The organism is Allobrachymonas sp. (genome assembly GCF_041912815.1).
In the GTDB taxonomy this organism is placed as follows: domain Bacteria; phylum Pseudomonadota; class Gammaproteobacteria; order Burkholderiales; family Burkholderiaceae_C; genus Brachymonas.
The window spans coordinates 113,278-162,278 of sequence record NZ_JAYRLV010000004.1; the positions used below are offsets into that span (position 1 = coordinate 113,278).

Genomic DNA, 49,001 nt, shown 5'->3' on the forward strand with positions numbered 1-49,001 from the left:
TGCCAGTGGGGAGCTCGCGCATGACGGCATCCCTGCCGATGGACGTGCGCTGCCATGGCGGCACGGATGCCCTGGGGGCGGCCCCGTGGGACTTCTCGACCAACAGCAATGCCGCAGGTCCCTGCCCCGGCGTGCGGGAGCGACTGGCGGCCGTGGATCCGACCCGCTATCCCGATCCGGCCTATGTGGCCCTGCGTGCCCGGCTGGCGCGGTTTCACGCGGTGGATGAGTCACGCATCGTCATCGGTGCGAGCGGCAGCGAGCTCATCGCCCGGCTCACGCAGTGGGCCTGTCGACAGGCACGGCTCCGGGCTCCGCAGGGCATGCCCACTGTGTGGCTGCCGCCGCATCACTATGTCGATTACGCCCGGCAGGCGGCCCTGCAGGGGGCATTGCCTGTGGACGATGTGCGTGCCGCCGCCCTGGTGTGGCTGTGTGCGCCTTCCAGCCCGCTGGGGCAGGCGCTCGTGCTGCCCGCGCACTGGGAGGCCCGCGATCCGAACGCTGTGGTCGTGCTCGACGGGGCCTATGCCCCGCTGACCCTCACTGAAGAGGAGGCAGCGCCGGGACTCGACCGCGACGCCGTCTGGCAGCTCTGGACGCCCAACAAGGCCCTGGGGCTGTGCGGACTGCGTGCAGCCTATGCCGTGGCACCTCGCGGGCTGCAAGCGCCGGCACTGGCAGCGCTGGTGGATCTGGCGCCCTCGTGGCCGCTGGGAGCGCATGGGGTGGCCCTGCTCGATGCCTGGACGCGGGACGACACCCAGCGCTGGCTGCAGCAGGCCCGCACCATGCTGCGCACATGGAAAGAGGCCCAGGTGGCCCAGCTCGAACAGGCCGGCTGGCGGGTGCGGCCCAGCATCGCCTCCTTTCTGGTGGCGCGGCCCCCCTGGCCGGCAGGGCACTCTCCGCAGGCGGTGCTGGGGGCGCTGCGTCGGTGTGGCATCAAGTTGCGGGACTGCACGAGCTTTGGTCTGCCCGGCGAAGTGCGGCTGTGTGTGCACACCCCGGAGGCCCGGAAGGCACTCGCACAGGCCTGGCAGAACATTCTGGAGGATGGAAATCCATGAGCACTTCCACCGGACACCGTCCGGCCCGCTGCCTGATGGTGCTGGGCTGCACCAGCAACGCCGGCAAGAGCTGGCTCACCACGGCCCTGTGTCGCTGGTATGCCAACCAGGGCCTGCGTGTGGCTCCCTTCAAGGCGCAGAACATGAGCAACAACGCCCGGGTAGTGGGCGGAACCGCGCAGCATCCCGATGGGGGCGAGATCGGCAGCGCCCAGTATTTCCAGGCGCTTGCTGCGCGCACGCAACCTGACGTGCGCATGAACCCGCTGCTGCTCAAGCCCGAGGCAGACACGCGCAGCCAGGTCGTGCTGCTCGGGCAGGTGCATCCCGAGCTCACCGCCATGGCCTGGCGTGAACGTCCCCGCCACACCTGGCCTGCCGTGGCCGAAGCACTCGACGCGCTGCGGGCAAGCCACGACCTGGTGCTCATCGAGGGCGCGGGATCGCCCGCCGAAATCAATCTCTACGCCAGCGACGTGGTCAACATGCGCGTGGCGCGTCATGCGCAGGCCCGCTGCCTGCTGGTGGCCGACATCGACCGCGGAGGTGCCTTTGCGCACCTCTACGGAACCTGGGCCCTGCTGCCCGAGTCGGACCGCGCCCTGATTCGGGGCTTCGTGCTCAACAAGTTCCGGGGCGATGCCCGGCTGCTCGCACCCGCCCCCGAGATGCTGCGCCAACGCACTGGCGTGCCGACGCTCGCCACGCTGCCCCTGTGGCGCGGACATGGCCTGCCGGAGGAGGATGGAGTCTTCGACGATGCCGGTGTGGGGCAGGCCCAGGGCGAGGCCACCCGGATCATCGCCATCGTGGCCTATCCGCACCTGAGCAACCTCGACGAATTCGAGCCGCTGCGCCAGCTGGCCGCCCTGCCGGGCAGCGGCGTGCGCCTGCGCTGGGTGCGTGATCCGGCTGCCCTGGGCGATCTGCAGCCCCATGACACGCTCATCCTGCCGGGCAGCAAGCACACCGCGGCCGATCTCCAGTGGCTGCGTGAACGCCGGCTCGATGCGGCCATCTGTGCCCATGCTGCGCGCGGCGGGCGGGTGCTCGGCATCTGTGGCGGTCTGCAGATGCTGGGCGAGGCAGTGATCGATACCGACGGGCTCGAAGGGGGCCCCGGAGCCCGCCATGCCAATGCGCCGGGACTCGGGCTACTGCCGCTGGTCACCCTGTTCACGGCACGCAAGACGGTACGCCACTGGTCCGGTGCCTTTGGCACCCGGCCGACCGAAGGCGCAAACAGCGAGGCTCCGGCCTGGCCTGGGGCCTGGTCCGCTCTCGCGGGCCAGCCGCTGTCGGGGTACGAGATTCACATGGGGCAGACCGCGCCGCATCCGGCCATGCTGCGCGCAGGGCACCAGGCAATGCCGGTGCTGGCCTCGGCTGCCGACGGCGCCGCTCCCCTGGGGTGGATCAACGGCGCGGCCACCGCCGCCAATCCGCATGTCGGCAACGTGCTCGGCCTGTACCTGCACGGCATGCTGGAGCATCCGCACATCCTGCAGGCGCTGTGGGGCGCTGCCCCGCCGCCGCTGGAAGAGACCTTCGAGCGCATGGCCGCCTTCGTCGAAACCCATTTCGGCGCCGAGACCCTGCACGCCCTCGTGCAGCCCTGACGCTGCTGCTCCCCTTCTTTTTTTCGAGGATGGATATCCGCATCATGCAAGACATCGAATTTGCTCCCGTTTCCGATCTGGACGATCCCGCGCTGCGCGACACGCTCCAGACCACCCTGGACCGCAAGACCAAGCCCGTCGGCTCGCTCGGACGGCTCGAAGGCATCGCCCTGCGCATCGGGCTGATCCTGCGCACCGCAGCGCCTGTGCTGGAATCTCCCCAGATGCTCGTGTGCGCCGGCGACCATGGCCTCGTCAAGCGTGGCGTCTCTGCCTACCCGCAGGACGTGACCTGGCAGATGGTGGAGAACTATCTTGCCGGCGGGGCAGCCGTCTCGGTGATCGCCCGTCAGAACGGCATTGCCCTGTCGGTGGCAGACTGCGGCGTCGCGCACGACTTTGCGCCGCGCGACCAGCTGCTCGTGCGCAAAGTCGGCTACGGCACGGCCGACTGCACCCAGGGCCCCGCCATGACCGACGACCAGTGCGCACTGGCCATCCGCAACGGGCAGACCCTCGTGCAGGCGCTGCCGGGCAATGCCCTCATGCTGGGCGAAATGGGCATCGGCAACACCTCGGCCGCCTCGCTCATTCTGGCGCGCCTGTGCCAGATCGACATCGCCGCCTGCACCGGCGCAGGCACCGGGCTCAACAACGCAGGCGTGCTGCGCAAGACCAACATCCTGCGGCAGGCCCTGACCGCCCATCCCGAGGCCACTGCGCCACTCGACGTGCTGGCCGCGTTCGGGGGATTCGAAATGGCCACCATGGTCGGCGCCATGCTGCAGGCAGCGGCCGAAAACCGCGTGATCCTGGTCGATGGCTTCATCGTCACCGCCGCCCTGATGGTGGCGGCCCGTGTCGAGCCCCGGGTGCTGCAGCGCTGCATTTTTGCCCACCGCTCCGGAGAGCCGGGCCACCAGTTCATGCTCGATGCCCTGGGAGCCAAGCCGCTCCTCGACTGGGGCATGCGGCTCGGCGAAGGCTCCGGCGCAGCCGTGGCCTGGCCCCTGCTGCAGTCGGCCTGCACCGTGCTGCGCGACATGGCCAGCTTCGACAGCGCCGGCGTATCGGACAAGAGCGCCTGACAACCCCCTTCAGACCAGCCCTGCCGCCCCCAGCACTGCTCCGGCCGCAATCAGCCACAGCAGGTGCACGCGGGTGCGCAGCACCAGCAGGATGGAGCCAGCGATCAGGAGCCACAGCCGCCAGTCGCGGGCCGGCTGGTCATACACCGACGCGAGCAGCCAGCCCGTCGACAGCAGCAGCGCCACCACCATGGGGGCCAGACCGGTCTTGAAGGCCCGCACCCCGGTGAGGTGGCGGTTGCGCTGGGCCCAGCGCGAGGCAAAGTACACCAGCACCCCGCTCGGCAGCAGCAGGCTCGCCAGCGCCAGCACCATGCCGCCCACCCCCAGCGCAAAGGCGGTGAGCCCGCCGGCTGCCAGGCCTCCGGCGGCATTGAGCCCCACATTCCAGCCCAGCATGCCGACGAACAGCAGGTTGGGTCCGGGGGCAGCCTGTGCAATCGCGATCGAGCTGCTGAACTGGGCATCCGTGAGCCAGTGGTGCTGCATGACGAAGAAGCGGTGCATGTCCGGGGCGAGTGTCATGGGGCCGCCCACGGCCAGCAGCGAAATCGACAGCAGATGCCAGGCAAAGGCGAGCCAGTCCGCCAGTGTGAGGTGCAGGATCATGGCTGCGCTCCCGATGAGGCGCTGCGCCGTGCCTGCGCCGTGCGCCACAGACGCCACCATGCCCAGCCCCACGCACTGCACCCCACCGTGAGCAGAATGCCCAGCAGCGGCAGGTGCAGCACCACCACTGCCACGAACGTCGCCGCCCCCACCACCGCACAGGCCATCTGTCCCATGGCATTGGTGCGCAGCGCCGGCACGAGCTTGAGCCCCGTGGCCGTGATGAGTCCGGCCGCCACGGCCCCCATGCCGCGCAGGGCACCCTGCACCGCCGGCAGATCCGCCAGACGCGCATACAGCACCGCCATGGCCAGCAGCGCCAGCATGGGCGCCAGCAGCATGCCAGCCACCGCCGCCAGTGCGCCCCGCCAGCCGAAGTAGCGCTCTCCCAGTGCCATCGTCAGATTGAGCGAATTCGGCCCGGGCAGAATCTGTGCCACGGCCCATTCCTCTACGAACTGTGCCGGCGTGTACCAGCGGTGCCGTTCCACCAGCTCGCGCTGCACGATCGCCATCACCCCGCCGAATCCCTGCAGCGACAGCGCCGTGCAGGCCATGAACAGGGCCCGGGGAGTGGCCGGACGTGCCGGTGCGTCGTCCGGCGGAGAGGCATCGGCGGACGGAGCGGACGTCAGGGAATCAGCGTGGAAGTCGGACATGGCGGCATTATCGGGCCGGACTCCGGGGGCTTCCTGCGCGGAGGTGGAAAGAAACGGGTATGCCCCTGTAGCCCATAATGCAGGCAGACGCGTGTTTCTTTTTCTCGACTACCGAATCCCCCTGCACCATGACCGATTCCTCCGATCCCATCGCCCTGCGTTCCCCTTCCCGTGACCTCTATACCGAGCCGGCCTGCGATCCCGCCACGCTCGCGCAGCTCGGGCCGCTGCGCCGCATGGCCGGGGTGTGGGAGGGCACCCGCGGGCTGGACGTGAAGCCCAAGGCCGACGGGCCGCGCAAGCAGGTATTCACCGAGCACATGGAGCTGCAGCCGATCGATCCGCAGACCAACGGCCCTCAGCTGCTCTTCGGGCTGCGCTACCACGTCTTCATCACCAAGCCCAACCAGGTCAAGACCTATCACGACCAGGTCGGCTACTGGCTCTGGGAGCCTGCCACCAGCACCGTGATGCACACGCTCACCATTCCGCGCGGGCAGGTGGTCATGGCCGGTGGCACGGTCGATCCTGATGCCGACACCTTCGAGCTGCGGGCACGGCTGGGCGATCCGGTCTGGGGCATCTGCTCCAATCCCTTCCTCGACAGCGCCTTTCGCACGCTGGAGTTCAAGGTGCGGGTGACCTTCAACTCCGACGGCACCTGGGGCTACGACGAGGACACCCTCATGCAGATCGCGGGGCAGGACGAGCTCTTTCACCACACCGACCGCAATCTGCTCCACAAGGTGGGCGAGCCTGGCCTCAATCCCCTGGTCGATCCTGCCGCCACGGCTGCGGCAGGCCCGACGGCTCCCCGCAGCTGACGCAGCCGCACGCCGGGCTGCCTTTGTGCAGGCCGACGCGTGGAGGTTCCACACAGCCTTCGCGCACAGAGCGGCTGCCCACGGAACCGGGGCAGATGCCGCCTCAGGAGCGGCGGGTGGGGGCTGGCGTCTTGGGCCGGTAGTCGCAGCAATCGGCCACTGCGCAGCGCCAGCATTCGGGCGTGCGGGCCTTGCAGACGTAGCGCCCCAGCAGGATCAGCCAGTGGTGGGCATGCTGGCGGTAGGCATCGGGCACCCGCTTGAGCAGCTTCTGCTCCACCGCGAGTGGTGTCTTGCCCGGGGCCAGTCCGGTGCGGTTGCTCACGCGGAAAATGTGGGTATCCACCGCGATGGTGGGCTCCCCAAACGCCACGTTCAGCACCACGTTGGCGGTCTTGCGGCCCACGCCGGGCAGGGATTCCAGCGCCTCGCGGTCTTCGGGGACCTGTCCTCCATACTGTTCCACCAGAATGCGGCAGGTGGCCAGCATGTGCCGCGCCTTGCTGTGGTAGAGGCCAATCGTGCAGATGTGTGCCTCCAGCCCCTCCAGACCCAGATCGAGCATCTCCTGCGGCGTGCGTGCCACGGCAAACAGCCCGCGCGTGGCCTTGTTCACCCCCACGTCGGTCGCCTGGGCAGAGAGCAGCACGGCCATCAGCAGCTCGAAGGCCGAATGGTATTCGAGCTCGGTGCGGGGCTCCGGGTTGGCGGCCTGGAGGGTGGAGAAGAAGCGGACGATCTGGTCTTTGGTCATGGTGGGTGAGGGGCGCGGAGGTCGCGGGAGAGGGCGGTTGGCGCTATAGTGCTCCTTTGCCGGACAGACGATTGTGGCATGGCTGCTGCGGGTGCGCCTGTTCGCCATGCCCACAGGAGTTTCCATGCAATTTGCCAACCGTCTGCTCCACTGCGAGACCTCTGCCATCCGTGAACTGTTCAAGCTGCTCGGCAAGCCCGGGGTGATCAGCTTTGCCGGCGGATTTCCCGACCCCGCCCTGTTCGATGTCGACGGGTTCCGGGCAGCTGCCACGGACGCGCTGGCCCAGTGGCCCGGAGCTGCACTGCAGTATGGTGCCACCGAGGGGTTCGCCCCGCTCAAGGAGCAGATCGCCGACTACTCCGACCGCAAGAGTGCCCCCCTCCAGCCCGACGACTTCATCATCACCACCGGCAGCCAGCAGGCCATTGACCTCATCGGCAAGTGCATGATCAATCCCGGTGACAAGGTCATCGTCGAGGGGCCGACCTTTCTGGCCGTCATCCAGGCATTCCGCCTGTATGGTGCGGAGGTCATCAGCGCCCCCATCGATGCCGACGGCGTCTGCACCGACCGGCTCGAAGCCCTCATTGCCGAGCATCGCCCCCGGCTGGTCTACCTGATTCCGACCTTCGGCAACCCCAGCGGAGCCACCCTCACGCTGGAGCGCCGGCTGCGCGTGCTGGAGCTCGCAGCCCAGTACGAGACCCTGGTGGTCGAGGACGATCCCTATGGCGACCTGTACTTCGATGCTCCGCCGCCCCCCAGCCTGCTCGCGCTCAGCGACCGGGTGCCGGGCAGCCGGGACTGGCTGGCCCACTGCGGCAGCCTGAGCAAGATCATGTCACCGGGCCTGCGGCTCGGCTGGCTGGTGGCGCCGCCCGAGCTGCTGGCCCGCGCAGTCATGTGCAAGCAGTTCAGCGACGCCAACACCAGCACCTACGCCCAGGCCACGGCAGCCGCCTACCTGCAGAGCAACCGCCTGCCGCAGGCCGTCACCCGAGTGCGCCAGACCTATGCCGCACGGGCACGCTGCATGGCCGAGGCCCTGCAGCGCGAGCTGGGCGATGCGGTGAGCTTCACGGCGCCCGGAGGCGGCATGTTCTTCTGGGTGCGGCTCACCGGCGCCCAGGGCCGGGAGCGCGATGCGGGTGTGCTGGCCCAGCGCGCCATCGAGCGGCTGGTGGCCTTTGTGCCCGGAGCTCCGTTCTTTGCCGAACACCCCGATCCCTCCTGCCTGCGCATGAGTTTTGCCACCTGTGACGAGGCACGCATCGAGGAGGGCATTCACCGCATGGCCCAGGCGCTGCAATCGGCCTGAAGCAGCCTGCTGCACGCAGGGAGCAGAGGGGGCGCCGGTGGTGGCTCAGAGGCTGGCGAGCCTGGCCCACCACAGCCGCAGGCGCAGCCCCCAGGGGGAGGTGAGTCCGACGGTCCGGGAGACGATCCGTCCATCCGGCCCGATGATGACGAAGCTGGGCGTGGCTTGCACCCCATAGAGCCGGGCCAGACCGCCATCGGCATCCGCCACGCTCTGCCAGCGCAGCCCCTGCCGGGACTCGAAGCGGGCCACATCGGCTGCGCTGCCCGACTGCAGGGCAATGGGCAGTACAGGGAAGCGCTGGATCAGCCCGTCCATGAGGGGTTCTTCGGCCTTGCACACCGGGCACCAGGTAGCCCAGAAATACAGCACCACGGCCTCCCCCCGGTGGCTGGCACGCCAGGCACCCAGCGTGCTCGGGGAGGACGCCATTCCCGCGCGGATCAGGACCGCATCCGGCGCCTGCCCGGTGCGCATGTGCCGCGTCTGCCAGACCTGCATGGCACCCAGGATCGCGACAATCAGCAGCAGCTTCACCAGCCAGCGCCTGCCGCGGCGGCGCCAGAAGCCGGCAGGCGGCTCGACACGCACCGCAGCGGGAGCGGACTCGGGAGTCTGTGGGGAAGGAGGCGGCATGGGCATGCAGCAGCAACCGGTATCCCCCACCACGCAGGCTGTTGCGTGCGGAGGAGGGGCATGGGCCTTGCTGCGTCAGTGAACCACTTCGAGCAGGCGATCGAGTCCGCCTTCGTTGATGGCCACCATGGCCTGCCGGCGCACGGCGGGCTTGGCGTGGAAGGCCACCGAGAGCCCGGCCTCGCCCATCATGCGCAGGTCGTTGGCACCGTCGCCGATGGCGATGGTGCGGTCGGCAGGCAGTCCCATCAGGGTGGCGACTTCCAGCAGCGTACGGGCCTTCTCGTTCCCGTCACAGATGTCCCCCCAGGGCTGGTCGATCATCCGGCCGGTAAGGTGGCCGTCGACCACTTCGAGCAGGTTCGAGCGGGTGAAATCCAGTCCCAGCCGCTGGCGAATGCGCTCGGTGAAGAAGGTGAAACCACCCGACACCAGCAGGGTCTTGAGCCCCGCCTGCTGGCAGGCACGCACCAGCGTCTCGGCGCCGGGATTGAGGCGCAGACGCTCGTCGTAGATTTTCTGCAGGGCTGCCTCGGGCACGCCTGCGAGCAGGGCCACGCGCTGGCGCAGGCTTTCCTTGTAGTCGCTGATGATGCCCTGCATGGCGGCCTCGGTGATGGCAGCCACTTCTTCCTTCTTGCCCACGGCCGCGGCAATCTCGTCCACGCACTCGATGTTGATGAGGGTGGAGTCCATGTCAAAGGCAATCAGACGGTAGTCCGACAGGCGGGCATGGGGCGGTTGTTCGCGGACGACGAGGGTGGGTTCGGTACTCATGGGGGCAGTCTCTGAAAGGTCAGACAGAAGGAATGGATGCTGGCCCGATTGTAGAAGCATGCAGAGGAGCGGGCGCATGCCTTCTGGCGGATCGACCCTGCGGAGCGCATGGGGAGAGGCGCATGCAAAACAGGCCGGCCCCGTCGGGACCGGCCTGCTGGAAGGACCGCTTGCCGTGTGTGGTGCGCGGCGTGGGCGTCAGGCGTTGGCTTCGCGGCGCAGTGCGGGGAACAGGATCACGTCCCGGATGCTGGGGCTGTCGGTGAGCAGCATCATGAGCCGGTCGATGCCCACCCCGCAGCCGCCCGTGGGGGGCATGCCGTATTCGAGCGCGCGCACGAAGTCGGCGTCGTAGTACATGGCCTCGTCGTCGCCGCTTTCCTTGGCGGCCACCTGGGCCTGGAAGCGGGCAGCCTGGTCCTCTGCGTCGTTGAGCTCGGAGAAGCCGTTGGCCATTTCACGGCCGGTGATGTAGAGCTCGAAGCGTTCGGTCACGTCGGGGTTGGCGTCGTTGGCACGGGCGAGCGGACTGATCTCGGTGGGATGCTCCATGATGAAAGTGGGTTCCCAGAGCTGCTCTTCCACGGCTTCCTCGAAGTACATGACCTGCAGGGACGGCAGGCTGCGCTGGCTCAGGCGATCCTTCTCCTCGCTCATGCCCAGGCGCTTGAGGGCGCTGATGAGCCATGCCGGATCGTCCACGTGCGCACCGGCCTCGGTGTAGGCATGGATCGCCTCGCGGATGGTCATGCGGGCAAAGGGCTTGGCGAGATCGACCTCGCGTCCCTGGTAGGTAAGGGCCAGCGTGCCGCAGGCATGGCGTGCCGTGTCGCGGATCAGCTCCTCGGTGTAGTCCATGAGGTCACGGTAGTTCCAGAAGGCCGAGTAGAACTCCATCATGGTGAATTCCGGGTTGTGCCGGACACTGATGCCTTCGTTGCGGAAGCTGCGGTTGATCTCGAACACGCGCTCGAAGCCGCCGACGATCAGGCGCTTGAGGTACAGCTCGGGCGCGATGCGCAGGAACATGTCCTGGTCGAGCGCATTGTGGTGCGTGACAAAGGGCTTGGCATTGGCCCCCCCTGGAATGGGGTGGAGCATGGGGGTCTCGACTTCCAGAAAGCCGTGGCGCGTCATGAATTCGCGCAGCCCCGAAATGGCCTTGCTGCGGGCAGTGAAGCGCTGGCGCGCCGCCTCGTCCATGATCAGGTCGACATAGCGCTGGCGGTATTTGACTTCCTGATCGGCCACGCCGTGGAACTTGTCCGGCAGCGGGCGCAGGCTCTTGGTGAGCAGGCGGATCGAGGTGGCATGCAGCGACAGCTCGCCGGTGCGCGTCTTGAACAGATAGCCCTCTGCGGCCAGGATGTCGCCCAGATCCCAGCGCTTGAATTCGGCGTACACGCCTTCGCCCACTGCGTCGCGGGTGACGTAGATCTGGAAGCGGCCCGTGGCGTCCTGCAGGGTGGCGAAGCTGGCCTTGCCCATGACGCGCTTGAGCATCATGCGGCCTGCAATGCTGGCAGGGATCTTCTTGCCTGCCTCGATCTCGGCCTCGAACTCTTCCTTGCTCTTGCCGTCGAGCGCCACGATCAGGTCAGCGGCACGGTCGCTGGGCTTGAAGTCGTTCGGGAAGGCCACTCCCTTGCCTTCTGCCTGTGCTGTACGCAAAGCCTTGAGTTTTTCGCGGCGTTCGGCAATCAGTTGGTTTTCGTCGACGGCAGGAGTGGAGGGGGGGAGGCTGTTCTGGGTCATGGAAAAGACGACAGGCGGCCATGCAAGAAGATCAGGGCCGCCTGAAAATGGGGCAAAAGAGCTATTCTAGAGCCTGTGAGCCCGCTGCAACCGCTCGGGCGCGGGCATGTTGCATCGCCAGGGGCAGCCACCTGTCGCGCCAGGGCATGAAAAAGCCCGCCGGGAGGTCTCCGGGCGGGCCTGCAGGGCAGAAGGCAGAATCAGGCTGCGGTTTCGACGCTGTCCGTCACCACGGCATCGGCCGGCATGCGCTGCAGCATGGCCAGCGTGCGGGCAATGGTGGGGCGCAGCTCGCGCCGGTCGCAGATCATGTCGATCGCGCCCTTCTGGAGCAGGAACTCTGCGCGCTGGAAGCCTTCGGGGAGCTTGACGCGCACGGTGTTCTCGATCACTCGCGGACCCGCAAAGCCGATCAGGGCCTTGGGCTCGGCGATCACGACATCGCTCACAAAGGCAAAGCCCGCACTCACGCCGCCCATGGTTGGATCGGTCAGCACGCTGATATAGGGCAGACGCTGCTTGGCCAGCCGCGTGAGCGCGGCATTGGTCTTGGCCATCTGCATGAGCGACAGCAGGCCCTCCTGCATGCGTGCGCCGCCCGTGGCGGTGAAGCAGATGAAGGGAACCTTCTGGGCGATGGCGTGTTCCACGCCCCGCACGAAGCGCTCGCCCACCACGCTGCCCATGCTGCCGCCCATGAAGTCGAAGGAGAAGCAGGCCACCACGGCGTTCACGCCACAGATGCTGCCTCCCATGACGATGAGGGCATCGGTCTCATGGGTGGATTTCTGCGCTTCCTTGAGACGGTCGGGGTACTTGCGGCTGTCCTTGAACTTGAGCGCATCGACCGGCACCACTTCCTGGCCAAGCTCGTAGCGACCTTCGGGGTCCAGAAAGGCATCGAGGCGGGCCCGCGATCCGATGCGGTGATGGTGGCCGCAGTGGGGGCAGACGTTCTGGTTCTTTTCCAGATCGCTGCGGTAGAGCACGGACTCGCAGCTCGGGCACTTGATCCACAGACCTTCGGGCATCGTGGTGCGACGCTCGCCGGACGTGGGGGTCTTGGTGGCCTTGGGAGGCAACAGTTTTTCCAGCCAACTCATGGATGACGTACTTTCTCGAAAGGATGGCGCATTATGCATCGACCGCTTCGCGGATGCCTTGCAGAAAACTGGCGGCCTTCTCGGCAATGGCAGCTCCGCTCTGGTCGCCGATGAGCTGCAGGATGCGGCTGCCGATCACCACGGCATCGGCGTGTTCGGCAATGGCGCGGGCCGTGGCCGCATCCCGGATGCCGAAGCCCACTCCCACGGGAATGGACACATGCTGGCGGATATGCGGGATGGCGCGGGCCACTGCCGAGGTGTCGAGCGCGCCCGAGCCCGTCACGCCTTTGAGCGAGACGTAGTACACATAACCGGTCGCCAGCCGGGCAATCTGCTCCATGCGGGCATCGGTGGACGTGGGTGCCAGCAGGAAGATGAGGTCCATGCCGTGCTCCCGCAGGTCCTGGGCAAAGGTGGCGCACTCTTCGGGCGGGTAGTCCACCACCAGCACCCCATCGACTCCCGCAGCGGAGGCTGCGTGCACGAACGGGCCGTGTGCCGGCTCCCCCTCACGGGCACCGTGATGGAGGTTGTAGGCCTCGATTGAATTGGCATAGCCCATGAGCACGACGGGCGTGTGCCCATTTCCCTCGCGGAAGATGCGCACGGCGTCGAGCACCTGCGCGAGGCCTGTGCCGTTGGCAATGGCCTTCTCGCCGGCAGCCTGGATCACGGGGCCATCGGCCATGGGGTCGGAGAAGGGAATCCCCAGCTCGATGATGTCTGCCCCGCCTCGCACCAGTGCGTGCATGAGGTCGGGCGTGCAGCCCGCTTCGGGAAAGCCGGACATCACATAGGGAATGAGGGCCTTGCGGCCCTGGGCCTGCAGGTGGGCAAAAGTGGTCTGGATGCGGCTCATGATCAGGCTCCCTTGACGGTGAGACCGCGCATCGAGGGGCGGTCGTAGAAGTCGACGCCGGACAGGTCGGCGACGGTGCCGATGTCCTTGTCGCCGCGGCCCGACAGGTTCACCAGAATGCTCTGGTCGGGGCGCATGGTCGGCGCAAGCTTCATGGCGTAGGCAATGGCGTGGCTGGATTCGAGGGCCGGGATGATGCCCTCGGTGCGGCAGAGATAGTGGAAGGCGTCGAGGGCCTCGCGGTCCGTGATGCCCACGTATTCGGCACGACCGGTATCCCGCAGCCAGGCATGCTCGGGACCCACGCCGGGATAGTCGAGGCCTGCACTGATGCTGTGCGTTTCGGTGATCTGACCATTGGCATCCTGCAGCACATAGGTGCGGTTGCCGTGCAGCACACCCGGCTCGCCCTTCTGCAGCGAGGCGGCATGCTTGCCGCTGTCGAGTCCCTGACCAGCCGCCTCCACCCCGATGAGGCGGGTCTGCGCATGGTCTATGTAGGGGTAGAAGATGCCCATGGCATTGCTGCCGCCGCCCACGCAGGCCACCACCGCATCGGGCTGGCGGCCTTCGTTCTGCTCGGGCATCTGCTCCAGGCACTCCTGCCCGATCACGCTCTGGAAGTCCCGCACCATGGCCGGATACGGATGCGGCCCTGCGACCGTGCCGATGATGTAGAAGGTGTTGTCCACGTTGGTCACCCAGTCGCGCATGGCTTCGTTAAGGGCGTCCTTGAGCGTGCGACTGCCGGATTCGACCGGCACCACGGTGGCGCCCAGCAGGTTCATTCGGTACACGTTGGGGGACTGGCGCTTCACGTCCTCGGCGCCCATGTACACCACGCATTCCAGGCCATAGCGGGCACAGATCGTGGCGGTTGCCACCCCGTGCTGGCCGGCCCCCGTCTCGGCAATGATCCGGGGCTTGCCCATGCGGCGAGCCAGCAGGGCCTGCCCGATGGTGTTGTTGATCTTGTGCGCGCCCGTGTGGTTGAGGTCTTCGCGCTTCAGATAGATGCGTGCCCCCCCCATTTCGCGGCTCATGCGTGCAGCATGGTAAATGGGCGAGGGGCGCCCTACGAAGTACTTGAGCTCGCGCTGGAACTCGGCGATGAACTCGGGGTCCTCGCGGTAGTGCGCATAGGCCGCGCGCAGCTCCTCGATGGCATGGGTCAGGGTTTCGGAGATGAAGGCGCCACCGTAAGGGCCAAAGTGGCCGTGGGCGTCGGGTTGGGAATAGCTGGACATGAAAAGATGCTCGAAAACGAATACGGGGCGATGCGATGACCGAAGGCAACAGGCTCCGGGCCAGCGGCCGGTGCATCGAAAAGGTGGGGGGAGTGCCAGATCGCAGTCGCACGCAGGCCTCCATGGGCGATGCATGTACAGCGGCCAGGGCCGCCACACTCACGCAGAAGGAGTGTGAGCGTGATCGGCTGCGCGGACAGCAGCCATGAAGGCGCGGATCCTGTCGGCATCCTTGATGCCCTTGGCCTTTTCCACGCCGGAGCTCACATCCACCGCGGGAGCCTGACAGCGCTCACGCAGCAAACGGATGCCATCGCCCACGTTTGCAGGCGTCAGTCCACCACTCAAGACGAGGGGAGCGTTGACGTTTGTTGGAAGCTGTGACCAATTGAATGCCTTGCCGCCACCGCCATACCCCTCGACCTGTGCGTCGAGCAGGATGGCCTGGGCATGAGAATAGCGCTGTCGAAATTCTAGCAAGTCGAATGGCGGCGCGCCATCGGCCGGCACGAGCGGAATACGCGCAGCGCGCAGATAGGCGCGTCGCCCATGGTGCGTCACGGCATCGCACCGCTCCGGGGTCTCGTCGCCGTGAAACTGCCAGGTGGCGTGCGGAATCGCCTGTGCAGCGGCCTCCAGCAGAGCATCGTCGGCATTCACGAACAGCAGCACCGGCGTCACGAAAGCCGGCAGTCTCCGGGCCAGTTCGGCCGCACGATTCACCGTGACGGCTCGGGGGCTGGGTGCATACAGCACAAAGCCCACGGCATCCGCACCGGCCTGCACCACGGCATCCACGTCCGCTTCGCGGGTGAGTCCACAGATCTTGACGCGGGTACGCATGGAGGCTCCTGAAGAAAAGAAGAGGGGCACGAAGCCAGGCAGGGATCAGGCGGCGGAATGCGCTGCACCACCGGTAGGCGGTGCTTCCTGTTCCTGTCCGCCTGGCAGCCAGTCGAAGGCCGCCGTGCGCGCGGGCAGCTGCCAGTGTGCATCATAGAGGGGGCCCGCAAAGTACAGGCCATCGGGGGCGAAGGTGGGGGCGGCGGCATCGCGGCTGCGTGCGGCCAGAACGTCCTCGATCCATTCGGGCGGGCGGTTGCCCTGTCCCACCGCGATCAGGCACCCCATGATGTTGCGGATCATGTGATGCAGAAAGGCGTTGCCCTCGAACTCGAAGCGCCAGTAGGCGCCATGGCGGCTGATGCCGATGCGGCGCAGCGTCTTGATCGGGCTCAGGGCCTGGCAGGCCGCTGCGCGAAAAGACGAAAAATCGTGCTCGCCGAGCAGCTTGTCCGCTGCGGCGCGCATGGCTGCGGCATCCAGCGGCCGGAACACCCAGCCCACTCGTCCGGCCTCCAGGCTCGGACGCACGGCAGCTTCCATGAGAATGTAGATGTACCGCCGCCCCGTGGCACAGGCCCGCGCATGGAAATCCACTGGGACCTCGGCGGCCCACTGCACTGCGATGTCGGGCGGCAGAAAGGTGTTGGTGCCGCGCACCCACGACATTGCCGGGCGCTGCAGGAGGGTGTCGAAATGCACGACCTGCATCAGTCCGTGTACCCCTGCATCGGTGCGGCCGGCGCACAGCGTATGGACAGGGGGGCCATCCGTGAAGCGCTGCAGCGCCTGCTGCAGCCGGTCCTGCACGGTACGGCCATCCGGCTGACTCTGCCAGCCGGCATAGGCGGTGCCGAGATAGCTGATTCCCAGGGCGATGCGCATGGGGACGAGCGACCTGGGCTCAGGCGCCGTGCGCTGTGCGAGCGGGAGTGCGAGCTGCCGCAGCCGGGCGGAACAGCGCATGGCGGATCCGCATGCCGGCACGCACATGGTGGTGGGCGAACCAGCCCTGGTTCATCTCCAGCACATAGCGCACCGGGCGGGCCGAACAATGGTTGGTCTCGGTCATGGGCTGCATGTCTTCCAGGTTCACGATGGTGCCGTCATCGGCCACGAACGCGGCCGTCAGCGGCAGGCGCGTGTTGCGCATCCAGAAGCACTGAATGCCGGGGCGGTCAAACAGAAACAGCATGCCTTCGTTGGCCGGCATGCGGGTGCGGTACATGAGACCGGTTTCTTTCTCGAGCTCGGTGCGCGCGAGCTGCACACTGAAAGACTGCCGGCCCACCTGCATGGTGGCCCGGGGCAGGTGCATCTGGGGCGTGCCCACCGGAGAGACGGGAATCTGGGCGCATGCGGCCGTGGCAAGCGTCAGCAGCACCGAGGAGACGAAAGAGCGGATGGTTTTCATGGCAGACAGGAAAATGGGGACGGACTGCTGCAGCAGGGCTGCATCAGTCAGGGTGCCTGCATTGTAGGCGTGCCTCCCCCAGCCGTCAGACATGAAAAAACCCGCCTGCGCGTGAGCGCAGACGGGTCTTTTCATGAAGAAGCCGGTGTGCTTACTTGGAAGCAGCAGCCTTGGCAGCAGGAGCCTTCTTGGCCACAGCCTTCTTGGCAACCTTCTTAGCAGGAGCCTTCTTGGCAGCCTTGGCGGGAGCAGCCTTGGAAGCAGCAGCAACCGGAGCGGAAGCAGCAGCAAAGGCACCAGCGGTGAAACCAGCAGCGATCAGAGCAGCAACGATCTTTTTCATTTCATTCATCCTTGAGTGGGGTTGTAAACGGTGCCCTTGTTACAGGGCAGATCGGAGTGTACGCCTACAGTCAGGAAATTGACAGGCCCCCCCTTTTTTTTTGCGAAAAAACGCCGGGGCGGTGTTTTGTAGCCACACCCGCAGCCGTTCCAGTCCACGCGAATCAGGGGCTGTGTGTCTCGATCGCAAACGCGAGAAACCCCGGGGTGCAATCCGTGCGAGGGGCATCCGACTGCCAGGGGCGGGATTACCCGGCTCTGTAAGGGTGGGCAAGGCTTTTGTCGATAGAATTCCCGGTTGGATGCGCGGCCTGACCGGGGCTGCAGCATGCCGTTTGCACACAAGTCTGCTAATAACCACACCGGAGCAACCATGTATCAGCATATCAAAGTGCCCGCAGAGGGCCAGAAAATCACCGTCAACACCGATATGACGCTGAATGTCCCCAACAATCCGATCATTCCCTACATCGAGGGAGACGGAACGGGCTTCGACATTACTCCGGTGATGCTCAAGGTGGTGGACGCTGCCGTCGCCAAGGCCTACGGCGGCGAGCGCAAGATCCACTGGATGGAAGTGTATGCAGGGGAAAAGTCCACCAAGGTGTACGGCCCCGACGTGTGGCTGCCCCAGGAAACCCTGGACGCCGTGCGCGATTATGTCGTGTCCATCAAGGGCCCGCTGACCACGCCCGTGGGCGGTGGCATCCGTTCGCTGAACGTGGCTCTGCGTCAGGAACTCGACCTGTATGTGTGCCTGCGCCCGATCCAGTATTTCGACGGCGTGCCCTCTCCCGTCAAGGAACCGCAGAAGACCAACATGGTCATCTTCCGTGAAAACAGCGAAGACATCTACGCCGGCATCGAATTCGAAGCCGGCTCCGAAAAGGCCCGCAAGCTCATCAGCATCCTGCGCGAGGATTTCGGCGTCACCAAGATCCGCTTCCCGGAAACCTCCGGCATCGGCATTAAGCCCGTGTCCCGCGAAGGCACCGAGCGCCTGGTGCGCAAGGCCATCCAGTACGCAATCGACAACGACAAGCCCAGCGTGACCCTGGTGCACAAGGGCAACATCATGAAGTTCACCGAAGGTGGCTTCCGTGACTGGGGTTATGCCCTGGCCCAGAACGAATTCGGCGGCGAGCTCATCGACGGCGGCCCCTGGATGAAGATCAAGAACCCCAAGACGGGCAAGGATATCGTCGTCAAGGACAGCATCGCCGACGCCTTCCTGCAGCAGATACTGCTGCGCCCGGCCGAGTACAGCGTCATTGCCACGCTCAACCTCAATGGCGACTATGTGTCTGACGCACTGGCAGCCCAGGTGGGCGGCATCGGCATTGCCCCGGGCGCCAACCTGAGCGACAACGTGGCCATGTTCGAGGCCACCCATGGCACGGCTCCCAAGTACGCCGGCAAGGATTACGTGAACCCCGGTTCCGAAATCCTCTCCGCCGAAATGATGCTCCGCCACATGGGCTGGACCGAAGCAGCCGACCTCATCATCAGCAGCATGGGCAAGTCCATCAAGAGCAAGAAGGTCACCTATGACTTTGCACGCCTGATGGAAGGCGCTACCCAGGTCAGCTGCTCTGGGTTCGGTCAGGTCATGATCGACCACATGTAAGACGGACCTTCTCCGCGCCTGCTCTGTGGCGGCGTGGGGCATTTCCCCGGGAAGGCATGGCATTCTGCGTGTCTTCCCTGTACCCGGATAGGCAGCAGCCTGTCCGGGTTTTTTTATGCCTGTGTGCTTGTCGCCAGTCGTGCAGCGCCAGAGGGGCCTGTAGGGCGTGACCGGTCGAACGCGGGACCATGGTCAGGACACTTGCCTCCAACATCGGCAGTTCGCAGGCAGCGCGCAGCACAAGAGGCACTGCTCCCGGCGAAGGAGGTGCCTCTTTGTCTGTCGTGGCGCGTAGAGAGGAGGGGATGGAGGAGCGCCGCGAGGGCGGACCAGGAACCGATGGGCAAACAGCCCTTGTCATGCAGTTGGGGCAGAGAAAGTCGGGTCAGAGAATTCCGTGTTCTCTGGCGCTCTTTTCTGAATGTTCACGTGAAACTGCGTGGAGAAATTTTCTGTTTCCCGGTCAGCCTATCATCATCGGCTTTGGCATCAATATGCCGGAGCGGGGAAAGCAGGGGGAAAATACGTATCGGTATTTACCGAAGCATCGGAATGGGGCGCAGATTCACCAGAAGTGCTCGAAAAAGCATCGTGCTGGTGCGTTTTTTCTTCCACGGGTTGAATATCCCGAGCATGCACTCCTTTGGGGCCTTCGTGCAATTCATATTGGACACGCATGCCCGGCTTGAGACTTTTGTATCCATCCATCAGGATGGCGGTGAAATGCGCAAAGATATCATCGCCTCCGTCATCCGCCTGGATGAATCCATATCCTTTTGCATCACTGAACCATTTGACCGTGCCAATGCTCACGATTTTCTCCTGTCACGTATGGCATATGGGAAGAACCTTGTTACATGCGAGATGCTATCAGTAAAAAGAATGAAAGCAGGGGCGGCAAATGACCATCGCGGAAAGCTTGCGCGAGGTCATGGAATGCTCCGTCCTTCCTCGTCAGGCGCTGCCTGTGTTCGCCAGAGAGAAATTTGTCATATCCATGACAAACAGGGAGGCGTTACATGCATTTGGGGTGCCTGTTTGTCATGATGCGAAATTTCGAGGGGCGAGGCTCGTAAAGACGGGCATGCTGAAGGCTTCCAGACAAGGGGGGGAGAAGAGAAGAGGGGCGTCTCTTTATCGCAACAAACAGGGGCGAATGGGCAGAGGGAGGTGCTGGGCGAAGGGGACGCCGGTACCAGGCGGGCACGCGGGATTGAATCACGGGACAATGGCGCCATCTCTGTTTCATGCATCCACGTCGAGTGGTGGAAGTGCATCCGGGGGCCACGGGGGTCTTCGGAAATTTTCTGCTGCTCTGGACGTGCGCTGCCGTCTTTTCCATGTCTGACATCGTTCTTGCCCAAGCTCCCTTTCGTCCCGCATCTCCGGCCAAGACTACCCCGCTGGTCGAGGATGGGGATGCAGTTGCCGTTCGTCCACGCCGGCTGGAGGTGCAGCCTCCGTCGATGTTCCAGGTGGTGCTGCTCAACGACGACTTCACGCCCATGGAGTTTGTCGTGCTGATTCTGCAGGACTTCTTCGGCAAGGATCGCCAGGCGGCCACGAGCATCATGCTCAAGGTCCATACCGAGGGGCGGGGAATCTGTGGCGTGTTCACGCGCGACATCGCGGAAACCAAGACGGGGCAGGTCATGGAGGCGGCCCGGGCGGCCGGACATCCGTTGCAGTGTGTGTGCGAGCCCGTTGAATAAGGATTGCGGACACCCATATCTCTACCAGGGCGCGAGGGTTTCCAACCCCCGGCTGCAATCCCTGTAATATGGGGGTGCCGGTCAGCCATGTCCCCTTGGGCGAAAGGAAAGAAATGATTGCACAAGAGCTTGAAGTTACCCTGCACATGGCGTTTGTCGAGGCTCGTCAGCAGCGCCATGAGTTCCTGACCGTGGAGCATCTGCTGCTCGCCTTGCTGGACAACCCCACGGCCAGTGAGGTTCTGCATGCCTGCGCGGCCAACGTGGATGATCTGCGCACGTCCCTCACCAATTTCATCAAGGACCACAGTCCTCAGCTGCCTGGCACCGAAGAGGTGGATACCCAGCCGACGCTGGGCTTTCAGCGCGTGATCCAGCGCGCCATCATGCACGTGCAGAGCACCGGCAATGGCAAGAAGGAAGTCACCGGCGCCAACGTGCTCGTGGCGATCTTCGGCGAAAAGGATTCCCATGCCGTGTACTACCTGCACCAGCAGGGCGTGACCCGTCTCGATGTGGTCAACTACATCGCGCACGGCATTCGCAAATCCGGCGAAGGCGAGGAGCCTGCCAAGCCCGAGGAAGGCGCTGCCGCAGACAGCGGCGAGGAAGGACCGGGCGAGCGTGCCGAGAAGGGCTCGGTGCTCGAACAGTTCACCCACAACCTGAACCAGGCTGCGCGGGAGGGCAAGGTCGATCCGCTCATCGGTCGCGATGCCGAGGTGGAGCGCGTGATCCAGATTCTCTGCCGCCGGCGCAAGAACAACCCGCTCTTGGTCGGCGAGGCAGGCGTGGGCAAGACGGCCATTGCCGAGGGGCTCGCGTGGCGCATCACTCAGGGGAGTGTGCCGGAAGTCCTGGCACAGGCAGAGGTCTATGCGCTCGACATGGGGGCACTCCTGGCCGGCACCAAGTACCGGGGCGACTTCGAGCAGCGGCTCAAGGCCGTGCTCAAGGCACTCAAGGAAAAACCCGAGGCCGTGCTGTTCATCGACGAGATTCATACCCTCATCGGCGCAGGTGCTGCATCGGGTGGGACCATGGATGCGAGCAACCTGCTCAAGCCGGCCCTGTCGAGCGGACAGCTCAAGTGCATCGGCGCCACCACGTTCAACGAATACCGTGGCATCTTCGAGAAGGACGCCGCGCTTTCTCGTCGGTTCCAGAAGGTCGATGTGGCCGAGCCCAGCGTCGAGCAGACCGTGGACATTCTCAAGGGGCTCAAGTCCCGGTTCGAGGAGCACCACAACGTCAGGTACGCCAATGCTGCGCTGCAGGCAGCCGCCGAGCTGAGTGCGCGCTACATCAATGATCGCCAGCTGCCCGACAAAGCCATCGATGTGATCGACGAAGCGGGTGCTGCGCAGCGCATTCTGGCGCCAAGCAAGCGCAAGAAGACCATCGGCAAGGGCGAGATCGAGGACATCGTGGCCAAGATCGCGCGCATTCCGCCGGCCAGCGTGAGCAGCGACGACCGGGGCAAGCTCCAGACGCTCGAACGCGACCTCAAGAGCGTGGTGTTCGGGCAGGACAAGGCGCTGGAAGTGCTGGCGGGAGCCGTCAAGATGGCGCGTTCCGGGCTGGGACGGCGCGACAAGCCCATCGGGGCCTTCCTGTTCAGCGGGCCCACCGGGGTCGGAAAGACCGAGGCGGCACGCCAGCTGGCCTACATTCTGGGCGTGGATCTCGTGCGCTTCGACATGTCGGAGTACATGGAGCGCCATGCGGTGAGCCGCCTGATCGGTGCACCTCCCGGATACGTGGGATTTGACCAGGGGGGGCTGCTGACCGAACAGATCAGCAAGAAGCCGCACTGTGTGCTGCTGCTCGACGAGATCGAGAAGGCGCATCCCGACATCTTCAATGTGCTGCTGCAGGTCATGGACCACGGCACGCTCACGGACAACAACGGGCGCAAGGCCGACTTCCGCAACGTGGTCATCATCATGACGACCAATGCGGGAGCCGAGACCATGAACAAGTCGACGATAGGCTTCACCACCAAGCGCGAGAGCGGAGACGAGATGGCCGACATCAAGCGGCTGTTCACGCCCGAGTTCCGCAACCGGCTCGATGCCATCGTGAGCTTCAAGCCGCTTGATGAGCAGGTCATCCTGCGGGTGGTGGACAAGTTCCTGCTCCAGCTCGAGCACCAGCTCATGGAAAAGAAGGTGGAAGCCACCTTCACCGATGCGCTGCGCAAGCATCTGGCCAAGAAGGGATTCGATCCCCTCATGGGGGCACGTCCCATGCAGCGGCTGATCCAGGACACCATCCGCAAGGCACTGGCCGACGAGCTGCTCTTTGGCCGGCTCACCGACGGGGGGCGTGTCACCGTGGACTACGACGAGAAGCAGGCCGACAACAACGGCATCGTGCTCGATATCCAGCCCCTGCCGCGCAAGGAAAGCACCCGTCCAGGCAAGGCCGAGCCCGAGGAGCAGGTGCCGGCAGACTGACGCGCGCCGCTTCGGGTCTCCTGCCCAGGCCAGCCGCTTTGTGCGGCTGGCCTTTTTTCATGTTTCATTCAGGCATACTGCGCAGATGCAAGCCGAGATTTCATCCCCTTCTGCTGCGCCGGTGCACACGGAATCCGTGCAGGCGACGCAGGCAGCGCACGTTCCGGTGCCCCACTCCGACAGGGGCTCATCCCCTTCTTCCTCCATGCCCCTGCTTGATGTGCGCGGTCTGCAGCGCATGCAGGTGGGCCCGGTGCACCTGCAGGTGCAGGCCGGGGAGTGCGTGTCGCTCATGGGGCATTCCGGGGCGGGCAAGAGTGTGTTTCTGCGCATGGTGGCCGATCTGGATCCCCATGGCGGGGATGCGGCACTGGCCGGAGAGGCCTGTTCGGCCATGCCGGCGCCACATTGGCGCCGACAGGTGACCTATGTGGCGGCCGATTCGGGCTGGTGGGAGGAGACGGTGGCGCCCCATTTTGCAGCGGATTATGACTTTGCGGCCATGCTGCCTGCAGTGGGCATCAGCGCAGAGGCGAGTGCCTGGCCTGTGGCGCGGCTGTCCACTGGCGAGCGCCAGCGCATGGCCCTGCTGCGGGCGCTGCGGCCGGGAGTTCGGGTGCTGCTGCTCGATGAACCGACTTCGGGACTGGACCCGGATTCGATCGAACGGGTGGAGGGGCTGTTGCGCAGCCATCTGGCGCAGGGGGGTGCCATTGTCATGGTGACCCATGACCAGCGGCAGGCCGACCGCATGGCGCAGCGGCAGTTTCGGATTGAGAACGGACAGATCACGGAGGTGCGGGCATGACGGGCGAAGCGCTGATTTCCACAACGGACCTGGCCATCAGCTCGGCGCTGCTGCTCGCCAATGCCGGCATTTCGCTGGCGCTGCGTCTGGGGGTGGCGCGATCGCTGCTCGTGGCCGCTGTCCGGGCGCTGGTGCAGCTTCTGCTGGTGGGCATGGTGCTGCGCACGGTGTTTGCCCTGCAGTCGCCCTGGCTCATCGGGCTGGTGGCGCTGTTCATGTTCGCATCGGCGAGCCGCGAGGTGTATGCGCGCCAGCAGCGCAAGCTCAAGGGGCTGTGGGGCTTCGGCATCGGAGCGGGAACCACCATGGTGGCCATGGTGCTGGCCACCTTTCTGGGGTTGCTGGTGCTGCGGCCGCACCCGTGGTGGAGCGCGGAGGTGCTGATTCCTCTGGTGGGGCTGGTTCTGGGCAACATCATGAACGGCGTGAGTCTGACGCTCAATGCGTTTTCTTCCGGGCTGGTGCGCGAGCGTTCCGCGATCGAGGCGCGGCTGGCGCTCGGGGCTACCCGTCAGCAGGCGCTGGGCAGCCTGCAGCGCCGGGCGGTGCATGCGGGCGTGATCCCGGCCCTCAACCAGATGAGTGCGGCGGGCATCATCACGCTGCCGGGGATGATGACGGGCCAGATTCTGGCGGGCATGTCGCCCTTCGAAGCTGCCAAATACCAGATTCTGGTGCTGTTCCTGATCGGGGGTGGTGCCGCGCTCGGAGCCATCGCGATGAGCGGGTGGATGGCGCAGCGTGTCAGTGACGAGCGGGACCGGCTGCGGCTGGATCGGCTCGAAAGTCCAGCACAGGACGATGCGGCCTGAAGACGCGGTGTGGCCCCCCGCGGAAGTGGCGGAGCGGAGAGTTGTTTGTACACACGGATACAAGTTGGTGTGCGCAGACAGAGCCGCGTGGCTACACTAGTCAGTGTTCCGTCAAGATTGGTTAACCAATCTGGTTTTCAGAAGGGGGCTGCGGGTGCGGTCTCCGGTTTTTATGCTGAAAGGATATCGATCATGAAGAAATCCCTGAGTGTGCTTCTGGTGGCTGGTCTGCTGGCTGGCAGTGCCTTTGCCAAGGCTCCTGCGGCTGTGTCCGCTTCTGGCGTGCCGGCTGCAGCGCCTGCTGCCGTCAAGATGGCACCTGCTGCCAAGCCTGCTCCGGCAGTCAAGCCGGCACCCGTGACGCCGGCTGCCGCAGCGGCACCGGGTCAGGTGTGGGTGAACGGCAAGGTCTATCACTGCCCGGGCACCAAGTATTTCGGCAAGACCAAGAAGGGTCAGTACATGACCGAGGCCGCTGCCCAGGCTGCCGGTGCTCACGCCAACCACGGCAAGTCCTGCTCCAAGTGAGCTGACGCTGCAGGCGGTTTCCGTCGCTGAGACGGCAGCCGCCCCAGGATGAGCAGAAACAAACGCCCGCATGCAGCGGGCGTTTCTGTTTCTGCTTCTGGAGCCTTGGTGCCCCCTGCATCCATGGGCACATGGCGCGAAGCGGAAGGGGGCAGAGAAAATGACGGCTCAGGTCGTGCCGAAGATGCGGTCGCCGGCATCGCCGAGGCCGGGCACGATGTAGCCGTGGGCATTGAGGCCGCGGTCGATGGCTGCCGTATAGATGTCCACATCGGGATGGGCCTGCTGCAGGGTGGCCAGGCCTTCCGGGCAGGTGAGCAGACACATGAATCGGATGGAGCGGGGGCGCAGCTTCTTGATGCGGTCGATGGCTGCCACGGCCGAGTTGCCCGTGGCGAGCATCGGGTCGACCACGATGACGTCGCGTTCCTCCATCTGTGAGGGCATCTTGAAGTAGTACTCGACCGGGTGCAGGGTGTCGGGATCGCGGTAGAGCCCGATATGGCCGACACGGGCGCCTGGAACGACGCTCAGCATGCCGTCGAGCAGGCCGTTGCCGGCTCGCAGGATGCTGACGAGCACGAGTTTCTTGCCGTCGATGACGTGTCCGGTGGTGCGCTCCAGCGGGGTTTCGACGGGAACCTCCTGCAGGGGCATGTGCCGGGTGATTTCATAGGCCATGAGCGTGCTGAGCTCGCCGAGCAGGCGCCGGAAGCTGTTGGTGCTGGCTTCCTTGTTGCGCATGAGGGTGAGCTTGTGCTGCACGAGGGGGTGGGTGATGTGGTGAACGTGGGACATGAGAACCGATCGCTGGAGGCAGGACGAAGGTGCCATTGCCCGCAGGGGCCATGGCAGCGCGCGGCCGGATCTGGCAGCTTTGCCCGCATGGCGGGGCAGGGCTGCATGGCGTGCCGCGCAGGTGGCTTCATTGTAGGGATCGTGGGTACCCCTGCGGCGGGCGCATCTTTGACCCGCGTCAGTTGCAACCGGGGCCAGGGCAGAGTGTCCGCGCCGGTCAGCGCCGGTTGCCCATCAGGCTGCCCAGCACGCCGCGCACGAGCTCGCGGCCTGCGGTGCGGATGGCCGACTTGGCCATGGACTGCACCAGTCCGTCGTAGTGGCCACCCCGGGGGCCGGTGCGGCCGAACAGGGCATCCTTGACCAGTCCGCCGACGCTGTCGAGCAGCCCGCCCGATGCGGCAGGTGCAGCCGGGGTGCCGGCAGTGGTGCCTGTGGAGGGCAGGGGAGCTGTTGCCGTGGCGTCCTGTGCCGCGGGGGTGGCCGAGCCAATGCCCGCCGCGGGAGTGGTCTGTGCGGCGCGCTGCTGCAGGATTTCGTAGGCGGAGGTGCGATCCACCGCCTGCTCGTAGACGCCGGCCACCAGAGACTGGCTCAGGAGGGCCTGGCGCTGTTCGGCGGTGATGGGGCCGATCTGGCTGCCAGGGGGAATCACGTAGGCGCGTTCGGTCTGGCCGGGGCGACCCTTGTCGTCGAGGAAGCTGATGAGTGCCTCGCCCGTGGCCAGTTCGGTGATGGTGGCGGCGATGTCGAGGTCAGGGTTGGGGCGCATGGTTTCGGCCGTGGCCCTGACGGCCTTCTGGTCGCGCGGGGTGTAGGCGCGCAGCGCGTGCTGCACCCGGTTGCCGAGCTGGGCGAGCACGCTGTCGGGGATGTCCATGGGGTTCTGCGTGACGAAGTAGACCCCCACGCCCTTGGAGCGGACCAGACGCACCACGAGCTCGATGCGGTCGAGCAGCACCTTGGGCGCCTCGTCGAACAGCAGGTGGGCCTCGTCGAAGAAGAACACGAGCCGGGGCTGGTCAGGGTCCCCGATTTCCGGCAGCTGCTCGAACAGCTCGGAGAGCAGCCACAGCAGAAAGGTGGCATAGAGGCGGGGCGACTGCAGCAGCCTGTCTGCGGCAAGGATGTTGACCACGCCCTTGCCCCCGACGGTCTGCATGAGGTCCTGGATGTTGAGCATGGGCTCGCCGAAAAACCGGTCACCGCCCTGGGTCTCGATGGTGAGCAGCCCCCGCTGGATCGCTCCGACGCTGGCGGCACTGACGTTGCCGTACTGGGTGGTGAACTGGCTTGCGTTGTCGGCCACGTACTGCAGCATGGCGCGCAGGTCTTTCAGGTCGAGCAGGAGCAGCCCACTGTCGTCCGCGATCTTGAAGACGATGTGCAGCACCCCGGCCTGGGTCTCGTTGAGGTCGAGCATGCGGGCCAGCAGCAGGGGGCCCATGTCGCTCACGGTGGCGCGCACGGGATGGCCCTGTTCGCCGAACACGTCCCACAGCGTGACCGGGCAGGCCACGGACTCGGGCGTGGGCAGGTGGCGCTCGGCCAGCACGGCAGCCAGCCTGTCGCCGATCTGGCCGGTCTGGCTGATGCCGGTGAGGTCGCCCTTGATGTCGGCCATGAACACCGGCACGCCGATGGCGCTGAAGCTCTCGGCCATCTTCTGCAGCGTCACGGTCTTGCCCGTCCCGGTGGCTCCGGTGACGAGTCCGTGGCGGTTGGCCAGCGCCGGCAGCAGGGAGCAGGTGGTGTGGTCGTTCTGGGCGATGGGCAGGGGGTGGGCCATGGTGGGAGCAATCCTTGTGCGAAGCCGTGCGTTGCGGCGCTTCCGCAGGCGCGATGCAGGTCTGCGGGCAGGGGCGTTCAACGGTGCGACAGCGAGTCAGTAAAATGGATGTTATTAGATCAAATAATCACCGAAGGAACAGATCACATGGCAGGTCACAGCAAATGGGCCAACATCCAGCATCGCAAGGGCCGGCAGGACGAAAAGCGGGGTCGTGTCTGGACGCGCCTCATCCGTGAAATCATTGTGGCGGCACGTCACGGTGGGGGAGATGCCAACGCCAACCCGCGCCTGCGCCTGGCCATCGACAAGGCCAAGGCGGCCAACATGCCCGCCGACACCATCAAGCGCAACGTCGACAAGGCCACGGGCAACCTCGACGGCGTGAACTACGAGGAAATCCGCTACGAGGGCTATGGCGTGGGGGGCGCGGCGATCATCGTCGACACCATGACCGACAACCGCGTGCGCACGGTGGCCGAGATCCGCCACATTCTGAGCAAGAACGGCGGCAATCTGGGCACCGAGGGCTCCGTGGCCTTTCAGTTCAAGAACTGCGGGCAGTTCATCTTCGCGCCCGGCACCGACGAGGACAAGGTCATGGAGACCGCTCTGGAGGCCGGTGCCGAGGACGTCATCACGGACGACGAAGGCGCCATCGAGGTGCTGACGGCTCCCGGAGACTTCGAGGCCGTGCAGAAGGCACTGGAAGCCGCCGGTCTGCAGCCCGAGGTGGCCGAGGTCACCATGCGTGCCGAAAACCCCATCGAGCTGGCGGGCGAGGACGCCCTGCGCATGCAGAAGCTCCTCGACATGCTCGAAGATCAGGATGACGTGCAGAACGTGTATTCCAACGCCGAACTGGACCTGGAGGAGTGAGCATGAAGGTACTCGTGATTGGCTCTGGTGGCCGCGAACATGCACTGGCCTGGAAGCTGGCGCAGTCCGAGCGCGTGAGCAAGGTGTACGTGGCGCCTGGCAATGGCGGCACTGCCCGGGACTCCCATCTGGAAAACCTGCCCATCCAGGATCTGGAAGCGCTGTGCCAGTGGGCCGGCGAGCAGAAGATCGACCTCACCGTGGTCGGCCCCGAGGCGCCCCTGGCCGCCGGCGTGGTGGACCGGTTCCGTGCGGCCGGGCTGCGCATCTTCGGCCCCACGCAGGCGGCGGCGCAGCTCGAAAGCTCCAAGGCCTTCAGCAAGGCCTTCATGCAGCGGCACGGCATTCCCACCGCAGCCTTCGACACCTTCACCGATCCGGTGGCTGCCCATGCGTTCATCGACCGGCTGGGCGCACCCATCGTGGTCAAGGCCGACGGCCTCGCTGCCGGCAAGGGCGTGGTGGTGGCCATGACCCTGGAAGAAGCCCACGCAGCCGTCAACGACATGCTCGAAGCCAATACCTTTGGCGTCAAGCACAACGGCGAGGCGCGCGTCGTCATCGAGGAGTTCCTGCAGGGTGAGGAAGCGAGCTTCATGGTCGTGTGCGACGGCCGCGACGTGATGGCCCTGGCCACCAGCCAGGACCACAAGCGCCTCAAGGACCACGACGAAGGCCCCAACACCGGCGGCATGGGCGCTTACTCGCCAGCACCGGTGGTGACGGCCGATGTGCACGCACGCGCCATGCGCGAGGTCATTCTGCCCACCATCCGTGGCATGGCACGCGACGGCATCACCTATACCGGCTTTCTGTATGCCGGTCTCATGATCGACCGCGAAGGCAAGGTCAAGACGCTGGAATTCAACTGCCGCATGGGAGACCCCGAAACCCAGCCCATCATGATGCGGCTCAAGAGCGATCTGTTCGACCTGCTGTGGGCCGCTACCGAACCTGCGGGCAGCACGGGCCGGCACCTGGCCGACGTGACCCCGCAATGGGACCGGCGCGTGGCGCTGGGAGTGGTGGTGGCCGCTCCGGGCTACCCCCTGCATCCGCAGACCGGCGAGGCCATTACCCAGCTCCCGGTCGATGCGGAAGACGTCAAGGTCTTCCATGCCGGCACGGCACTGCAGGCCGATGGCCGGCTGGTGACGAGCGGCGGGCGGGTGCTGTGCGTGACTGCTCTGGCCGACAACGTGCGCGGGGCGCAGGCCAGGGCCTATGCGGCCATCCAGCAGGTGCAGCTGCCGGGCATGCAGTTCCGCAACGACATCGGCTACCGCGCCATCAATCATCCGGCTGCACAGACAGGCGTGCAGCCCTGAGGAGCACCGACATGGCCGGCGATCAGCCTTGCGCGGACGAGCCCGGCTCCTGCGGGCAGGGGCCGGCGCGTCCGGTGCCGGAGACGGCGTCGGACACCGTCTGTGGGCTGCGCCGTGCCACCAGCCCGGCCTCTGGCCCAGTGCGCCTGCCCCGCGGAAGCCGGCTGGCCACCCGGGTGCTGTCCTGGTTCGGCTGGCGCAACGAGTTTGCCCCGCTGCCCGAGGCCCATGGCCTCTACATCGTCTACCCGCACACCTCGAACTGGGATTTCATCCTGGGGCTCCTGTACAAGTGGAGCCATGGCATGCCCTTCAAGTTCTGGATCAAGGACAGCGCCACCCGCCTGCCCCTGATCGGGCCCTGGATCCGCTGGGTCGGTGGGGTGCCCATCAACCGCAGGGCCGCCTACGGCGTGGTCGAGCAGACCCAGCACCAGATGCATGCATCGGCCTTCTTCTGGCTCGTGGTGGCCCCCGAGGGCACGCGCAGCTACACCCCCGGCTGGCGCACTGGCTTCTATCACCTGTGGCGGACGCTGGACTGTCCGCTCGGGCTCGCCTACATCGACTACGGGGCCAGGCAGCTGGGCGTGACCGATTACGTGCGGTGCAGTGGGGACATGGAGGCCGACTTCGCGGCCATTGCCCGCTACTATGCCGGCCGGCAGGGATGCCATCCCGACCAGCAGTCTCCCATCGTGCCGCTCGAACGGCACCGGCACGGGCATGAGCACCCATCGCAGCCGCAGGAGTGAGTGGTGCAGGTGTCCGATGCCCATCGTTATCCAGTTCTTTGCCCCGTGTGCAGCGCCTTGCCGCCGGGGCCTTTCATCAAATCGCCATGAGTCTTTCTTCCTCCTCTCTGTCCGGTGCGGCTTCCGCACAGGCCCATGCCGATCCCGTGGCTGCCTGGCTGCGCGGCCTGCAGGCCCGCATCACGGCAGCCGTCCAGGCGCTGGAGCCCGAAGCCCATTTCATCGTCGACGACTGGCGCAAGCCGGAGGGTGAGCGGCTGCAGGGACATGGGCGCACCATGATTCTGGAAGGGGGGGAGGTCTTCGAGCGCGCGGGCGTCGGGTTCTCGCGCGTGCAGGGGCCGCAACTGCCGCCTTCCGCCACCCAGCACCGCCCGGAACTGGCCGGGGCTCCGTTTGAGGCCATGGGCGTGTCGCTCGTGTTCCATCCACGCAATCCCTATGTGCCCACGGTGCACATGAACGTGCGCATGATCGCCGCCCACCCGGCCGGGCAAAAGGCCGTGCGCTGGTTCGGTGGCGGCATGGACCTCACTCCCTACTATGGCGAGGTGGAGGACTGTGTCCATTTTCACCGTACCTGCCGCGATGCCCTGGCTCCCTTCGGAGCCGACAAGTATCCCCGCTTCAAGGACTGGTGCGACCGCTACTTCCGGCTGCCCCACCGCAGCGAACAGCGCGGCATCGGGGGCATCTTCTTCGACGATTTCGCCGAGCTGGGCCCCGAGCGTGATCTGGCCATGCTGCAGGCCGTGGGAGAGGCCTTTCTGCCGGCCTATCTGCCCATCGTCGAGCGCCGCAGCAAGCGGGAATGGGGCGAGCGCGAGCGCGCGTTCCAGCTCTACCGCAGGGGGCGCTATGTCGAATTCAACCTCGTGTGGGACCGGGGCACCCACTTTGGCCTGCAGAGCGGCGGGCGCAGCGAATCCATTCTGCTGTCCATGCCGCCGCAGGCCAGCTGGAGCTACCGCCGCGCAGAGCCTGCCGGTTCGCCCGAGGCACGCCTCTACACCGACTTCCTGCCCTGCCGCGACTGGCTGGCCGGCGAGGCGCCTTCCCGCGCTGGCGCATGATCCGCACCGATGCACCTTCCCCGCCACCTGGCCCCACGCCCTGTGCAGGGCAGGCCACGGTCCGCGTGGGGCTGTACGGCGGCGCCTTCGATCCGCCCCATCTTGCCCATGTGGCGCTGGCACGCGAGGCCGTGCGGCAGCTCGGGCTCGATCGCCTCTACATCGTGCCCACCGGCCAGCCCTGGATGAAGGAGCGCCGGCTCACCGATCCGGCCCACCGTCTTGCCATGGCGCGGCTGGCCTTTGCCGGCCTGCCCGAGGTGGTGGTGGATGACTGCGAGCTGCGCCGGCAGGGCACCACCTACACGATCGATACCCTGCGCGAGCTCCAGCAGCGCGAGGCGCGCCGGCAAGGGCCGTGTGGCACAGAGTGGTTCCTTGTCATGGGGCAGGATCTGGTGGCCACGCTGCCGCGCTGGCAGCGGGCGCAGGAGCTGCTGCAGGAGGTCACCGTGGCCGTGCTGGGACGCCCCGGCAGTGCAGCGGCCGACCTGCAGGCCGATCTGGATCGGGTACGCGCTTCGCTGCCCCAACTGCGCTGCGTGCAGGTACACTTGCCCCCCAGCGCGATCAGTTCGACCGCCATCCGGGAGCGGCTGGCACAGGCCGGCGCGACCGCTTTCCAGGCCTCTTCGCTGGCCTGGCTGTCTTCCCTTGTGCCGCCCGAGGTCGCGCGGTATATTGCACTCCACCAACTCTATCGACACCCTGATGGCCACTGAGAAAAAAACCGCCAAGGCATCTCCCCGCACTGCCGCATCCAAGAACACCGTTCCTCCCGCCGAGGACAGGGAGCTGCAGGCCGTGGCCTCATCCACTCCCGAGCAGGCAGAGCCTGTCGAGATCGAGGAATCGAACCGCGACATCCAGAAGCTCCAGCGTGCCATCGTCGATGGTCTGGAGGATGTCAAGGCCCAGCACATCCAGGTGTTCAACACGGCACACCTGTCGCCGCTGTTCGAGCGCGTGATCATCGCGAGCGGCACCTCCAACCGCCAGACCAAGGCCCTGGCTGGCAGCGTGCGCGATGCCGTGCGCGACGCAGGCTTCCCCAAGCCCCGCATGGAGGGCGAGGAAAACGGCGAGTGGATCATCGTGGACTGCGGCAGTGCCGTGGCGCACATCATGCAGCCCGCCATCCGCCAGTACTACGCGCTTGAGGAAATCTGGGGCGACAAGCCGGTGCGCATGCGCCTGGGCAAGCCTGCCCGTCCTGCCAGGGCAGCCGCTGCCGAGGGGGACAAGCCGGCCCGTACCCGCAAGCCTTCTACCCGCCGTGCTCCTGCGGCAGCCAAGGCAGAGCAGGGCGCTGCCCCAGCATCTGCTGCCACCGACGGACAGCCTGCCCGCAAGCCTCGCAGCCGCAAGCAGGCCGCCGGCACCGATTCGGCTGCTGCCGCACCGGCGCCCAAGGCTGCGCCCCGGCGTTCGCGCAAGTCCGCCGCCTGATCGCCTGCGCACGGAGTGGCCGGGTGAAACTCGTGATCGTCGCCGTCGGGCAGAAGATGCCCGACTGGGCGCAGACTGCCTTCGATGACTACGCCAAGCGGTTCCCGCCCGACCTGCGGCTCGAATGCCGCACCGTCAAGACCGAGCCCCGCAGTGGAGGCAAAACCACGGCCCAGATGATGCAGGCCGAGGCCCAGCGCATCGAGTCCGCCATCGACGCCGGCTGCCACAAGGGCCGGCGCATCGTGGCGCTCGACGAGCGCGGCACCTCGCTCACCACCAAGGCCCTGGCCGAGCGCCTGCGCCACTGGCAGCAGGACGGCGACGACGTGGCCCTCCTCATCGGCGGGCCGGATGGCCTGTCTCCCGAGCTGCGCACGGCCGCACACGAGCGCATTCGCCTCAGCGACCTGACCCTGCCGCACGCCATGGCGCGTGTCCTGCTTGTCGAAAGCCTCTATCGCGCCTGGTCGGTCAATGCCGGCCATCCGTACCACCGCGAGTAAGGCTTCGCGCCCTGCGGCGTGGAGCGGCTCCCTGCTGCAGCAAGGGCGTGGGTGCCTGCGTGCGCGTGCCGGGTCTGCCGCTCAGGGTTGCGCGGGTCGCTCTTTTCTGGCTGACCGCCTCTTTTTTCCATTGTCTTGCCCCATGTCGACCGATTCTTTTCTCTACCTCGCGTCCCAGAGTCCCCGTCGGGCCCAGCTGCTCGACCAGATCGGCGTTCGCCACACGCTGCTCCTGCCCGATGCCGGAGAGGACGCGGAGGGGCTCGAAGCCGTGCTGCCGGGAGAGGCAGCAGCCGACTACGTGCAGCGCGTCACCGCGCTCAAGCTCGACGCCGCCCTGGCGCGGCTGGAGCGTCGGGGCTGGCCCGCTGCTCCCGTGCTCTGTGCCGATACCACCGTCGCCCTGGGGGCACGCATTCTGGGCAAGCCCGCCGATGCTGCCGACGCCGCGGCCATGCTGCGCAGCCTGTCGGGGCAGCGTCATCAGGTACTGACCGCCGTGGCCGTGGCAGGCTCCGGCACAGCCGGCAGCCCCTTGCGGCGTGCCGCACGGCTGTGTACCTCCTGGGTGGAGTTCGATGTGCTCGACGAAGCGCGCATCGCGGCCTATGTGGCCAGCGGCGAGCCCATGGGCAAGGCAGGGGCCTATGGGGTGCAGGGCCGGGCTGCGACGCTGATTGCCCGCATCGAGGGCAGTTTCTCGGGCATCATGGGGCTGCCCCTGTTCGAGACGGCACAGATCCTGCGTGCAATGGGGTGGACAATATGAACCTGCGTCTGCCTGTCCGCAGCCACCCGGTGCGGCAGGCGGCCTGATTCCCTTTCCTGGCTCCCGGCTTCCTACACGGCAGCTCCGGGGCGTGCGGTGCCGGAGCCATCAGCCCCGGCCTTTGCCTGGTCCCCCTTCTCATGCAACAAGACATACTGATCAACTGGTCCCCCCAGGAAACCCGTGCCGCCGTGGTCGAAAACGGCGTGGTGCAGGAAATGCACATCGAGCGCGAGCTTCAGCGCGGGCGGGTGGGTAACATCTATCTGGGCAAGGTCGTGCGCGTGCTGCCCGGCATGCAGTCCGCCTTCATCGACATCGGGCTCGAACGCGCCGCTTTCCTGCACGTGGCCGACGTGTGGCAGCGCAGCAGCCCCCGCGAGCGGCAGGCGGCAGCGCCCGCCGCCGGGCCGGGCGGGCGCGAGCCGGCCGCGCCCCAGCGCCCCATCGAGAAGCAGATTTTCGAGGGCCAGACCCTCATGGTGCAGGTCATCAAGGACCCGCTCGGCACCAAGGGCGCGCGCCTGTCCACGCAAATCAGCATCGCAGGCCGGCTCATGGTCTACCTGCCGCAGGACGACGCCGTGGGCGTGTCGCAGAAAATCCCCAGCCCGCAGCGCGAGGAGCTGCGCGAACGCGTGCAGCGGCTCATGGCCGGCATGCCGGCCGAAGAAGGACTGAACCAGCCCGGCGGCTACATCGTGCGCACCAATGCCGAGGACGCCACCGATGCCGAGCTCGAACAGGACATGCGCTACCTGCGCAAGGCCTGCGCGCGCATCCGCCAGGCTGCGCAGCGGCAACCGGCGCCCTCGCTGCTGCACCAGGACCTGAGCCTCATGCAGCGCGTGCTGCGCGACATGGTCGACGAGCACACCCACCGCATCCGCATCGATTCGCGCGAGCAGTTCGATGCCCTGCGCGAGTTCGGCCTCACCTTCATGCCCGATGCGGTGCAGAAGCTCGAACACTACCGTGGCGAGCGTCCCATCTTCGACCTCTATGCCATCGACGAGGAAGTGGCGCGAGCCCTGGGGCGCCGTGTCGACCTCAAGTCCGGCGGCTACCTGGTCATCGACCAGACCGAGGCGCTCACCACCATCGACGTCAACACCGGCGGCTACGTGGGCACGCGCAATTTCGACGAGACCATCTTCAAGACCAATCTGGAGGCAGCCCACGCCATTGCACGCCAGCTGCGGCTGCGCAATCTGGGCGGCATCGTCATCGTCGACTTCATCGACATGACCCGCCCCGACCACCAGGCCGAAGTGCTGGGCGAACTGCGCAAGCAGCTGCAGCGCGACCGCATCAAGACCATGGTCGGGGATTTTTCGCCCCTTGGACTGGTCGAGATGACGCGCAAGCGCACCCGCGAATCGCTGGAGCGCATGCTCTGCGAACCCTGCCCCGCCTGCCAGGGGCGCGGCTCCGTCAAGACCACCCGCAGCGTGGTCTACGACATCCTGCGCGAGGTCCTGCGCGAGGCGCGGCAGTTCAGCCCGCGCGAATTCCGCGTGATCGCCGCCCCGCAGGTCATCGACCTCTTTCTCGAAGAGGAAAGCCAGCACCTCGCCGGCCTCAGCGCCTTCATCGGCAAGCCCATCTCCCTGCAGGCCGAAACCGGCTTCACACAGGAACAGTACGACATTGTGCTCATGTGAGGAGGAGGGGGCGGGGCGGGCCGGCCCCGCATCCGGCACCGCAGCCCCCTTGCATGCGCGAGGGACTCTGGAGTGAGGGGGCTCCTCGGGTGAGGTACGCTCTCCACTTTGCCCGGAGCCGATGTCGTGATGTACGCCCCTGCGCTGTTTGCCGAATCCCGTCCTGACGTGCTGCATTCCCTCATGCGCGCGCATCCCCTGGGGATGCTGGTCACGCAGAGGGCTGCGGGGCTGGAGGTCGATCACCTTCCGTTTCTGTTGAATCCGGAAGGCACCGAGGCACATCCCCTGGGCACGCTGCAGGCCCATGTCGCGCGCGCCAATCCGGTGTGGCAGGAGGTGCGGGAGGGCGATGCGGTGCTGGTGGTCTTTCGGGGGACGGAGGGCTACATTTCGCCCAACTGGTATGCGAGCAAGCCGGAAACGCACCGGCATGTGCCCACCTGGAACTATGAGGCCGTGCATGTGCATGGGCGGCTCCACATCCGCGAGGACGAGAAGTTCCTGCGCGGAGTGCTGGCGCGTCTGACGCGCGTGCACGAGGCGGATCAGCCCGTTCCCTGGCGCATGGGCGATGCGCCCGCCGACTACCTGCGCGACATGCTGGGGCAGATCGTGGGCATCGAGGTGGATATCACCCGCATCGAGGGCAAGCGCAAGCTCAGCCAGAACAGGGAGCCCCGGGATTTTGCCAGCACCCTGCAGGCGCTGGACGAGCGTGGCAGCGTGCAGCTGGCCGCAGCCATGCGGCGCAGCCAGAAAGGGTGATTCCCAAGCCGCTGCGCACAGGGGGAGCTTGGGCGGCATGGGCCGACACGGTTGCGTATCATGGGTGCGGGGACGCCCCCAGCCTGCGGGCCTTTCGATCATCCGGGACGACCCGGTATCTGTATCTGATGGGTGCCGGAGGTGGTGGATATGGACTGGATATGGCGGGTGATGGCCGGGCTGCTTGAAATCGTCTGGGCGTACACGATGAAGCTCTCGGATGGATTCACCCGCGGCGGGTACACCCTGCTGACCCTTGTGGTCATGGCGGCCAGTTTCGGGCTGCTGTCGATGGCCATGAAATCCCTGCCGCTCGGCACGGCCTATGCGATCTGGACGGGCATCGGCACCCTGGGCTCCTTTGCCGTCGGTCTCTGTGTGCTGCACGAGGCAGCCAGCCCTCTGCGCATGCTGGCTGTAGCGCTCATCGTGGCGGGGCTGGTGCTGATGAAGTTCGCTTCGCCTTGAGGGCGCGCCCTGCAGTGTGCAGCGGGGGAGCCGGACAGTGCCTGGATGTGCCCCGCGACAGGGCACAGTCCGGCGATGTGCGCAGGAGCCTGTGGCCTGTGCCGTGTCGTGCACGTGCCGTGCCGGCTCAGGCGGCGTGGCCGCTATCCGGGGTGTTCCCTTCGGACGGCGTGGGGGCGCTGCCTGCCATGCTGGACACAAAGGCCGTGGCGTGGTGCTGCAGGCGGGCATATACGCCGCCGCGCTGGATCAGCTCGGTGTGGGTGCCCTGTTCCACGATGCGGCCCGATTCCATCACCACCACCCGGTCGGCATGTTCGATGGTGGTCAGGCGGTGCGCCACCACCAGGGTGGTACGGCCCTGCATGAGGCGCTGCAGGGCTTCCTGCACGAGGCGTTCCGATTCGTTGTCGAGCGCGGAGGTGGCTTCGTCGAGGATCAGGATGGGGGCATTCTTGTACACGGCGCGTGCAATGGCCAGCCGCTGGCGCTGGCCGCCGGAGAGCTGGGCCGCGTTGTGTCCCACCATGCTGTCCATGCCCATGGGCAGACGTTCGATGAAGGTGCCGAGATTGGCGGCCTCCAGCGCCGCCTGCACGCGGGCACGATCCAGTTCGCTGCCCAGGGCCACGTTGGCAGCAATGGTGTCGTTGAGCATCACCACGTCCTGGCTCACCATGGCGATCTGGGCGCGCAGGCGGTCGAGGGGCCAGTCGTCCAGAGCCACGTCGTCGAGCAGCACGCGCCCGCTCGACGGCAGCACAAAGCGCGGCAGCAGGTTGACCAGCGTGGTCTTGCCCGATCCCGATGGCCCCACAAAGGCCACGACCTCGCCCGGGGCGATGTGCAGGTCGATGAGTTCGAGTGCGGCGGCCGCTGTTTCGGTGAGGCCCTCGGCATGGGCCACGCTCGCGCCCGTGGGCATGGTGGTGAACAGAGGCGAAGTCGGCATGCGGGCCTCGCGGTCCGCCGCCTGCGCGGCATAGTCCACATGGATGCGCTCGAACCGGATGTCGCCGCGCGCACGCGCGGGCAGCTGGCTGGCCTGTGCGGCGGGGGCTGCCTCCGGTTCGGGCGGGACGGTCTCGACCATGGCGAGGCCGCGCTCCAGGGCGGCCACGCCGCGCGTGATGGGGTTGGCCACGTCCGCCAGACGCCGGATGGGCGACACCAGCATCATCATGGCGGCCACGAAGGCGACAAAGCCGCCCACCGTGACGGCACGTTCATGGCCCTGGCTGACCTGGGCCTGCCACAGGGCAATGGTGAGCACCGCCGACAGCGCCACCGCGGCCACCGACTGCGTCAGCGGGGTCATGGCCGAGGAGGCGATCACCGACTTGAGCGAGAGCTGGCGCAGGCGGCGGCTCAGAACCTCGAAGCGGCTGCTCTGCTGCTGCTGGGCGCCATGCAGGCGCACCATGCGGTGGGCCAGCACGTTTTCCTCGACCACGTAGGCCAGCTCGTCGGTGGCGCGCTGGCCCTGCTTGGTGAGGCCGTAGAGGCGGCGCGAGAGCTTGCGCATCACCCACGACATGCCGGGCGCAAGCACCACCACGACCATGGTGAGCTTCCAGTTCAGATACAGCAGATAGCCCACCAGCGCCACCAGGGTGCTGCCGTCGCGCGTGAGTCCCATGAGCGCCTGCACGAGCATGTTGGCGCCGTTCTGCACCTCGAACACCACGGTGTTGGACAGCGTGCTGGCCGACTGCCGCGAGAACAGGCTCAGGTCTGCATTGAGCAGGCGGGCGAACATGTCCTCGCGCAGCCGCACCATGCCGTCGTTGGCAATGCGTGCCAGCGAATACTGGGCCGCGAAACCGGCCACCCCGCGCAGAAAGAACAGCAGCAGCACGGCCGCAGGCACGGCCCAGAGCTGCAGCGTGCCACTGGTGAAGCCGCGGTCGAGCAGGGGCTTGATCAGGGCCGGCACCCCGGCTTCGGTGAGCGATGCCACCACCGTGGCCACAAAGGCGTACACCCACCACTGACGGTCGACACCAAAATAGCGCGAGATGCGGCGCAAACGGGCCGGCAGGCTCTGTGAGGCGAGCGCGGCGGAAGGGGGAGAGGAGGCGTCGGTCGTCATCGGGCCCGGTGAGAAAGAGGAGTGAAAAGCATCCCGCATTGTAGGTCGGTGGCCTGGAGCGCGTTGCCCCTTCCGTGCCGCAGCCCGGAGCATGGAGCCTGCCTGCGGCGGGGCGGCATCACGGACCTGCGGCCCCGGGGGCATCAGGGGGGGGCTTACCCTTTGTAACCGATCGGTCGGAGAGCCGTCATGGCAAGTGTGTAGCATGTGATGCAGCTTTTCGGTGGGGCGGAGCCCTGGGGATCGGTTCGGCTCGCAGGGCGTGGCTTTTTTGTGCTGCTTCGTTCTGTCCTCTTCGGTTTCTTTCCTCTCCGTCCCCGGCCCGCATACTTCCCTGATTTTCGAGATGCATTCGGTTCTGTTCCGACAGGCATCCACCTACGTATCCGCATACGATGAAGATGAAGTCTTCCCTTTCGATGGCACGCTGCCAGGGTTCGCCCTCGCTGGCAGGCGGTGTGCGCACGTCCTACCCTTTCTGGCAGGGGCGGTGGGTTGCCGCTGCGTTGCTGCTGGGGGGGCTGTGGGTGGCATCCGGCCCGGCTCTGGCGGCCGAATTCAACGTGACCATCGTCGGCCCCGGCAGCAGCACCCAGTACCCCATTTCTCCGGTGCCCTTCCGGGGTGAAGCCGCCGTGCCCCAGCGCCCCTCGGCCATCATCGGCGCCGATCTGGTGCGCACGGGGCTCTTTCGCACCGTAGCGGTGGAGGCGGGTGCGCTCGACGAGCGCAGCCATCCGCCCCAGGCAGTGTTCCGGGCAGCCGGGTCCGACTACGCCGTGGTGGGCAGCGTGCAGGCCGAAGGAGCAGGGCGATACGCCATGCGCTTTCACCTGTGGGACATGGCCCGCAACCAGGACATGGGCGGCCAGAACTACCAGGTGCCGCAGGCCGACCTGCGGCTCGCCTCGCATCGGGCCGCCGACTGGATCTATGGCCGCATCACCGGGCGCAAGGGCGTGGCCGCGAGCCGCATCTCGTATGTCACCCGCTCCAGGGGGCGCTATACCCTGTGGGTGTCCGACGCCGATGGGCAGAATGCCCAGCCGGCCCTGAGCAGCCGGGCCTCCATCATCTCCCCGAGCTGGTCGCCCGACGGCAGCAAGATCGCCTACGTCTCCTTCGAGCTGGGCAAGCCCGTGGTGTACGTGCAGGACGTGCGCAACGGCAGCCGGCACGTGGTGGCCAACTTCAAGGGGTCCAACAGCGCGCCCGCCTGGTCGCCTGACAGCTCCCATCTGGCCGTCACCCTCACCCGCGACGGCACCTCGCAGATCTATCTGGTGCCCGCCACCGGCGGCACGCCGCGCCGGATCACGCACAGCAGCGCCATCGACACCGAGCCCGTGTTCAGCCCGGACGGCAAGTCGATCTACTTCGTGAGCGATCGTGGCGGCTCGCCGCAGATCTACCGCTCCTCGCTCGACGGCGAGCAGGTTCAGCGCCTGACCTTCCAGGGCAGCTACAACATCTCGCCCACCGTCAGTGCCGACGGCAAGACCCTGGCCTTTATCACCAACGCGCGCGGCGGCTACCGCGTGGCCGTGCTCGATCTGGGCAGCGGCACCATGGACGTGGTCTCCAGCACCAGCAACGACGAAAAACCGAGCTTTGCCCCCAACAGCCAGCTCATCATCTACGCCACCCACACGGGCGGCGGCGAGGCCCTCATGACCACGACGGCCGACGGCAGCGTCAAGACGCGCCTGTCCGGCCATCCGGGGGACATCCGCGAGCCGGCCTGGGCGCCGCTCACCCCCTGACCCCGATGTTCAGCCTGTGCCCCGGACCGCATCTCCCCGGCGCAGGCCCTGTCGTTGACTCTCCCAAGAGGAAAAACCATGCAACGTACCCTGCTGATTCTTGCTGCCACCCTGTCGCTGGCGGCCTGTTCCACCACCAAGCTCACCGAAGGCGCCAACGGAGCCGCCGGTGCCAATGGCGCGGGAGGTGACAGCTCCGTCGCCTCCGTGAGCACCGACGACGGCAGTGCCAGCCGTGGCGGGCCGCAGAACGTGGCCTCCGTCATCCACTTCGACTTCAACAGCTATGTGGTGCGCCCCGACGCGCGCCCCGTGGTCGAAGGCCATGCCGCCTTCCTCAAGAGCCATGCCGCTTCGCGCGTGCGCCTCGAAGGGCATACCGACGCCGTGGGCGGCCGGGAATACAACCTGGCACTGGGGCAGAAACGCGCCGAGGCAGCACGCCGTGCGCTCAACCTGCTCGGCGTGCCCGACACCCAGATCGAGGCCGTGAGCTTCGGCAAGGAACGCCCGGTGGTGCCCAACGTCGGTGCCGACGAACGCAACCGCCGCGTCGAATTCGATTACAACTACACCAAGTAAGTGAGCTGTCGGCCTCCGGCCGTCTTCCCTCGCTGCAGTTCCCGTGCCTCTGCGGTCCGTCTGAAGTGCCCCCTTGCACACAGCGCATAGAGCACAGAGGCCACGGGAATCTGCACACCATGCCCTGAGGTTTGCATGAACGTTCTTTTGCCGCATTCGCATTCCGTCTTTTCTGCCCGGCGCGGGGCCCTGCAGCCGCGCCTTGTGCTGCAGGCCGCAGTGACCCTGGCCTGCCTCGGCATGCAGCCGCTGGCCCACGCCGACCTGTTCGGCGACAACGAGGCGCGCCGCGCCATCCTGGACCTGCGCCAGCGCTTTCAGGCCATGAACGAGGACAACGCCCGCATGCGCAACAGCCTGCTGGAGCTGCAGAACCAGATCGACGCGCTCAAGGCTGACACGGCCCGCATGCGCGGCCATGACGAGGAATACAGCCGCGACATCGCCGACCTGCAGCGCCGCCAGAAGGACCTCTCCCGCGCCCTCGAAGACGCACGCCCTGCCACCCCCGCAGCCGCCCCGGCACGCAAGCAGGCCGCCTCCGCTCCCCAGGACGATGGAGACGGCGACCCCGATGCCCGCTCCGCAGCTCCGGCCCATGCCGCTGATTCCGCCCGCGAAAAAGCCGAATTCGAAGCCGCCATCAACCAGTTCCGCAGCGGAGCCTATGCCAAGGCCCAGACCGGCTTCCGTGCGTTCCTGCGTGCCCATCCGCGCAGCAGCCACCGGGTGCTGGCGCAGTTCTGGCTCGGCAATTCCGACTACGCCCTGCGCGACTACAAGGGTGCCATCGCCAATTTCCGGGCCGTCGTGAGCCAGGCGCCCAACCACGAACGTGCCCCCGAGGCGCTGCTCTCCATCGCCAACTGCGAGGTCGAGCTGCACAACACCGCCGCAGCCCGCGCCGCGCTCGAACAGCTCATCGCCCGCTACCCGCGCTCCGAGGCCGCCCAGGCCGGCAAGGACCGGCTCGCCCGCCTCAAGTAAGCCTTGCCGCAGGGCAGGGTTGGGCAAAACAAGGCAGGGCGACGATGGTTCCCATCGTGTACAGTCGGGGCCGCCGCCTGGCGGCGTGTGTGTCTTTCCCTCTTTTCGCCCGAGCTCAGGTTGCCATGTTCTGCCCAAACGGGGGACTCGCACCGGGCAGCAGGCATCCCGCACCCTGCCTGCGTCGCGCCCCCTGCTGGCCCTGCATCTGCTCCTGTACTGCCTTCGCTTGGCCCCAACGAAGGGCGCGGGCATCTTTCCTGCATCATGACATGACTGCTTCTTCTGCCGCTGCCCCCGCTTCTCCCCTGTTCCCGCCCGATCACGCGCGCCGCTTTGGCGGGGCGTCCCGGCTCTATGGTGCAGAGGGTGCGCGCCGCATTGCCGACTCCCATGTGGTGGTGGTCGGCATCGGGGGGGTGGGCTCCTGGGCAGCCGAGGCCCTGGCACGCACCGGGGTAGGGCAGCTTACCCTCATCGACATGGATCACGTGGCCGAATCCAACATCAACCGCCAGATCCATGCCACCGATGCCACCCTCGGGCAGGCCAAGATCGACGCCATGCGCGAACGCATCGCCAGCTACCACCCGGAGGCGCATGTGCAGGGCATTGACGACTTCGTCACCCCCGACAACTGGGAAGCCCTCGTGCCCGCCGATGCCACCGCCGTCATCGACGCCTGCGACCAGGTCGCCGCCAAAACCGCCATGGCCGTCTGGGCCCGCCGAAGCCGCACCCCCCTTGTCACCGTCGGGGCCGCCGGCGGCAAGGAACTCGCGCACCTCGTGGATGTGGACGATCTGGCCCGCGTCACCCACGACCCCCTGCTCGCCCAGCTCCGCTACCGGCTGCGCCGCCACCACGGGGCCCCCCGCGAGGGCAAGACCATCGGCGTGACCTGCGTCTTCAGCCGCGAAGCCGTGCGCATGCCTGCCGCCCCTGAGACCAGCTGCGACGCCTCTCCCGCCAGCGACGGCACCCTCAACTGCCACGGCTATGGCTCCGCCGTGGCCGTCACCGCCACCTTCGGCATGAGCGCAGCCGGCTGGGTCCTTAAAAAAATTGCCTCCAGCTGCTGAATGCTGGGTCAATGCTGCTAGAATGCTCGTTTCGATTCAGGCAATGCTGAGTTGCCTGAGCGAGCGAGTGGGTCGTTAGCTCAGTTGGTAGAGCAGCGGACTTTTAATCCGTTGGTCGCAGGTTCGAATCCTGCACGACCCACCACCCATTCCAATCAAAAAGCACCTACAGCGATCGCGCGGTAGGTGCTTTTTTGTTGTGTGTGGCGTTTTCTTGGAGACATTCATCTCAGGCGATAGAGTTTTCTTGATTCGCGAGGCGCTTCGGGTCTCCTTGCGCATCAGTTCTGTAGAATGACGGCCATCTTCATATGGTCCAATTTTGGAATTACTGCTCCATGACTACTGCAGAGGACTCGGCTGACACATCAACCTGCTCGCCGCATGCCGTGCGTACGCCACGTACCACGTTGGATGGTGATGTAGTGTTGGCACCAGAAACCCGGCGTATTTTTGATGAGGCCATCGGTGCGATGCGTCATCACAAGACTATCTATTCTGATTGGGGTTTTGGTAGTGTCGACCCGACGGGCCGCAATATGATCCTTAATTTCTATGGACTACCGGGCACCGGAAAAACCTTGGCCGCAGAGGCTCTGGCTGGAACATTAGGGCTGCCTTATATTCATCTAGGGATAGCAGAGCTCGAAAGTAAATTTGTCGGTGAGACCGCCAAAAACATTAGCGCAGCTTTTAATACTGCCGCCATGGAAGGTGCGTTATTGTTTTTTGACGAAGCTGACACGCTACTTGGCGCACGCCTGTCTTCTGTCACGCAAGGCATTGACAACGAAATCAATGCCATGCGTTCTACGCTGCTTATTGAGTTGGAGCGCTTCGAAGGTGTTGCAGTGTTTGCAACCAACTTTGCAAGAAATTATGACAATGCCTTTGTTAGTCGTATCCGTTACCACATCGAATTCAAGCTGCCAGATCTTGAGGGGCGCAAACAGCTTTGGTCCAAGATGCTGGTGCCGGGCGTGCCTTTGGAAGAAGATCGTGAAACGCTGATTGAGCGCTGCGCTACGGAGTCAGAAGGCTTTTCTGGAAGAGAAATCCGCAACGTATTACGCACAGCTTTTCCGCGCGCTATACACGACAATGTGCAGAAGCCATGTGTGCAATGGACGCATTTAGAATCGGCTATCGCTGATGTGCGAACAGCGCGCCGCAATGTAGGGAGAAATCTCCATGCTGAAGATGGTAGAAAATCCAGTGCGGAAGCCGGACGGCGGATGTTGGGATTCTAAAATTCATAACAGAGAAGGGGGTCATCATGGGATGGTTTAGTAGTGTGTGCAGCAGTGTAGGAAGTGCGATCGGAAGTGCAGTCAGCAGCATTAGTAGCACATTAAGCCAAGCGTATAACACTGCAAAGGAATATGCAGGTAAGGCCATCGGGTGGATGGCCGAAAAAGCTGAAGGCTTTGTTGATGGAGTGAAGAAGGTCTGGCAGACTGTAAAACCCTATGTAGAACACTTCCGTGCCGGGCTGCGTCTGGCAGCCGTTGCTACTCAGGGGATTCCGTGGCTCAGCGCTGCACTGACCTTTTTGGAGAAGGGGTTGGGAGCATTGACCGCATTTGAAAATTCTCCCATTGCCAAGAAGATTGATGAGGCAATCAAATGGGGAATTCAGCTAGCCCAGCGCTGGCAGGAGCGGAGACAAAAGAATGAAGTGGAAGATGAAATTACCGACGAGGAGCTGGAGAAAGCACGGCAGCACCAGAAGACCATGCGTTTGGCTGAGCGAGAGGCTCTCTCCGATGAGGAACGTCACCGCCTAGAACTGACTTCTGCCATCAATGATTATGAGATTGCAAAAAAAGATTTGGCGTTGATTATCGAGTCTGGGCCTTCCAATACGGAACACTACCTGAGGTTGCGTGCTACGCAAAAACTTCTGAAAATGTCTGACCAGAAGTTTCGGAACGCTCAAAGTATCGATGATCTTGGTGCGGATGATCTGTTCATCGTTCGAGTTGCTTCCGATCTCGTTAAACCCGATATGGAGTTGAGCAAGAAAGCTGCGGAGCGGTTGGATCGTCTGCTGCTTCAAGAGTATGGAAAAACTCTACAATCCTTTGTTTATGAAGAACTGATTGCCTCTTGGAAGAAGCAAGCAGCAACGCTTGAAACAGAATTCAATGGGGCCAATAAAATCCTAGCCAAGCTCAAGGTCGACCTGAGGCGGCTTGAGAATGCCAAGAAGGTCCAGACTGAACTTGATAGCACGGAAGCGGAGGAACTTGCATCTCTCGAAAAGGCTGTTCCTGCCCAAGAATCATCTTTGAACAGCATTGCCATGCGTCGCCGTGATATTGATCGCTATGCCGATGCAGCTGAGGGTTTTCTTCAATTGTTGGAAAAATCAGAAGAACAGTTGGAGAAGGAAGATAGAAGTTACGTAATCGACGAAGGTGCTGCTGTGGGGGAAATTATTGTTAAGGTTGCTAATAAAGAAACCCCTTTCAGTCAACTTGCGCCTGAGGATCAATCTCTCATCAACGACTTTGCCAATATCTTCCGCAAGGAAGCACAGCAACGTATGAATTCTGTATTGGAGGTGTCCGTATGAGTAGTATCGCAGGAGAGCTTCTGAACTTTTTAACTCCGAAATTGGATGACCCGCTGCAGGTTGGTTTTTTGACTATCATCGTAGGTATGATTGGATATACCGTCATTAGTGCCCACTTGGTTGCTACTCCGGTGTCGTGGGAGAAAAAATGGAACCGTGGGACGCCGGACAGTAAAGACGATGATTTGGATATTGAGCACGGAAGTGTGACCGATCTTTGGTATGCTGTTGCCACGGCACCCGAAAAACTTGCAGAGATAATGCCAGGAATGTTGCTGGTGATTGGTTTGCTTGGTACATTCTTGGGTTTGGGTATGGCGCTCAATCATGCATCTAATATCCTCTCTCAATCTAATGCTATTGCTAGCAGCATGAGTGATCTGACTGGCATGCTGCAGGGCTTGGGTACTAAATTCAAGACATCTACCTGGGGTATCATAGGGTTTGTGCTACTTAAAATTTGGAGTGAGGTAACACGGCTTGATGAGAAACGTTTAGCCTGGGTCATCGATAAAGTCAAAGTTGAGTTGCGCCGTAAAAAAGCAGAACGCTTGGTTGAAGAGGGAAATAAGCAAAAGGCTTTATTTGAGTGCATTGTCCGTGCATCAGTGCGCATTGTTGAAGGGGTTCAGGCTGGATTCGTGAAGGTTGGAGAGGGTCAGCAAAAGCTGCTTGCCGGGATCGACCGTACTCTCACGCAGACGCAGGGTGAGATCAATGCTTCGCTGGCGCATATCCAAGAAACAAGCTTGATTTCAAGTACTGCTCTTTCCGGATTTACGCAGAACACTCAACAGATTATTCAGCAAATGGCTGATGCGGCAAAAGAAATGGTGGAAGGCTCTAATCAAGTATCTTCGGCCGCTAAAGGTCTTGAAAAGGTGGTCGATGAATTCGGAAGTGAATTCAAGGAGGTACTCGACAATGTGCGAAAGGACCTGGGAAGTGCTATCGAGACGATGAGCGAACGCTCTTCTGCTACCATGAAGGAGGGGAGCGAGAAGCTGAACGGCGCGACGAAAGAAATTTCCACCGCCTTGAGCGAGTTGTCCAAGGATGTAAAGGACACCATGAATAAGGTGGAATCCTCGATTGGAACGGCGTTGGAGTTGCAAAAGAAAGCCGCTATCGAATTTACTACTTCTACCCAGACGTTGAACGAAAACATTGAAACAACGACCCAGACGATGGAGAAGCTTGGAAAGGATATTACAAGCGGTATGAGTTCGGTGGCTGATGCTGGGCAGCGGATGGGGGGTATTGGTAAAAACCTCGACAGCATTGGAAAACGCCTTGAAAACCAAGTTCCTCTTCTAGAAAATATCTCAAAAAAGGGTGATGCTGATGCAAGCCAAGAAGCCGTTCAGAAACTCAGTAGCATTGAAAACATTCTGAAAGGCTTGACGAAGCAGAGTGCCTCTAAGGAAGTGGCTCTATGAAAGAAAAGCCTAACGAATGGATTGCTATTTCGGACCTGATGGCTGGCGTTATGGCAGTGGTAATGTTGCTGTTGGTGATTTCTGTCGTTCAGAAACAGGAAATGGCGCGTTTGGCGCAGCTTAAAGATCCTAGACAGCAAAAGTTAACTCAGTTGCTTGGCGAGCTGTCGACCTCTCTTTCACAAATTGCGGGAAAAGACATGGTGACGCTGGATGCTGCGGCAAAAAAAATTATCTTGCGTGATGGTGTTTTCAATAGGGGTAGCGCTTGTATGGCGACAGCCTCACAGCCAGCAATGGAAAACGTCCGGCAGAAGTTGTCGAGTTTTTTGCATGAAATCCCAGACGGTCGAGTGTATGTTGAGGGACATACTGACGATCGCCCTGTTCCACGACCGGTGACGGATTTTTCCACATATTGCACGGTTTATGACGATAATTACACTCTGTCGGCCGCACGTGCTCGAGAAGCTAGAAAAAGATTGGCATCTAATCTTCAGGAGATAGATGCTAAACGTATTGTTGTGGCCGGTTTTGGAGATTCACAGCCACTCGCAGGCATTCCGCATGAAGATGCGCGCCAGCGTCGTGTGGAAATTCGTCTGGTAATCCCTGATGGTTCGTGATTCATATGCCAGGGCGGTTTCCAATACAAAGCGCAACGCCCCAGCTGGCTACTAATGTACGTGTCAAGTCCCCGCAAGCTTATAGATCTGCCTGCCGAATAGGTGTCAAGTCTCGCCTGTTTGTGTATGTGTCAAGTCTCGCCTGTTTGTGTATGCGCTTCTTGAACAGCCCAGCTCTCCAGCGCCTCGCGGCGATAGTGGAAGACATCGTGGAGTCGCCCAATCGCGCACACCATCGGGACTACTGGGTTCACCTTGATAGATTTGAGCAAGAGCAGCAAGAGATGGCTAAATGGACGCTTGCCGGTAAGCAAGCTCAACTCAAAGAGAAGATGAGCCACGCGCCGAAAGATTGAGCCCGTCGAGCAACTTCGGGGTGCAACCGAAGACAAACTTCTATACAGAAGCGGGTGGCAAAGAAAAAGCATCGAGGATGGCCAATAGCCAATCTCCCGGACGTAGCGGTCACACTGAACTGAAGCGCCCCGGGTTTCGCAGAGGCCAGTTGGTTTAAGAACGTGTTCACAATCTTCTGAGCAAAAGAGCCAAGAACGCCAAGTGAACGAACTGCAAGCTGGTGTTGATCCATCGCTCATGGTTCTTCGAGAGTCTGCGGTTCTTCTCCAGCCACGCAAAGCTGCGCTCCACCACCCAGCGCTTGGGCATGACCCTGAAGCTGTGCAGTTCGCTGCGCTTGGCAATTTGCACTGTCACCTGTTCACCCAGCGTCTGACGCA

Annotated in this window: 50 protein-coding genes and 1 tRNA gene (1 of these 51 running past the window's edge); 32 read left to right on the forward strand and 19 right to left on the reverse strand. The window is 64.6% G+C overall.

The genetic code is table 11. From position 1 onward, the window contains the following. The 4 genes in view from cbiB to cobT are tightly spaced (at most 44 nt apart) and all read left to right on the forward strand, a layout consistent with a single transcriptional unit that may run on beyond the window. A protein-coding gene (gene cbiB / locus ACE3P9_RS05350; RefSeq protein ID WP_374492257.1) for an adenosylcobinamide-phosphate synthase CbiB crosses the window boundary here: on the forward strand, positions 1-24 show its 3' end. The gene continues 1,038 nt to the left of window position 1, outside the view; only the last 24 of its 1,062 coding nucleotides appear in the window; its start codon lies beyond the left edge, outside the window; its stop codon occupies positions 22-24. After that, the gene (locus tag ACE3P9_RS05355) at positions 21-1,070 is read left to right on the forward strand and encodes an aminotransferase class I/II-fold pyridoxal phosphate-dependent enzyme (RefSeq protein ID WP_374492258.1); all 1,050 of its coding nucleotides are present in this window, start codon (positions 21-23) and stop codon (positions 1,068-1,070) included. The genes cbiB and ACE3P9_RS05355 overlap by 4 nt, the downstream gene beginning before the upstream one ends. Further along, positions 1,067-2,689 (forward strand): cobyric acid synthase, encoded by a 1,623-nt coding sequence (locus ACE3P9_RS05360; RefSeq protein WP_374492259.1) that lies wholly within the window; start codon positions 1,067-1,069, stop codon positions 2,687-2,689. Before ACE3P9_RS05355 ends, ACE3P9_RS05360 begins: the two co-directional genes overlap by 4 nt. 44 nt (positions 2,690-2,733) lie before the next feature. Further along, entirely contained in the window at positions 2,734-3,777 is a 1,044-nt protein-coding gene (gene cobT, locus ACE3P9_RS05365; RefSeq protein WP_374492260.1) for a nicotinate-nucleotide--dimethylbenzimidazole phosphoribosyltransferase, read from the forward strand. Positions 3,778-3,786: 9 nt separating this feature from the next. On the opposite strand, the gene ACE3P9_RS05370 is transcribed toward cobT, so the two are convergent. Both ACE3P9_RS05370 and ACE3P9_RS05375 read right to left on the reverse strand, forming a co-directional pair. Next, positions 3,787-4,386 (reverse strand): chromate transporter, encoded by a 600-nt coding sequence (locus ACE3P9_RS05370; RefSeq protein WP_374492261.1) that lies wholly within the window; start codon positions 4,384-4,386, stop codon positions 3,787-3,789. After that, complete coding sequence (locus tag ACE3P9_RS05375) at positions 4,383-5,045, reverse strand: chromate transporter (RefSeq protein ID WP_374492262.1); 663 nt, start codon at positions 5,043-5,045, stop codon at positions 4,383-4,385. Before ACE3P9_RS05375 ends, ACE3P9_RS05370 begins: the two co-directional genes overlap by 4 nt. A gap of 128 nt (positions 5,046-5,173) precedes the next feature. Between ACE3P9_RS05375 and ACE3P9_RS05380 the strand changes: the two genes are divergently transcribed. After that, entirely contained in the window at positions 5,174-5,869 is a 696-nt protein-coding gene (locus ACE3P9_RS05380; protein WP_374492263.1) for an FABP family protein, read from the forward strand. A 103-nt stretch (positions 5,870-5,972) separates the two neighbouring features. On the opposite strand, the gene nth is transcribed toward ACE3P9_RS05380, so the two are convergent. Beyond that, complete coding sequence (nth, locus tag ACE3P9_RS05385; RefSeq protein ID WP_374492264.1) at positions 5,973-6,623, reverse strand: endonuclease III; 651 nt, start codon at positions 6,621-6,623, stop codon at positions 5,973-5,975. Positions 6,624-6,747: 124 nt separating this feature from the next. Here nth and ACE3P9_RS05390 point away from each other — a divergent pair, with 124 nt between their 5' ends. Then, on the forward strand, positions 6,748-7,944 hold the full coding sequence (locus tag ACE3P9_RS05390; RefSeq protein WP_374492266.1) for a PLP-dependent aminotransferase family protein: 1,197 nt from the start codon (positions 6,748-6,750) through the stop codon (positions 7,942-7,944). 45 nt (positions 7,945-7,989) lie between these two features. On the opposite strand, the gene ACE3P9_RS05395 is transcribed toward ACE3P9_RS05390, so the two are convergent. The 10 genes from ACE3P9_RS05395 to ACE3P9_RS05440 form a co-directional block, all read right to left on the reverse strand. Next, entirely contained in the window at positions 7,990-8,580 is a 591-nt protein-coding gene (locus ACE3P9_RS05395; protein WP_374492267.1) for a protein disulfide oxidoreductase, read from the reverse strand. 75 nt (positions 8,581-8,655) lie between these two features. Continuing rightward, the gene (serB, locus tag ACE3P9_RS05400) at positions 8,656-9,357 is read right to left on the reverse strand and encodes a phosphoserine phosphatase SerB (RefSeq protein ID WP_374492268.1); all 702 of its coding nucleotides are present in this window, start codon (positions 9,355-9,357) and stop codon (positions 8,656-8,658) included. A 198-nt stretch (positions 9,358-9,555) separates the two neighbouring features. After that, the gene (gene lysS / locus ACE3P9_RS05405; RefSeq protein WP_374492269.1) at positions 9,556-11,112 is read right to left on the reverse strand and encodes a lysine--tRNA ligase; all 1,557 of its coding nucleotides are present in this window, start codon (positions 11,110-11,112) and stop codon (positions 9,556-9,558) included. A 200-nt stretch (positions 11,113-11,312) separates the two neighbouring features. Beyond that, positions 11,313-12,215, reverse strand: coding sequence for an acetyl-CoA carboxylase, carboxyltransferase subunit beta (accD, locus tag ACE3P9_RS05410; RefSeq protein WP_374492270.1), 903 nt, complete (start codon positions 12,213-12,215; stop codon positions 11,313-11,315). 31 nt (positions 12,216-12,246) lie between these two features. Continuing rightward, positions 12,247-13,077, reverse strand: a complete 831-nt coding sequence (gene trpA / locus ACE3P9_RS05415; RefSeq protein WP_374492272.1) for a tryptophan synthase subunit alpha — start codon at positions 13,075-13,077, stop codon at positions 12,247-12,249. 2 nt (positions 13,078-13,079) lie between these two features. Next, positions 13,080-14,324 (reverse strand): tryptophan synthase subunit beta, encoded by a 1,245-nt coding sequence (gene trpB / locus ACE3P9_RS05420; protein WP_374492273.1) that lies wholly within the window; start codon positions 14,322-14,324, stop codon positions 13,080-13,082. A gap of 159 nt (positions 14,325-14,483) precedes the next feature. Beyond that, a complete protein-coding gene (locus tag ACE3P9_RS05425) occupies positions 14,484-15,167 on the reverse strand; it encodes a phosphoribosylanthranilate isomerase (protein WP_374492274.1) in 684 nt (227 codons plus the stop codon). A 45-nt stretch (positions 15,168-15,212) separates the two neighbouring features. Then, positions 15,213-16,052 carry a tRNA pseudouridine(38-40) synthase TruA gene (gene truA, locus ACE3P9_RS05430; protein ID WP_374492324.1) on the reverse strand — a complete coding sequence of 280 codons (840 nt, stop codon included), beginning with the start codon at positions 16,050-16,052 and terminating at the stop codon, positions 15,213-15,215. A gap of 19 nt (positions 16,053-16,071) precedes the next feature. Next, positions 16,072-16,581 (reverse strand): DUF192 domain-containing protein, encoded by a 510-nt coding sequence (locus ACE3P9_RS05435; protein ID WP_374492275.1) that lies wholly within the window; start codon positions 16,579-16,581, stop codon positions 16,072-16,074. A gap of 151 nt (positions 16,582-16,732) precedes the next feature. Beyond that, entirely contained in the window at positions 16,733-16,924 is a 192-nt protein-coding gene (locus ACE3P9_RS05440) for a hypothetical protein (RefSeq protein WP_374492276.1), read from the reverse strand. A gap of 372 nt (positions 16,925-17,296) precedes the next feature. Between ACE3P9_RS05440 and icd the strand changes: the two genes are divergently transcribed. Further along, entirely contained in the window at positions 17,297-18,550 is a 1,254-nt protein-coding gene (icd, locus tag ACE3P9_RS05445; RefSeq protein WP_374492277.1) for an NADP-dependent isocitrate dehydrogenase, read from the forward strand. Between the two features lie 489 nt (positions 18,551-19,039). Here icd and ACE3P9_RS05450 read toward each other — a convergent pair whose 3' ends face one another. Further along, positions 19,040-19,363, reverse strand: a complete 324-nt coding sequence (locus ACE3P9_RS05450) for a cold shock domain-containing protein (protein ID WP_374492278.1) — start codon at positions 19,361-19,363, stop codon at positions 19,040-19,042. Positions 19,364-19,890: 527 nt separating this feature from the next. Here ACE3P9_RS05450 and clpS point away from each other — a divergent pair. The 5 genes from clpS (at position 19,891) to ACE3P9_RS05475 (ending at position 24,869) form a co-directional block, all read left to right on the forward strand. After that, positions 19,891-20,262 carry an ATP-dependent Clp protease adapter ClpS gene (gene clpS, locus ACE3P9_RS05455; protein ID WP_374492279.1) on the forward strand — a complete coding sequence of 124 codons (372 nt, stop codon included), beginning with the start codon at positions 19,891-19,893 and terminating at the stop codon, positions 20,260-20,262. 113 nt (positions 20,263-20,375) lie between these two features. Then, positions 20,376-22,721, forward strand: a complete 2,346-nt coding sequence (gene clpA, locus ACE3P9_RS05460; protein WP_374492280.1) for an ATP-dependent Clp protease ATP-binding subunit ClpA — start codon at positions 20,376-20,378, stop codon at positions 22,719-22,721. A gap of 205 nt (positions 22,722-22,926) precedes the next feature. Continuing rightward, positions 22,927-23,529, forward strand: a complete 603-nt coding sequence (locus tag ACE3P9_RS05465; protein WP_374492281.1) for an ATP-binding cassette domain-containing protein — start codon at positions 22,927-22,929, stop codon at positions 23,527-23,529. After that, positions 23,526-24,341, forward strand: a complete 816-nt coding sequence (gene fetB / locus ACE3P9_RS05470; protein WP_374492282.1) for an iron export ABC transporter permease subunit FetB — start codon at positions 23,526-23,528, stop codon at positions 24,339-24,341. The genes ACE3P9_RS05465 and fetB overlap by 4 nt, the downstream gene beginning before the upstream one ends. A gap of 192 nt (positions 24,342-24,533) precedes the next feature. Beyond that, positions 24,534-24,869 (forward strand): signal protein, encoded by a 336-nt coding sequence (locus ACE3P9_RS05475; protein ID WP_374492283.1) that lies wholly within the window; start codon positions 24,534-24,536, stop codon positions 24,867-24,869. A 168-nt stretch (positions 24,870-25,037) separates the two neighbouring features. Here ACE3P9_RS05475 and upp read toward each other — a convergent pair whose 3' ends face one another. Next, entirely contained in the window at positions 25,038-25,667 is a 630-nt protein-coding gene (upp, locus tag ACE3P9_RS05480) for a uracil phosphoribosyltransferase (RefSeq protein WP_374492284.1), read from the reverse strand. Between the two features lie 217 nt (positions 25,668-25,884). Continuing rightward, complete coding sequence (locus tag ACE3P9_RS05485) at positions 25,885-27,456, reverse strand: helicase HerA-like domain-containing protein (protein ID WP_374492285.1); 1,572 nt, start codon at positions 27,454-27,456, stop codon at positions 25,885-25,887. A 147-nt stretch (positions 27,457-27,603) separates the two neighbouring features. Here ACE3P9_RS05485 and ACE3P9_RS05490 point away from each other — a divergent pair, with 147 nt between their 5' ends. The 11 genes from ACE3P9_RS05490 (at position 27,604) to ACE3P9_RS05540 (ending at position 37,115) form a co-directional block, all read left to right on the forward strand. After that, positions 27,604-28,335 carry a YebC/PmpR family DNA-binding transcriptional regulator gene (locus ACE3P9_RS05490; protein ID WP_374492286.1) on the forward strand — a complete coding sequence of 244 codons (732 nt, stop codon included), beginning with the start codon at positions 27,604-27,606 and terminating at the stop codon, positions 28,333-28,335. A 2-nt stretch (positions 28,336-28,337) separates the two neighbouring features. Then, a complete protein-coding gene (gene purD, locus ACE3P9_RS05495) occupies positions 28,338-29,663 on the forward strand; it encodes a phosphoribosylamine--glycine ligase (RefSeq protein ID WP_374492287.1) in 1,326 nt (441 codons plus the stop codon). An 11-nt stretch (positions 29,664-29,674) separates the two neighbouring features. Continuing rightward, positions 29,675-30,418, forward strand: coding sequence for a 1-acyl-sn-glycerol-3-phosphate acyltransferase (locus tag ACE3P9_RS05500; RefSeq protein WP_374492288.1), 744 nt, complete (start codon positions 29,675-29,677; stop codon positions 30,416-30,418). An 86-nt stretch (positions 30,419-30,504) separates the two neighbouring features. Beyond that, a complete protein-coding gene (hemF, locus tag ACE3P9_RS05505) occupies positions 30,505-31,491 on the forward strand; it encodes an oxygen-dependent coproporphyrinogen oxidase (protein ID WP_374492289.1) in 987 nt (328 codons plus the stop codon). After that, entirely contained in the window at positions 31,488-32,213 is a 726-nt protein-coding gene (gene nadD / locus ACE3P9_RS05510) for a nicotinate (nicotinamide) nucleotide adenylyltransferase (protein WP_374492290.1), read from the forward strand. The genes hemF and nadD overlap by 4 nt, the downstream gene beginning before the upstream one ends. Beyond that, the gene (gene rsfS / locus ACE3P9_RS05515) at positions 32,203-32,940 is read left to right on the forward strand and encodes a ribosome silencing factor (protein WP_374492291.1); all 738 of its coding nucleotides are present in this window, start codon (positions 32,203-32,205) and stop codon (positions 32,938-32,940) included. Before nadD ends, rsfS begins: the two co-directional genes overlap by 11 nt. Before the next feature lie 23 nt (positions 32,941-32,963). Continuing rightward, on the forward strand, positions 32,964-33,446 hold the full coding sequence (rlmH, locus tag ACE3P9_RS05520; protein ID WP_374492292.1) for a 23S rRNA (pseudouridine(1915)-N(3))-methyltransferase RlmH: 483 nt from the start codon (positions 32,964-32,966) through the stop codon (positions 33,444-33,446). Positions 33,447-33,588: 142 nt separating this feature from the next. Next, positions 33,589-34,215: a nucleoside triphosphate pyrophosphatase gene (locus ACE3P9_RS05525; RefSeq protein ID WP_374492293.1), complete on the forward strand. Its 627-nt coding sequence runs from the start codon at positions 33,589-33,591 to the stop codon at positions 34,213-34,215. 140 nt (positions 34,216-34,355) lie between these two features. Further along, positions 34,356-35,879 (forward strand): ribonuclease G, encoded by a 1,524-nt coding sequence (rng, locus tag ACE3P9_RS05530; protein ID WP_374492294.1) that lies wholly within the window; start codon positions 34,356-34,358, stop codon positions 35,877-35,879. 129 nt (positions 35,880-36,008) lie between these two features. Continuing rightward, entirely contained in the window at positions 36,009-36,647 is a 639-nt protein-coding gene (locus ACE3P9_RS05535) for an FMN-binding negative transcriptional regulator (RefSeq protein ID WP_374492325.1), read from the forward strand. A 150-nt stretch (positions 36,648-36,797) separates the two neighbouring features. Continuing rightward, positions 36,798-37,115 (forward strand): multidrug efflux SMR transporter, encoded by a 318-nt coding sequence (locus ACE3P9_RS05540; protein ID WP_374492295.1) that lies wholly within the window; start codon positions 36,798-36,800, stop codon positions 37,113-37,115. Between the two features lie 127 nt (positions 37,116-37,242). Here ACE3P9_RS05540 and ACE3P9_RS05545 read toward each other — a convergent pair whose 3' ends face one another. Then, positions 37,243-39,246: an ABC transporter transmembrane domain-containing protein gene (locus ACE3P9_RS05545; RefSeq protein WP_374492296.1), complete on the reverse strand. Its 2,004-nt coding sequence runs from the start codon at positions 39,244-39,246 to the stop codon at positions 37,243-37,245. Positions 39,247-39,608: 362 nt separating this feature from the next. Between ACE3P9_RS05545 and tolB the strand changes: the two genes are divergently transcribed. From tolB to ACE3P9_RS05590, 9 genes are all read left to right on the forward strand, one after another. Then, the gene (gene tolB, locus ACE3P9_RS05550; RefSeq protein WP_374492297.1) at positions 39,609-40,970 is read left to right on the forward strand and encodes a Tol-Pal system beta propeller repeat protein TolB; all 1,362 of its coding nucleotides are present in this window, start codon (positions 39,609-39,611) and stop codon (positions 40,968-40,970) included. 78 nt (positions 40,971-41,048) lie between these two features. Further along, on the forward strand, positions 41,049-41,552 hold the full coding sequence (locus ACE3P9_RS05555) for an OmpA family protein (protein ID WP_374492298.1): 504 nt from the start codon (positions 41,049-41,051) through the stop codon (positions 41,550-41,552). Positions 41,553-41,687: 135 nt separating this feature from the next. Further along, entirely contained in the window at positions 41,688-42,539 is an 852-nt protein-coding gene (gene ybgF / locus ACE3P9_RS05560) for a tol-pal system protein YbgF (protein ID WP_374492300.1), read from the forward strand. Positions 42,540-42,811: 272 nt separating this feature from the next. Continuing rightward, positions 42,812-43,621: a ThiF family adenylyltransferase gene (locus ACE3P9_RS05565; RefSeq protein ID WP_374492302.1), complete on the forward strand. Its 810-nt coding sequence runs from the start codon at positions 42,812-42,814 to the stop codon at positions 43,619-43,621. Positions 43,622-43,690: 69 nt separating this feature from the next. Next, positions 43,691-43,766 (forward strand) — tRNA-Lys (locus ACE3P9_RS05570). Between the two features lie 193 nt (positions 43,767-43,959). Beyond that, positions 43,960-44,871 carry an ATP-binding protein gene (locus ACE3P9_RS05575; protein ID WP_374492304.1) on the forward strand — a complete coding sequence of 304 codons (912 nt, stop codon included), beginning with the start codon at positions 43,960-43,962 and terminating at the stop codon, positions 44,869-44,871. 26 nt (positions 44,872-44,897) lie between these two features. Next, complete coding sequence (locus tag ACE3P9_RS05580) at positions 44,898-46,199, forward strand: hypothetical protein (protein WP_374492306.1); 1,302 nt, start codon at positions 44,898-44,900, stop codon at positions 46,197-46,199. Then, positions 46,196-47,638: a hypothetical protein gene (locus ACE3P9_RS05585; RefSeq protein WP_374492308.1), complete on the forward strand. Its 1,443-nt coding sequence runs from the start codon at positions 46,196-46,198 to the stop codon at positions 47,636-47,638. The genes ACE3P9_RS05580 and ACE3P9_RS05585 overlap by 4 nt, the downstream gene beginning before the upstream one ends. Next, complete coding sequence (locus ACE3P9_RS05590) at positions 47,635-48,264, forward strand: flagellar motor protein MotB (RefSeq protein WP_374492310.1); 630 nt, start codon at positions 47,635-47,637, stop codon at positions 48,262-48,264. The genes ACE3P9_RS05585 and ACE3P9_RS05590 overlap by 4 nt, the downstream gene beginning before the upstream one ends. Before the next feature lie 131 nt (positions 48,265-48,395). Here ACE3P9_RS05590 and ACE3P9_RS05595 read toward each other — a convergent pair whose 3' ends face one another. Both ACE3P9_RS05595 and ACE3P9_RS05600 read right to left on the reverse strand, forming a co-directional pair. Then, positions 48,396-48,605 carry a hypothetical protein gene (locus ACE3P9_RS05595; protein ID WP_374492311.1) on the reverse strand — a complete coding sequence of 70 codons (210 nt, stop codon included), beginning with the start codon at positions 48,603-48,605 and terminating at the stop codon, positions 48,396-48,398. A 181-nt stretch (positions 48,606-48,786) separates the two neighbouring features. Beyond that, the coding region (locus ACE3P9_RS05600) for a transposase (protein WP_374492313.1) at positions 48,787-49,001 on the reverse strand (215 nt) is incomplete at its 5' end.

Excerpts from the sequence above, each read along its gene's own strand:
- ACE3P9_RS05375 (WP_374492262.1), bottom strand. The coding sequence starts at position 5,045 with ATGTCCGACTTCCACGCTGATTCCCTGACGTCCGCTCCGTCCGCCGAT.
- ACE3P9_RS05440 (WP_374492276.1), bottom strand. The coding sequence starts at position 16,924 with ATGAAAAAGATCGTTGCTGCTCTGATCGCTGCTGGTTTCACCGCTGGT.
- ACE3P9_RS05355 (WP_374492258.1), top strand. The coding sequence starts at position 21 with ATGACGGCATCCCTGCCGATGGACGTGCGCTGCCATGGCGGCACGGAT.
- clpS (WP_374492279.1), top strand. The coding sequence starts at position 19,891 with ATGTCTGACATCGTTCTTGCCCAAGCTCCCTTTCGTCCCGCATCTCCG.
- ACE3P9_RS05540 (WP_374492295.1), top strand. The coding sequence starts at position 36,798 with ATGGACTGGATATGGCGGGTGATGGCCGGGCTGCTTGAAATCGTCTGG.
- clpA (WP_374492280.1), top strand. The coding sequence starts at position 20,376 with ATGATTGCACAAGAGCTTGAAGTTACCCTGCACATGGCGTTTGTCGAG.
- nadD (WP_374492290.1), top strand. The coding sequence starts at position 31,488 with ATGATCCGCACCGATGCACCTTCCCCGCCACCTGGCCCCACGCCCTGT.
- ACE3P9_RS05545 (WP_374492296.1), bottom strand. The coding sequence starts at position 39,246 with ATGCGGGATGCTTTTCACTCCTCTTTCTCACCGGGCCCGATGACGACC.
- ACE3P9_RS05565 (WP_374492302.1), top strand. The coding sequence starts at position 42,812 with ATGACTGCTTCTTCTGCCGCTGCCCCCGCTTCTCCCCTGTTCCCGCCC.
- rsfS (WP_374492291.1), top strand. The coding sequence starts at position 32,203 with ATGGCCACTGAGAAAAAAACCGCCAAGGCATCTCCCCGCACTGCCGCA.
- ACE3P9_RS05395 (WP_374492267.1), bottom strand. The coding sequence starts at position 8,580 with ATGCCGCCTCCTTCCCCACAGACTCCCGAGTCCGCTCCCGCTGCGGTG.
- ACE3P9_RS05360 (WP_374492259.1), top strand. The coding sequence starts at position 1,067 with ATGAGCACTTCCACCGGACACCGTCCGGCCCGCTGCCTGATGGTGCTG.
- ACE3P9_RS05390 (WP_374492266.1), top strand. The coding sequence starts at position 6,748 with ATGCAATTTGCCAACCGTCTGCTCCACTGCGAGACCTCTGCCATCCGT.
- ACE3P9_RS05465 (WP_374492281.1), top strand. The coding sequence starts at position 22,927 with ATGCCCCTGCTTGATGTGCGCGGTCTGCAGCGCATGCAGGTGGGCCCG.
- ACE3P9_RS05585 (WP_374492308.1), top strand. The coding sequence starts at position 46,196 with ATGAGTAGTATCGCAGGAGAGCTTCTGAACTTTTTAACTCCGAAATTG.
- ACE3P9_RS05500 (WP_374492288.1), top strand. The coding sequence starts at position 29,675 with ATGGCCGGCGATCAGCCTTGCGCGGACGAGCCCGGCTCCTGCGGGCAG.
- ACE3P9_RS05380 (WP_374492263.1), top strand. The coding sequence starts at position 5,174 with ATGACCGATTCCTCCGATCCCATCGCCCTGCGTTCCCCTTCCCGTGAC.
- ACE3P9_RS05435 (WP_374492275.1), bottom strand. The coding sequence starts at position 16,581 with ATGAAAACCATCCGCTCTTTCGTCTCCTCGGTGCTGCTGACGCTTGCC.
- ybgF (WP_374492300.1), top strand. The coding sequence starts at position 41,688 with ATGAACGTTCTTTTGCCGCATTCGCATTCCGTCTTTTCTGCCCGGCGC.
- hemF (WP_374492289.1), top strand. The coding sequence starts at position 30,505 with ATGAGTCTTTCTTCCTCCTCTCTGTCCGGTGCGGCTTCCGCACAGGCC.
- ACE3P9_RS05475 (WP_374492283.1), top strand. The coding sequence starts at position 24,534 with ATGAAGAAATCCCTGAGTGTGCTTCTGGTGGCTGGTCTGCTGGCTGGC.
- ACE3P9_RS05580 (WP_374492306.1), top strand. The coding sequence starts at position 44,898 with ATGGGATGGTTTAGTAGTGTGTGCAGCAGTGTAGGAAGTGCGATCGGA.
- cobT (WP_374492260.1), top strand. The coding sequence starts at position 2,734 with ATGCAAGACATCGAATTTGCTCCCGTTTCCGATCTGGACGATCCCGCG.
- ACE3P9_RS05425 (WP_374492274.1), bottom strand. The coding sequence starts at position 15,167 with ATGCGTACCCGCGTCAAGATCTGTGGACTCACCCGCGAAGCGGACGTG.
- tolB (WP_374492297.1), top strand. The coding sequence starts at position 39,609 with ATGAAGTCTTCCCTTTCGATGGCACGCTGCCAGGGTTCGCCCTCGCTG.
- ACE3P9_RS05535 (WP_374492325.1), top strand. The coding sequence starts at position 36,009 with ATGTACGCCCCTGCGCTGTTTGCCGAATCCCGTCCTGACGTGCTGCAT.
- ACE3P9_RS05490 (WP_374492286.1), top strand. The coding sequence starts at position 27,604 with ATGGCAGGTCACAGCAAATGGGCCAACATCCAGCATCGCAAGGGCCGG.
- upp (WP_374492284.1), bottom strand. The coding sequence starts at position 25,667 with ATGTCCCACGTTCACCACATCACCCACCCCCTCGTGCAGCACAAGCTC.
- ACE3P9_RS05590 (WP_374492310.1), top strand. The coding sequence starts at position 47,635 with ATGAAAGAAAAGCCTAACGAATGGATTGCTATTTCGGACCTGATGGCT.
- serB (WP_374492268.1), bottom strand. The coding sequence starts at position 9,357 with ATGAGTACCGAACCCACCCTCGTCGTCCGCGAACAACCGCCCCATGCC.
- rng (WP_374492294.1), top strand. The coding sequence starts at position 34,356 with ATGCAACAAGACATACTGATCAACTGGTCCCCCCAGGAAACCCGTGCC.
- ACE3P9_RS05525 (WP_374492293.1), top strand. The coding sequence starts at position 33,589 with ATGTCGACCGATTCTTTTCTCTACCTCGCGTCCCAGAGTCCCCGTCGG.
- accD (WP_374492270.1), bottom strand. The coding sequence starts at position 12,215 with ATGAGTTGGCTGGAAAAACTGTTGCCTCCCAAGGCCACCAAGACCCCC.
- trpA (WP_374492272.1), bottom strand. The coding sequence starts at position 13,077 with ATGAGCCGCATCCAGACCACTTTTGCCCACCTGCAGGCCCAGGGCCGC.
- fetB (WP_374492282.1), top strand. The coding sequence starts at position 23,526 with ATGACGGGCGAAGCGCTGATTTCCACAACGGACCTGGCCATCAGCTCG.
- lysS (WP_374492269.1), bottom strand. The coding sequence starts at position 11,112 with ATGACCCAGAACAGCCTCCCCCCCTCCACTCCTGCCGTCGACGAAAAC.
- icd (WP_374492277.1), top strand. The coding sequence starts at position 17,297 with ATGTATCAGCATATCAAAGTGCCCGCAGAGGGCCAGAAAATCACCGTC.
- nth (WP_374492264.1), bottom strand. The coding sequence starts at position 6,623 with ATGACCAAAGACCAGATCGTCCGCTTCTTCTCCACCCTCCAGGCCGCC.
- trpB (WP_374492273.1), bottom strand. The coding sequence starts at position 14,324 with ATGTCCAGCTATTCCCAACCCGACGCCCACGGCCACTTTGGCCCTTAC.
- purD (WP_374492287.1), top strand. The coding sequence starts at position 28,338 with ATGAAGGTACTCGTGATTGGCTCTGGTGGCCGCGAACATGCACTGGCC.
- truA (WP_374492324.1), bottom strand. The coding sequence starts at position 16,052 with ATGCGCATCGCCCTGGGAATCAGCTATCTCGGCACCGCCTATGCCGGC.
- ACE3P9_RS05555 (WP_374492298.1), top strand. The coding sequence starts at position 41,049 with ATGCAACGTACCCTGCTGATTCTTGCTGCCACCCTGTCGCTGGCGGCC.
- ACE3P9_RS05485 (WP_374492285.1), bottom strand. The coding sequence starts at position 27,456 with ATGGCCCACCCCCTGCCCATCGCCCAGAACGACCACACCACCTGCTCC.
- ACE3P9_RS05370 (WP_374492261.1), bottom strand. The coding sequence starts at position 4,386 with ATGATCCTGCACCTCACACTGGCGGACTGGCTCGCCTTTGCCTGGCAT.
- ACE3P9_RS05575 (WP_374492304.1), top strand. The coding sequence starts at position 43,960 with ATGACTACTGCAGAGGACTCGGCTGACACATCAACCTGCTCGCCGCAT.